The organism is Streptomyces sp. NPDC057638 (assembly GCF_042800315.1).
In the GTDB taxonomy this organism is placed as follows: Bacteria; Actinomycetota; Actinomycetes; order Streptomycetales; family Streptomycetaceae; genus Streptomyces.
This window is the reverse complement of sequence record NZ_JBHVHF010000034.1, coordinates 1-41,533: the sequence shown is the minus strand read 5'-3', so window position 1 is coordinate 41,533 and position 41,533 is coordinate 1. Positions and strand designations below refer to the sequence as shown.

Genomic DNA, 41,533 nt, shown 5'->3' with positions numbered 1-41,533 from the left:
GTCCTCGACTGCGACCGCGACCACCGCGCACTCCACACCACGCGTCGTCGGCTGCGACCGCTGTGTCTCAGCGACAGGGTCCCTCACACGGCCAGCTCCCGCCGCCCCGACGCGGGCAGCCCCAGCAGCGCGGCCGAGTTGAACCCGCCCGTGCCACGTGCCACCACCAGCGCGGTGCGCAGCCCCAGCCCGGTTCGTGCGCCGTCCACGAGATCGAGCGCGTCATCGGCCCCGACCGCCCCCGCGACGGACGGAGGCACGGTGTCGGTGGCCAGCGCCAGCGCCGCCCAGGCGACGTCGAGCGCCGCCCCGCCCGAGTTCAGGCGCCCGGTCGCGGTCTTGGGCACGGCGACCGGGACGCCGCGTCGCCCGAAGACCTCGACCAGTGCCTCCCGTTCGTGATAGTCCCACTCCGGATCCCCGGCTCCGTCGGCGAAAACCACATCGACCTCCTGAGGTGTCAGCCCCGCCCGTTCCAGGCAGGTGGTGATGGCCCGGGCCAGCTGCCGGTGGTCCGGCGGCGGCTCGGTGGGATGGTGGCCGTCATGGGTGGCGGCCGTGGCGAGGAGTTCGGCGTAGGGCGCGGGCGCCCCGCGCCGCCGCGCCCAGTCGGCGTCCTCGACCACCAGCAGGGCCCCGCCCTCGCCCGGTATATGACCGGGGCTGTCCGCCGCGAAGGGGCGGTAGGCCCGGCGGGGGTCGGCCTCGGTGCTGAGGCCGGGCTGTCCCGCGTGGCAGGCCACGGCGTACGGGGACAGCGGTGCCTCCGTACCGCCGACGACGACGGCTCCGGTGCCCCGGGCGATCAGCCGCCGTGCCTGGGCGAGGGCGTCGAGCCCTCCGGCCCCGTCGGCGACGAGCACTCCGCAGGCGCCCTTGAGCTGGTCGCGGATGGAGAGCTGGCCGCTGCTGGCGGCGTAGAACCAGCCGATGGACTGGTAGGCCGTGACCGCGTGCGGGCCCTCCTTCCAGAGGTGGTGGATCTCGCGCTGTCCGAACGCGTTGCCGCCGGAGGAGCTGGCGGTGACCACCGACAGGTCGAAGGGGTCATGGGCGCCGGGGTCCAGCGCCGCGTCCGTGAGCGCGAGGCGTCCCGCCGCCAGCGCCATCCAGGTCCAGCGGTCGGTCTGCACCCGCAGTTTGCGGTCGACATGGGCGGCCGGGTCGAACCCCCGTACCTGCCCGGCGACCCGCGCCGAGCGCGCGGAGACGGGGAAGTCGGTGATCGGCGCGGTGCGCCCGGTACGGTCCAGTGTGGTCCGCCAGTGTTCGGCCACCCCGATCCCGGTGGGGGCCACCACACCGATGCCGGTGATCACCTGGCGTACGCCGGCGCGCGGTGCCGCGGCGGTGGTGGTCGGCGCGCTCATGCCGCACCCGCCAGCGGGTTACGGGCGAAGACCATCGCCGACTGGAAGCCCCCGAAGCCGCTGCCCACGGAGAGCGCGTTGCGTACCGGGGTCTCGCGGGCGGTCAGCGGGGTGTAGTCCAGGTCGCACTCGGGGTCCCGCCGGTGGAGATTGGCCGTCGGTGGCACCACTCCCCGGTCGATGGCGAGGGCGCAGGCGGCCATCTCGATGGAGCCGATGGCGCCGAGCGAGTGTCCGATGACCGACTTGATGGAGCTGATGGGCACCTTCCGTACCGCCTCCCCGAGCGCGTTCTTGTACGCGGCGGTCTCGTGCCGGTCGTTCTGGAGCGTTCCCGAGCCGTGCGCGCTGATGTAGCCGAGGTCGGCGGCGGTGAGCCGGGACTGGGCCATGGCGTCCTTGATGGCCTCGCCGAGTTCGTATCCGTCGGGGCGGAGCCCGGTCATATGGAAGCCGTTGGCGCGGGCCGCGTACCCCGCGATCTCGCAGTAGATCCGGGCGCCCCGGGCGCGGGCGTGCTCCAGCTCCTCCACCACGAGGATCGCGCAGCCCTCGCCGAGGACGAAGCCCTTGCGGTCGGCGTCGAAGGGGCGGGACGCCTCCTCGGGGCTCTCGTTGAGGGGGCTGGTCGCCCGGATGGCGTCGAAGCAGGCCACCGTGATCGGGGTGATCGGGGCGTCCGAGGCCCCGGCGATCATGACGTCGGCCTCGCCGTCCTCGATCAGCCGCAGCGCGTGGCCGATGGCGTCGATGCCGGAGGTGCAGCCGGTGGAGACGACGGCCGCCGGGCCGTGTGCCCCGAACCGTACGGCGAGTTCGGTGGCGGCGCTGGAGGGCACCAGGGCCTGGTACAGGAACGGCATCGCGTGCTCGGGCCCGACCTCCCAGTGCCGTCCCCGGTCGCTGACGACGACATACTCGTCCTCCAGGGTGATGGAGGCGCCGACCGCCGAGCCGAGGACCACCCCGACCTGGTCGGTATCGGTGTCCGCGCCAGGAGCGGCGCCCGTGCCGAGGGCGAGCCCGGAGTCCCGTACCGCCTCGTCGGCCGCGACCATCGCGAACTGTGCGAACCGGTCGGTCCGCCGGATCTCCCGGGGCGTCAGACCGTGCTCGGCGGCGGTGAAGTCGCACTCGGCGGCGATCCGGGAGCGGAACGGTCCGGGGTCGAAGGTGGAGATGGTGCGGACGGCGGACTTCCCGCTGGTGATCCGCTCCCAGAACGCCTCGCGCCCACTGCCGCCGGGGGCGACGACGCCGATGCCGGTGACCACGGCGCGGCGGCGCCCGCCACCGCGCGCGGGCGGGGCCGCTCTCATCGCACCGCCGTCGGGTCGAGCGGGACCAGGGAGATCGCGGCGTGCAGCGGCACGGCGGGCACCCCGCCCGCCCGGGCCGAGGAGCGCCCGGCGGAGGCGTCCCCGCCCGGCGCGGCCTCCTCACCCGGGTACGGCTCGGTGTCGACATGCCCCAGGTGCGGCTCCGGCGCCAGCGGACCGATCTGGAAGACCACCAGGGCCTGCTCGTTCCCGGTGTTGGTCAGCCGGTGGCGTACGTTGCGCGGGATGTGCAGCGCCTGCTCGGCACCGAGGACGACCGGCTCCCCGTCCAGATCGACCCGCAGCTCACCCCGGGCGACGAAGAGGTACTCCTCGGAGTACGGGTGGTAGTGCTCGGAGACGCCCTCGCCCGGCTTCAGCCGGACCGCGCCGCAGAAGCCCGCGGTCGTCCCGGCGTTGGCGGGGGAGAGCAGGGTCCGCAGATCGCCGCCGCGCCGGGTGTTCGACGGGACCTCGTCCATGCCGACCACCAGACAGCGGGCCCGCTCGATCCGCTGCTTGATCAGCTTCATCTGGACGGCGGTGTTCCCGTTGATCCGGTGGGTCATCGCGGCGGTGTCCAGCGGCGCGTCCGGCCGCATCTGGAAGTCCTGGACCCAGCGCATCCGGGTGGCGTCGGGACCCAGCTCCTCGAAGGTCCAGGTGATGTTCATGAACTCGAAGGGGCCGGTGACCACCCGGCGCGCCTTCACCACCCGCGCGGCGGTGTCCCAGCGCCGCTCGGAGACCCAGGACCAGGAGTGGCCCTGCTCGTCCGGGTGCATGGTGAGCCGGAAGACGGCGGAGCTCTCGTCCTCCTCCAGGATCTCCACGCTCGCGTACTCGGAGAACAGCTCCGGCCAGGCCCGCAGATCGTTGGTGCGGTTCCAGACGTACCCCAGGGGTGCGTCGATATCGATGTGGTTGTCGGTGTGCCCGATCATGGTGTGCGCCTCGTTCCTCAGTGCCTCGTGGCGAAGGGCGGTGCCGGGATGGAGTCAGGCCGCCGTCGCCAGCCGCGCGCCGATGAGCTCCTCGACCTCGGCGGGCGTGCGCTGCGGGGTGATCTCGTCCTCGATGTCGATGCCGTAGCGGCCCTTGATCCGGCTGGCCAGCTCGACCCGGGCCAGCGAGTCCAGGTCCAGCTCCTCGAAGGAGCGGTCCAGCGCCGCCTTCCCGGTCGAGGGCTCAAGACCGACCGCCGCGAGCATGGTGAGCAGATCAGCCCGTACGGGATTCGACGATGTCATCGGAGTTCCTCTCGGTAGACATACGGATGTGAAAGCGGAGCGACCGGGCCTCGGTGAAACAGACCCGCATCGGCCGCACCAGCGCCCGGTGGTCCTCGGAGCGCTCCCAGGTCTCGAAGTCGGCGAGGTCACGCCACTCGCTGGTGATGAGCCACTGCTCCGGGTCGGTCGCGGACTGGCAGACCTGGTCCCCGAGATGCCCCGGGACCCCGCGCGCCACCTCGTGGCGGATGCTCTGGTAGGCGTCGAGGAACTCCTCCCGCCGCCCGGCGGGAACCCTGATCAGAAAGACGACCCGGCCGCCCGGCCCGACGGCGGCCCCCCTGTCCGGCTCCCCGGCACCGCGCGGCGCGGACGCCGTCACGCGCTCTCCTCGAAGACCGCGCTCCGGGTGGTGACGTGCTCCATCATCGCCTTCTGGAAGAAGGCGCGGGCCCCGGCCGGGGAGGTCATGTCCCTCGGCTCGACCAGGTAGTCGTTGAGCTTGCGCTCCAGCTCCTGGATCCCGGGCTGGCGCGCGAGGTGGGCCATCACCCGGGGCAGGGCACCGTCGATCTCCATGAACCGGACGACCAGACCGTCCTTCATGAAGATCGAGGTGCTCAGCAGCCGCGCGCCGTCGGGCGTCACCCACTCCGGCGGGGTGTAGGTCGCGAGCAGATCGCGGACCACCTCCTCCGTCCCCGGCTTGACGTGGAAGCTGATCGCGTAACGCTCCATGGGAGTTCTCCTCTCGGCCGAACCGGCTTTCCCGGCGGCTGCGCACAGAGTGCCGCCGCGCCGCCCCCCGGGTCTTCCGGCGCCGGACCGAGATCCATCTCCCCACCGGGGAGGAGCCCTCCTCCCCGCGCACGGTCCGCCTCCCCCCGGCGACGGGGACCTCCTCCCGGCGGGCGACCCCGTCTCCCCCCGGCGCGGGAAGACGCGCCACCCACCGCCGCCCTACCGTGCTCGTCGGCGCGGTGCGGCGCCGTCGGACTCCCCGCCTACGGGAGTACGTACGGTTTCCGCCGCGCGAGGTCGTGTTGTCGAAATGGCGCCGTCCGCCCGGAGGGCATCGCGGGCCAGGCGGGGCTGTGACGACACGGCCTACGCCCCGGTGGCGGGGACGGGGGGATCCGCCACCGGGAGCGAAGACGGTACGGGCACGCGGCGACAGGGCACCGGGAGCGACGGCGGTACGGGCGCGGGACCTCACCGTCGCGGGGTCCGTACCGCCCCGTCGCGTCGCGTACCCGGGTCCGTACGGCCCCGTCGCGTACCCGGGTCCGTACCGCCCCCCTCAGCCACGCGCCGGACGCCCCACCACGTCACCGCCCCCAGCGCGACCAGCAGTTACCGACCCATCCAGCACAGGAGGCAGCCGCCCATGACCACCGACACCCTCCCCACCCATGGCGTCAGCCGGACCGCGCTGATCGTGGCGCAGGCCCGCGCCACCGAGAGCGCCCGGACCGACCGGCTCTTCGACGACCCCTACGCCCGCTCCTTCGTCGACGCCGCCGGGTGGATCCGGGTCGCCGAGGCGGGCCGCCTCAACCAGGGCCACTTCGTGCTGCGGACCCGCTTCTTCGACGACTTCCTCGGCCGCGCCGCCACCTCGGGCTGCGAGCAGGCCGTCATCCTGGCGGCGGGCCTCGACAGCCGCGCCTACCGGCTCCCGTGGCCGGACGGCTTCACCCTCTACGAGGCGGACCTGCCCGCACTGATGGAGTTCAAGGACGGGGTGCTCGGGGGCCTGGGCGCCCGGCCCTCCTGCGACCGCCGCCCGGTCCGCGCCGACCTCCGCGACGACTGGCCGTGCCTGCTGCTGGCCGCCGGGCTCGACCCGAGCCGCCCGACGGCCTGGCTGATCGAGGGGCTGATGATGTACCTGGACCCGGACGACAACGACCTTTTGCTGCACCGCGTCGGCACCCTCGCCGCCCCGGGCAGCCGGCTCGCCCTCGAACATGTCAACGGCGCCTACACCCGGCTGCCCCAGCTCGCCGCCGTCCACGAGAGGCTCAAGCACACCAACGCCGCCTGGCGCTCCACCCTGGAGGACCCGGTCGCCTGGCTCGCCGACCGAGGCTGGTCCGCCTCGACCACCCCTCAGACCACCCTCGCCGCCACCCACGGCCGCCCGGTCCCCGAACTCACCGACCCCGCCCTGGTCGGCGACGCCCGCATGTGGCTGGTCGAGGCGGCCCGCACGGCCTGAGCCGCAGGCCGCCCCGCCTCGGGGAGGCGCCCGCACCGCACTCCGTCAGGGAGGCCCGGAAGCCCGGGCCTCCCTGACCCGCGTTCGGACGACGCGTCAGGTGATGTGCGCCTCTCTCATGCACCATCCAGCTTGCCCCGTACCGGGGTGCGCCGAATGTCACTGGACAGCCGGTAATGGTTCGCTTACTGTCCCGTGAACTCTTCAAATGATCATGTCAAGTGCATGTTCTGTGTATTCGGTGGGGGATGTGTTGTTCTGGTGAATGTCGGAGGGGGTGCTCGGGCATGGGGCATCGCCGTGTCCGGAGCGATGGTCGTGGGTCTGCTGACCCCGTTCACGGCCTACGGTGCCGCACGGGGCGTCACATCGGGCGCGGCTGCCGGGCCGACGGCGCCCGGCGCGCCCACCACCGGGTCCGCCCCGGCCGCCGAGAGCGAGGCCGAGGCCCAGCGGCTGGCCAAGAGCACCGGGCGGCCCGTCGAGGTGCTCTCCCGCCGGGGCGAGAGCAGCGAGGTCTTCGCCACCGCCGACGGCCGCTTCGAGGCCCGGGAACACCTGCGACCCGTACGGGTGCGGATCGATGGCCGCTGGCATCCGGTCGACACCACGCTGGCCCGGACCGCGGCGGGAGCGGTCACCCCCAAGGCGGTCACCGTGGGCCTGGAGTTCTCGGGTGGCGGTGACGCTCCTCTGGTACGGATGAGCAAGGCGGGCCGTGATCTCACCCTCTCCTGGCCGGACCCTCTTCCCGCGCCCCAGCTGCGCGGGGACACCGTCACCTACCCGGAAGTCCTGCCCGGCGTCGATCTCCGGCTCGCCGCCCGGGAGGACGGCTTCACTCAGCTCCTGGTGGTGAAGTCCGCCAACGCGGCGGCCAACCCCCGCCTCGGAGAGCTGCGGCTGCGGCTGGACGCCGCCGACCTGCGGGTGCGGGAGACCGCGGACGGCGGGCTGCGGGCCGTGGACCAGGGCTCGGGAGGCGCCGTGTTCGAGGCGCCGCGCCCGCTGATGTGGGACTCCAGCGCCCGGCCGGGTCCCGCCCAGCGGGCCGCACGGTCGGCCCCGACCAGTCCGACCGGCCCGACCAGTCCGACCGGCCCGGGCGGCCCCGCGCCCGACGCGTCGGCGGAACCCGGTCCGGGGGAGTCGGGCAGGCTCGCCCCGGTCGGCGTCGACATCCCCGCAGACCAGAGCGCGCTCGTCCTGCGGCCCGACCCCGGGGTGCTGAAGGGGTCCGGTACGGTCTATCCGGTCTTCATCGACCCTCAGTGGTTCAGCCCCAAGGCGGCCGACTGGACCATGGTGTCCGAGTACTGGGCGGGCAGTCCCCAGCACCGGTTCAACGGCGCGGCCGACGCGGGCCTGGGCTACTGCGGCTGGCAGTACTGTCAGCCGCAGGACACCAAGCGGCTCTTCTACCAGTTCCCCCTCGGCCGGTTCCAGGGCAAGTCCGTGCTGTCGGCCGAGTTCGTCACGCACAACACGTGGTCGGCGTCGTGCTCCCCCCGGGGCGTGGAACTGTGGCGCACCGAGGGAATCGGCGCCTCGACCACCTGGAACTCCCAGCTGGCGAAGGGTTTCTGGATCGAGCACCTGCGCACCGCGTCCTTCGCCTACGGCTTCGACGGGTGCGCCAAGCGTGACGCGGAGTTCGATGTGACCGCCGCCGTACGCAAGGCCGTCACGGGTCCGCGGACCAGCCTGACCTTCGGGCTGCGGGCGGCGAGCGAGACCGACGCCTACGGGTGGAAGCGCTTCTCCGACGACGCCTATCTGCGGGTGCTGTACAACCGTCCGCCCACCCAGGTCCGGATGACACAGCTGACCATGGAGTACGGCGGCGTCTGCAAGCGGCCCGAAGACGCTCCCCGGATCCGGAGCCTGGGCGCGATCTACGCCAATGACATCACCGACCCGGACGGCGACGAGGTCGCGCTCCAGTTCCGGGCCACCTGGGACGGCGGCGACGGCAGCTGGCAGGGCGGACTGTCCCGCTACAAGAGGTCGGGCTCCGACTTCGCCATTCTGCTGCCCGACACCATCCCCCAGAACCGGCAGATCGCCTGGCAGGTCCGCAGCTTCGACAAGGCCGAGTTCTCCCCCTGGTCCTCCGTGGGCACCGCCACGGCCTGCTACTTCGTGTACGACGCCACGGCGCCCCGGTCACCGGGCGTCGCGTCGGGGGAGTACCCGGCCTCCGACCCGGAGAACGCCGACGACCCCTGGTACGACGGCACGGGCAAGTACGGCACGTTCGAGATCCGCGGCAACAGCGCCCAGGTGACCCGGTACTGGTACGGGCTCAACACCGATCCGACCCCGGCCAACACCGTCACCACCACCGAGGGCGCCAGCCGGACGATCAAGCTGCTGCCGACCAAGGCCGGGCTCAACACCCTCTATGTCACCTCCGTGGACGCGGCGGGCAACGCCTCGGCCCCCGCCAGCTACCGCTTCCGGGTCAAGGCGGGCCAGCCCGAGCGCGCCGCCTGGTCCCTGGACGAGGGCGCGGGTGCCCGTGAGACCCCGGCCACCGCGCCCGAGCGGGGCGCCGACCTGATCGGCGGGGCGACCACCGGCGCGCCCGGTGCCCTGGGCACGGGTGTCCTCTTCGACGGGGTCAACGACTACGCCCGCACCGACATCCCCACCGTCGCCACCGACACCGGCTTCTCGGTCTCGGCCTGGGTGAAGCTCACCAAGAAGCCGAACGGCACGGCGGTCGTCGCCGCCCAGCCGGGCAACCACTCACCCGGATTCCAGATCTCGTACTCCACCACGTACGACCGCTGGACGTTCGCGCAGTACCGCTCCGACACCCCGGGCGCCGTCGCGGTGCGCGCCATGCCGTCCCAGCCAGGCGGAGTGAGGGTGGGCGAGTGGGTCCATCTCGTGGGCACACACAGCTCCACCGAGAACGAGCTGAAGCTCTTTGTCGACGGCACGCTCGTGGGAACCACCGTCCATGACTCGCCCTGGGACGCGCGGCGCGGCCTCCAGATCGGCGCGGGCTCCTTCGACGGCCGCCCCGAGTACTTCTTCCCCGGAACCATCGACGAGGTGCACATCTATGACAAGCCGCTGGCACAGGGGGAGGTGACCCGGCTGCATGGGAAGGAGCGACTGCGGTCCGGACGCCCGGCGCGGGCCGTCTTCGCCTTGGACGAGCCCGCGGGAACGATGCGGGTCAGTGGTGTACCGGAGACCCTTCCCGCCCTCCACCACGGCGGTGTCACCCCTGGTGTCTCCGGAGTGGCCGGCCGGGCCGCGGAGTTCAACGGCACCGATGGCTACGCCACGACCGAACGCCCCCTCCTGAACAACCAGCGCGGCTTCACCGTGGCCGCCTGGGCCCGGCTGGCATCGGCCAAACCGGATCACGCGGCGGTCGTGGTCTCCCAGGCCGGGGAGCACAAGCCCGGCTTCGAGCTCTATTACTCCCGTACCCATGACCGGTGGGGCATCCGGGCGTACACGGCCGACAGCCCCGACGCCGGACAGGTCCGGGCCCTCCAGGCCGAGGGCACGACCGCGCGCGCCGGTCAGTGGGCGCACCTCGTGGGCGTCTACGACGCCGCGATCGACGAACTGGCCTTCTACCTCAACGGCAGGAAGGCGGGGACGGCCACGCTGCCCGGTGACTGGTACGCGGGCGGGCCGGTCCAGATCGGCGCCAGTCAGTACGGGGGCCGACCCGGCTCCTTCTTCCCCGGCCGCATCGACGATGTGCGGCTCTTCGACCGGCCGGTCTCCTCCGGTGAGGTGCAGCAGATGTTCCGGCAGCGCCCTCTGGTGAAGGCCCGGTGGATGTTCGCGGAGTCCTCCGGCACCCCCGTCAGGACACCGGATTCGTCCTCCTCGGGACATGACCTGACCCTCCACGGCGGTGCCCGGGTGGGGCGCGACAAGGGACTCGTGGACGGTGGCATGGTGCTCGACGGCGTCGACGACCACGCCACGGCCGATATGCCGGTGGACACCGCCGCGAGTTTCACGGTGGCGGGCTGGGCGCAGGCCGCGTCCGTCCCCACCCGGTCGATGACGCTGCTCAGCGCACCCGGCTCCACGGCCAATGCCTTCACGGTGCGCTTCGAACCGGGCTCGGGCTCGCAGCCGGGCCGCTGGCGGATCAGGACCGCCGACCGGGACGGCGCAGGAGCGGCCGTGACCGATGTCGAGAGCGGACACGCCCCCTACGCCGAGGAGTGGACCCATCTGGCCCTGGTCTACGACGGGTTCGAGAAGCAGATGTCGCTGTACGTCAACGGCGAGCTCGAAGAGTCCGCGTGCGTCGACGCCGACGGCGACGGCCGTCCCGACTCCGCCGACTGCACCGAGCGGGTCTCCTGGGCGGAGAACGTGGTGACGTTCGCCGCGGACCGGCCCCTGCGGGTGGGCTGCGCGGCCACGGCAACGGGCTGCACCGGCCACTGGCCGGGAGCGGTCTCGGACCTCTGGGCCTTCCAGGGGACGCTGACGGAGGCCCAGATCGCCGGACTCGCGCTCGGTCTGCCCGGGTTGCCGACCTCGGTCCCAGGGCTCTGACGCTCCCTCTCCCTGTGACCCCCGGCGCGGAACAGCGCCGGGGGTCACGACCACATATGCCCAGTCACCCCCCGCGCCGTGTGACCCACGGTGCGGGGAGACATGCGTGGAGGACGCAGCACATGACAGATCGCAGAGACAGACAGAGTAGGCCGTATCCATCACTCCGCAGACGGATCGCCCTGGGGGCGGCCGTCGTCATGGTCGGCACCCTCCTCCAAGGGGTGGCCGGACCGGCCGCCGCCGTGGACGACGGGACGGGCCGCCCCGGCCTGCCCGTGGCCGAGACACCCGTGGCGGGAACCCGGGTCACCGGCGGGCGCGCCGAGCCCCTACGGCTCCAGCGGCCCGGCCGGGCACCGCACGCCATCTGGCCGACGGCACAGACCGTACGCATCCCGCTGACCGGCACCGCGACGACGGCCCGCACGGCGGACACCAGCCTGCCGGTGCGGGTCGACACCGCCGTCGCCGGACGGACCGGTACCGCCGCCGGGACGATCGAGGCCCGGATGGCGAGCCGCCCGGTCGCCCGCGCGGCCGGAGTGGAGGGTCCCCTCTTCACCCTGCGCCCCGACGGGGCGGCCGCCGTCGGCCTGGTGCGGGCGCATCTGGACTACGCCCCCTTCGCCGAGGTCTTCGGCGGTGGCTACGCCTCCCGGCTCACCCTTGTCGAGCTGCCCGCGTGCGCGCTGACCACCCCGGACCGTACGGCCTGCCGTACGGCGAAGCCGCTGCCCACCACGCATGACCGGGAACGGAAGACACTCACCGCCCCCCGGGTCACCCTCCGGGCCCGCACGGCGACGGTCCTGGCGGCGACCACGACGGCCGCCGGTGACAAGGGCGACTACCAGGCCACCAGCCTCTCCCCGTCGGCGACCTGGAACGTCAGTCTCAACACCGGCGACTTCAGCTGGAACTACGGGCTGCCGGTGCCCCAGGTCCCCGGCGGCCTGCTGCCCGCCGTGGGGCTGTCCTACGCGTCGGGCTCGGTCGACGGCCGCACGGCCACCACCAACAACCAGTCCTCGTGGGCGGGCGACGGCTTCTCCCTGTGGCCCGGCTCCATCGAGCGCCGCTACAAGCCCTGTGCCGACGACGGGGTCAAGAACGCCGACGGCTTCAAGCCGGGCGACCTCTGCTGGAGCCATGACAACGCCTACATCAGCTTCAACGGCAAGGCCGGTGAACTCGTCCCCACGGGGGCGGACACCTTCAAGCTCCGCGAGGACGACGGCACCAAGATCGACCGCCTGACCTCCGTCAACCGGGGCAACGGCGACAACGACGGCGAGTACTGGCGGGTCACCACCCCCGACGGCAGCCGCTACTACTTCGGCTACCACCGGCTGCCCGGCTGGACCGAGGGCAAGGAGACCACCGACTCCGCCTGGACCGTCCCCGTCTACGGCGACGACGCCGGCGAGGAGTGCAAGGGCACCACCTTCGCCACCTCTTGGTGCCAGCAGGCGTGGCGGTGGAACCTCGACTACGCCGTCGACCCCCACGGCAACGCGCTGGCGTACTACTACACCAAGGAGACCAACCACTACGGCCGCAACCTGGAGCCGAAGGACAACACCCCCTACGTCCGCGGCGGCACCCTCGACCGGATCGAGTACGGGCTCCGGTCCAGCTCCATGTACGGGACGCAGGCCCTGGCCAGGGTCCGCTTCACCAGCGCCGAACGCTGTCTGCCGCTCGGCTCGGCCAACTGCCGCACCATCGACACCCAGTCCTCGTACTGGTACGACACCCCCTGGGACCTCAACTGCGCCGCCGGAGCCACCTGTGACCAGGGACGGGTCGCCCCGGCCTTCTTCACCCGCAAGCTGCTGACCGACGTCACCACCGAGGTTCTCGACGGCACGGCGTACGAGAAGGCCGACTCCTGGAAGCTGACCCACGACTGGGGCATGGCGGACACCGACTACCAGCTCCGGCTGCGCTCCATCCAGCGGACCGGGCACAGCGCCACCCCCGCCATCACCCTGCCGCCGACCACCCTGGGCTACACCCAGCTCGCCAACCGGCTCGACAAGACCGGTGACGGCTACGCCCCCTTCATCAAGGACCGGCTCTCCTCCGTCGCCGACGAGTCCGGCGGCCAGATCGACGCCACCTACTCCGCCCCGGCCTGCTCCTGGACCGCGCTGCCGACGCCCGAGACCAATACCACCCGCTGCTTCCCCCAGTACACCGGTGGCAGTGAGACCGACGACCCCACCCTCCAGTGGTTCAACAAGTACGTGACCACCGCGGTGACCGAGACCGACCGGACCGGCGGAGCCCCGGACAAGGTCACCGCGTACGACTACCTCGGCGGCGGTGCCTGGCACTACGACGACGATGACGGCCTGACCAAGGAGAAGCACAAGACCTGGTCCCAGTGGCGCGGCTACGGCCAGGTCCGTACCCAGAGCGGTGGCCAGGGCGGCGCTGCCGCGCTGCGGACCCAGCAGGACAGTTATTTCCTGCGGGGCATGGACGGCGACCGGCTCAACCGGACCGGTGGCACCAAGAGCGCCACCGCCACCCTCGACGAGGGGGAGGGGGCCCCGATCACCGACCACGAGTCGGCGGCGGGGTTCGGCTACAAGACCGTCCAGTTCTCCGGCCCCGGCGGCAAGGTCCTCGCCAAGACCATCAACCGGCCCTGGCGCCATGAGACGGCGCGCAAGGTCCGTGACTGGGGCACGGTCACCGCCAACTTCACCGGCACGGCGGAGTCACGCACCCTCACCTCGCTCGACAACGGCGCGGGCGCCTCCTGGCGCACCGTGTCGACCGCGACCACCTACGACACCGTCGCGGGCCGGATCACCGAGGTCGACGACAAGGGCAACCACAGCACCGCCTCCGACAACGTCTGCACCCGCACCACCTACGCGGCGACCGCCGCCACCGACACGGTGCTCACCTCCCCGGCCCGGGTCGAGACCGTCGCCAGACCCTGTGGCACCGCGCCCGCCCGGCCCGCTGACGTCATCTCCGACATCCGTACCGCCTACGACGGCCAGCCCTACGGCACTCCGCCCACGAAGGGCCTGGCCACCGCGTCGGCGGCGCTCCGGGAGTACGAGGGAACCACGGCGGTCTATCTGGAGTCCGGCGGTACCTTCGACTCCTATGGGCGTCCCGTCACCACCACGGACCTCACCAACACCGTCCGGTTCACCGCGGCGGGAGACATCACCCGCGTCGTCCGCTCCGGCCGTACCACGGTCACCGAGCGGTCACCCGCCATCGGCTTCACCACGACCCTGACCCTGACCAACCCGCCGACCACGGCGGGCGACCCGGCGACCGCGCACACCAGCACCACCACCTTCGACCGGCTGCGCGGACTGCCGCTGACGCAGACCGACACCAACGGCAAGGTCACCACCTTCGCCTACGACGCCCTCGGCCGCTCGTCCAAGGTCTGGCTCGCCGACCGCCACACCGGTCAGCTCCCCAACCACGCCTTCAGCTACACCCACGCCGCCGACAAGCGGCCCATCGCCGTCGGCACCACCACCCTCGGCAACCGGGGCGTCCCCCGCACCTCGTACACCCTGTACGACGGGTTTCTGCGCCCCCGCCAGACCCAGACCCCGGGTCCGGGCGGCGGCTCCCTGATCTCCGACACCTTCTACGGCGAGCGGGGCCTGACCACCAAGGAGTTCGCCTCCTACTACGCCACCGGCGCGCCCGGCACCACCCTCTTCCAGCCCGCGAACGCGCTGAGCGTCGAAACCCAGACCCACTACACCTACGACGGGCTGAACCGGCAGACCGAGGTGAGCCAGATCGCGGGCAACAGCGACGGCGGCCAGGTCCTCAACACCACCAAGACCCTCTACGGCGGCGACCGCACCACCGTCATCCCGCCCACCGGCGGGACCGCCACCACCACCCTCACCGACGCCCGGGGCCGCACCACGGAGCTGCGCCAGCACCACCAGCCCACGGCCGACGCCCCGTACGACACCACCCGCTACGCCTACACCGCGCGCGGCGAGATCGAGAAGATCACCGGCCCGACGGGGAACGCGTGGTCCTACGGTTATGACCTGCTCGGCCGCCAGATCCTCGCCAAGGACCCCGACAAGGGCACCACGACGAGCACCTACGACGACCGGGGCCAGCTTCTCACCACCACCAACGACGCCACCGGCAAGACCCTCGCGTACGCCTACGACGGAATCGGCCGCAAGACCCAGCTCCGTGAGGGCTCCGCCACGGGAACCCTGCGCGCCGAGTGGGAGTACGACACCGTCACCGGAGCCAAGGGCCACCCGGCGAGGTCCACCCGCTACGAGAACGGACACGCCTACAGCTCCCGGGTCGACATCTACGACCGCCTCTACCGACCGCTGAGGACGTCGGTCACCATCCCGGCCACCGAGGGCAAGCTGGCGGGCACCTACACCTCGGCCACCTCCTACCTGCTCTCCGGCGCGGTCCAGGCCATCGGCTACCCGACCGCGGGCGCACTCCCCGCCTCGGCTGTCAGTTTCACCTACGAGGACGACACCCTCCGCCCGATCGCCCTCGGCGACAGCCAGGGCGTCCAGGCGAACACCAGCTACAGCCTCACCGGCAAGCCGCTCCAGCACGAGCTGTTCGCCGGTACGGGCAAGAAGACCTGGGTCACCAACGGCTATGAGTGGGGCACCCAGCGGCTCTCCACCACCCGGGTGGACCGCGAGGATGTCGCCGGGGTGGACCAGTCCAACACCTACCGCTACGACGACGCGGGCAATGTCCGCTCCGTCACCGACGTCTCCCGCTCCGGCACCGACAGCCAGTGCTTCACCTACGACTGGGCCCGTCGGCTGACCCAGGCGTGGACCCAGTCCACCGCCACCTGCGCCACCGCCCCCACCGGCACCAACGTCGGCGGTCCCGCCCCCTACTGGCACTCCTACACCTACAACCCCGACGGCGGGCGCTCCACCGAGATCCTCCACGACACCAAGGGCAACACCGCCAGGAACATCACCCGCAGCTACGAGTACCCCCTCAAGGGCGAGCCCCAGCCGCACGCCCTGACCTCGGTCAGCAGCGCCGGACCCGTCGGCACGCCGAACGACTCCTTCGTCTACCGGGGTGGCTACACCGTCAGCCGTACGGTCGACGGGACCCCCCAGAACCTGGAGTGGGATCCCGAGGGCCATCTCGCGAAGGTCACCGAGCCGGTCGCATCGGGTCCTGACAAGATCACCCGCTATCTCTACGACACCGAGGGCAACCGCCTCATCGCGCGGACGCCGACGGAGACGACGCTCTACCTCGGCACCACCGAGATCACCCTGCCCAAGGGCACCACGGCCACTCCGGAGGCGACCCGCTATCTCGCCCTCGGCGGCGGCCACCAGGCCGTCCAGGAGAACGACGGCTCCGTCTCCTTCACCCTGGCCGACCACCACGGCACGGCGGGCCTCGCCGTGAACGCCGCCACCCAGGCCCTCACCCAGCGCCGTACCCTGCCCTTCGGCGGCCCGCGCGGCACCGAACCCAGGGCCTGGCCCGGCACCAAGGGCTTCGTCGGCGGCACCGACGACACCAAGTCCACCGGCCTGACCCATCTCGGCGCCCGCGAGTACGACCCGTCCACCGGCCGTTTCATCAGCGTCGACCCCCTCCTGGAGGCCGACAAGCCGCAGACCCTCAACGGCTACACCTACGCCGCCCAGAACCCCCTCACCTTCACCGACCCGACGGGCCTCGGCCTCGGCTGCGGCCCGCACATGATGGCCGACTGCCCGAAGAACGACCCCAACGGCGACGGCGTCGTCAACCCGGGCTACCCCAACACCAACCGCCCCATCGGAGGCGGCGGAAAGACCGCGGCCCGACCGCCGTCGAGCAACAGACCGCCGGTCATCCAGCGTGACCGTGACTCCGTCGTCATCCATGGCCAGCGAATCCCCACTCAGACCGAGCTGATGGGGATCATGAAGCACAGCTATCACGAGCGTCTGGGGTATCAGCGGAACCTGGAGAACTGGGCGCGCAGTGCGTGCATGGGGCAGACCTCTGACTTCTGTGTGGCCGCCGACGGGCTCGGCTGGTTCGGAAACTCCCCCGATATGGACGTGCTAGAAGTTCTGGGAGTCCGGGATTATGTGGACTGCGCCCAGGGCGACGGCGGTGGAAGCTGCAAGAGAGCTGCGGGGGACGCGGTCATCACCGCGGTCACTTCCGCTGCGGGAAAGGTCGCCAAAGCCGCCTTCAAGCTCGTCAAAGCGAATCTGAAGCGTAAGAAGGCGGTCCCTGCCAGTTGCCTGTTCGCCATGGCGGGCAACAGCTTCAAGGCGGGAACCCTGGTGCTGATGGCCGATGGCACCACCAAGCCGATCGAGGAAGTCCGGGTCGGCGATGAGGTACTGGCCACGGACCCGGAGACCGGCCTGACGTCCGCGCAGAAGGTGACGGCGGAACTGGTCCATCGGGACGATGACCTGCTCGATGTCCATGTGCGTACAGAGGACGGCGACCGGGCGGTCATCAATACGACGGCGCACCACGCCTTCTGGGACCTTGCCACCCGTTCCTGGAAGCCTGCGGGCGCCCTGACCGGAGAGAGCCGCCTCACGGCACCTTCGGGTGGCATCGCAGATGTGACGGGCAGCGTCCGGCGTCCCGGTACCTCCCTCATGTACGACCTGAGTATCTCCGCTGTCCGTACCTACTACGTGCTCGCTGGTACCACACCCGTGCTCGTTCACAACTGCGGGACTGCCGACCCGCACAGCTTCAAGCGGACTGAGGCGCTGTCTGGCAATGCGTCGAAACGAAACGTCGACAATCTGACAAGCTCAATGAAGCAGGGCGGCTGGCAGGGCGATCCGATCAAGGTCGCTCAGCATGGTGGTGAGTTGTACGTTCTCGATGGCCATCACCGCGTTGCGGCGGCCAAGCGCGCAGGGGTCGAAGTTCCCTATCGGATTGTCTCCGAAGACGAACTTCTGGGGCAGTACTCCGGCGGCATCGATGATGTGGTCACGGCATGGGCCGAGGTGGGTCCTGATAGGTTGGTCAACCGTCACAAGAAGCCAGGATACCGATGATGAGTGACACCTCTGCTGAGGTTCAGGCGTATGTTGCTGCCCTGAGTCGAGTTCAGTTGAGAGCTCTGCAAGGACTCCCTCAATTGAACTCCAGGCTGGCTCAGATCGTGCAATATGTGCGCGCGGGACGGATGTCGCGCTCCGGATTCATCGAGGACAGCAGTATCGAGTACGCCGTGCACGGAAATGGCTGTCTATTCGTTACGGAAGATGGCTGGGAGGTTGATGTCGACTTTCTGCCTGATGGAAGGTCGGCCTTCGACGCATGGCGGATCCAGAGGTTCTCTGCGAGCCGAGGGGTCGTCTTGAGGGCCCCCCAGGATCAGCTGACTCAGGAGTGCCGCCGCCTCGCTCATTCCGGGCAGCTCGAAGAGAGAGGAGTGGGATGGTTCGCGGTGAAGGCTGAGCAGCCGAGCGACGGCCGTTAGCCGACGTCCATGGCGATGGCATGTCGTGCTGGAGTGGGTGATGCCCGCCGATGCCGGCGGGCCAGCGGCGATGTGTGACCGACTCCTCCATGCGCCGCTTGCCAGAACCGTGAGGCTCTGGCAAGCGGCGCACGTGCGTCAGCCCACCCCCGACAGCTCCCGCCGCCCGAACAGCGCGCCGTACCCCGGCGGCAGCTGGGCCAGGACGCGGTCCATCAGGTCGGGGCCCGCGATGGTGGCCACCGTCGTCAGGACGGCGCAGGTGTCCCAGCTGGCCGTGGCGGGGGTGCCGCCGGTGCGGGTGGCGAGGTCGCGGACGAACTCGCGGCCGGTGAGCGGGGTGGTCGGGGAGGGCTGGGTGGAGAGGAGGGTGGCGGCCTCGTCGGGGAGGCAGGCCGCGAGGTCGGTCCGCTCGTCGCCGGTGAGCTGTTGGCCGAGGGCGGCGAGGACCGGGCGGGTGGACCGCTCGGCGCGTTCCCGGGTGGGGTAGGCGCCGTCGTAGCGGATCCTTTCCAGCATCTGGCCGAACGTCATGCCCGACCCCCGGGTGAGAGGTTCGTGGTGCTGGCGCATTGGCGGTGGGTCACCTTTCGTCTGATGGTTCTGACAGCTTCTGACGGGGTGTGGCATGCGCCGTCCGACGCAGTAGATCTCGTACGGGGAACCCTCCGGTCATCGGGCGGGCGGTCCCGGCCCGGCCGCGTGGCGCGGCGGCGGGGCTGGCTGGTGACGTGAGGCGCGGGGTACGCGATCTCCGCGCGGGCGGACTCGAAGTGGTGCCGTGTGGTGCCGTGCCGCGGCGCGGCACCGGTCGTACGGACGGACTTCGCTGTCGGTCGTACGGAGAGGCTCGCCTCTCGGGGGCGGGCCGCCACCGCTGGGAGGGGAAGCCCCGGTGGGCGGGGCGACATGGCGGACCCGTGGAGCTCGATGAGGACGCGCGGCGGGGGAAACGGCTGAGAGCGGGGAAGCCTCCTGTGGTTCCCGAGCCGTGACCGTCGAGTGCCGGGCCGGAGGAGTGCGGGGTGTGCGCTCCGCCTACCCTCCCTTGTAGCATGTCGTCAGAACGATGACAACTTGATCTGTCGTCGGAAGGACGACAATCGGACGCGACAACTCAGTTGGCGGGACGACGGTCTGACAGTTCGTAAGGGAGGGATCCGTGACGACATCCGAACGCCCCATGGAGCACCACGACGATCGCCCGGTGCCCCTCCTCGCGGCTGTCGCCGCGCTGGAGGCCATCCAGGACGCCCTGCGCGCCGCCGCCCGCGTCCCGGAGCCCATGGAGGCCGAGGAAGCCGAGGGGGCGGAAGGGCCGGAGCGGGCGCTGGACTCGCTGCATCTGCTGCGCCAGGTCCGGGAACGGCTCGCCTCCTGGGAGCCGGGGCTGATCGAGGCCGCCCGGGACGGGGGAGCCAGCTGGGCCGAGCTCGCCGCGCCCCTCGGGGTCGCCAGCCGTCAGGCCGCCGAACGCCGCTATCTGCGGCTCCGTCCCGGGCCCGCCGGGACCACCGGCGAGGAGCGGGTGCGGGCCACCCGGGACCGCCGTGCGGCCGAGCGCACGGTCACCGCCTGGGCCCGTGACAACGCCGCGGACCTGCGCCGCCTCGCCGCCCAGGTCAGTGCGCTCGGCGACTTCCCTCCGGCGGCCCGGCCGTCCCTGCGCGTCCTCGATCAGGCGCTGGCCTGTAGCGATCCGGCCGATCTGATCCACCCGCTGTGCGCGGTCCATCCGTATCTGGAGGCGTCTCATCCGGCGCTGGCCGCCCATCTCTCCGCGCTCATGACCCATATGGACCGGCTGCGCTGCGCGCCGGAGCGGGAGGCCCCGCGCGGGGCGCGGCGCGATGCCGGGGACGGGTCCGGCCGGGATCTCGTAGCGGAACCGGACCGTGGCCCCGGGCCGGGTGCCGGCCGGGGCCACGACCGTTCCCCCGTGCGTCAGGCGTAGGGCCTGTCAGACGGTGTCAGGCGGCGTCAGTCAGTGTCGGACGCTGTCAGGCGGCGTCAGAGATAGGTGTAGTACGGCGTGTGGTCGAGCATCTGCGCCGGTGTCACTCCGCCCGGACCGTCCCACGGTGCCATGGCCTCGTTCAGGTCGACCGCGTCCGGCGTCGTCCCGTTGGGCAGATAGGGGCTGGCCGGGTGGAGCTGCTGCCAGTCGGCCCAGAGCTTGTCGACGAAGGCGTGGTGCAGCCAGAACACCGGGTCGTTGGGGGAGACCGGCTGGGCCATCTGGCCGCCGACCCAGGTGTGGACCTGGTTGTGGAGGAAGGCGCCCCAGTTGCCTTCGAGGATGTTGCGGAAGGTGTTGGGGGAGTTCTCGTTCCACGGTGGCGCGTCGTACACGGTGGCCGCCATCGCCTGGTCGACGTCCGACTGGCGGGGCAGCGGGTAGGTACCGCCCAGGGTGCGTCTGAGGAAGGGGTGGGTGTCGATCTGGACGGTGATCGGCCAGTTCCCCGTCGCGTAGGCGAAGGGCCCGTCCAGCACCTGGAAGTTGGTGCCGAGACCGCCGCCGCCCAGGAGGTCGGGGGTCCACGGGGAGGCCGTCGGCGAGCGGTCGATGACCCAGTTCCAGTAGGGGATCGAGACCGACGCGTCGATCGTCCGCAGCTCCCGCTCGAAGGCGATCAGATACTGGCGGTGCCAGGGCAGGAACGACGGCGTGTTGTGTCCGGTGCGGACGTACGCCGGGTTCATGTCCTGGATGAAACGGGTGCGGTGGAGGGTGACGAACTCGTCGTACACGCCTCGGCGCTTGAGTTCCAGGACGGCGTTGACGAAGGCGCTCTTCTCGGCGGCCGAGAGGTTGGCCTGGTTCTTCCGTACGATCATGGTCGGTGCTCCCGCTCAGGCGATGGTGGGGAGGGGGACGAGGTCCGCGCCGTGGAGGCCGATGACCGCGGTGCGCGCGGCCTCCAGCGGGGTGCGGAACGTCTCGTAGTGGTTGATCGCGCTGGTCCAGGTGTTGTCGGCGCGGTGCATCAGATGCAGTTCGCGGCCGTCGATGAGCACACGGAAGCCGGGGCCGTGGTGGGCGTGGGCGGCATGGGCGCCGTCGGTGGGCAGTCCCTGGATCCGGCGGCCCTTGTAGACCTCGTCGAAAGGCGCGGGTCCCTGGGCGCCGCTGGGCGCCTTCCGGGGCGGCGTGCTCTTCGCCGACGCGGTGGCGGCGCCGGCGACGGCCAGCCCCGCGGCGGCGCCGGCGAGGCCCCCCACGGCTTGGCGGCGGGTGATTTCGGGCATGGCGAAGAACCCCCTGGGAGTTGGGCGGAAGTGACCCCCGGGTCACAGCGGGTCACCACCCCCATGCCTACTGAGGGGGAGGATGGACGCGGAAGGCATGGGGTTCCGGTTGGCTGTCAAACAGCCAACTTTTCGGAGCTGGGTCCGGGAGCCGCAAGATCAAAAAGTGGTTCCGGTACGCCGTTCCCAAGGCTCCGGAAGAAGATATTCCGCCGAGGGTGGGTGATCGCTCCGCAGAACTTGCGGACCCTCGTCGTCGCCCGTCCCTCCCTTCCCCGCCATAACATGTCCGGAACTCGGGCACGCACTTACGGCTCGGCCCTGTTCCGTGCCGCTCGCCGCCGTGGTCGGGGACGTCCTCCCGTACGGATGCGGGGGGCGGGGAGATGAGGGACCGTGCCGCCGGGTCCGGCCGCTGGACACCCTCCCGCGTGGCCGCGGGGCCCGCCAGGCGAGGGCCCTGATCGTGTCAGCGCCCGCCGCCCGCCGCCCGCCTCCCGCGCGGCCGCGACGCCCGCGCCGGAGGAGTCGCGACCGTACGGAACCGGGGTGCCCGGGAGGAGTCGCGACCGTACGGAACCGGGGTGCCCGGGAGGAGCCGCGACCGTACGGAGCGGGGACACGCCCGGGAAGGTGCCCGACCGCGTGGCGGCGGGACGCGGTGGTCAGCGGCCGCCGGACAGGTCCGGAGTGATCGGCGGCGGGGTCCACCGGTCCAGCCGGGGCTTGGCCGAGGTCACCCCGTAGTCGCCCTTCAGCTGTTCCGGGATCGCGTACTGCATCACCCGCCCCCGCGTCAGCGAACTCAGCTCCAGCACGCTCGTGTAGTGCCCCAGCCGGTCCAGCGCCCACGCGGCCACCGGGGAGCGGTCCTCCAGCGTCTCCAGCACCCCGAGCAGGGTGGGCGCGGTACGGATCGCGGTGTCCCAGAAGGCGGAGCGGGGCACGTCGAGCCAGTCGGCGACGGTGTCCCCCATCAGATAGCGGATCATCGCCGGGACCACCGGGTCGAAGACGGTGCCGGGCACCACCTCCTCGTACAGGTCGATCAGCTGCCGGGTGAGGTGGACGCCCTCCGACGAGGGGCCCAGATGGCGCGTCAGATACAGATCGCCGAAGAGCCGTGCCTCGTCCAGGTCCTTGGGCATCAGGGCGGTGTCGATGCCGAGCATGGCGCCGACCACCCGCCAGGCGTAGTAGTAGGCGTCGGCGCCCTCGTTGGAGATATGGATGCCGAGCCGGTGCAGCGCGTCGAGGACCATGATGGAGAAGGCCAGCTGGCCGCCGATCATGTCCTCCTGGCAGATCGGCGTGCCGAGGCGCTCGGTGTCCCAGCGCCCCTCCCGCCGCAGATGGTGCCGGATGGAGGCGTGCAGCAGCCGCACCTTCTGGGCCGCCGGGATGAACCTGCTGCCCGCCTCGAAGGCGTTCGGCTGCATGAGGTAGACCGTGAACTGTCCGGTCTCCGCCATCCGCCGGGAGGGATAGGCCAGGGAGTGGGTCGCGCTGAGCAGCTTCGCCACATGCGGGATGGCGTAACACGCGGGCATCGACACGAAGGAGAGCGCTGTGGAGATATGCACGTTGTTGTCGATGAAGAAGAGCCGGGCCCGCTCCATCTCGCCCCAGTCCACCCAGGACGGCGGCATGGCCGTCGCCTCCAGATAGGCGCGGGCCACGTCCGGCAGCCCGTCCGGAAGCTCCTGCCCCGCGGTGGAGAACCAGCGCATGAGCGTGTTGAACTTCCCCATCTCCCCCCGCTCGAACAGCTCGGCGACGGTGGCGTCCGCCAACTCGTCGCCGACCTGGCGCAGGGCGTCGAGCGACGCGTTCGTGAAGGCCGGGGCGGCGGGGGCCGCTTCCGCGTGTGGTTCGGTTCCGGCGCTGCTCATGGTGGGTGTTTCCTTTCGCGTCAGATGACGGGGGTACGGCGGTGAGGGGGCGGCGTACGGGGATGTGCGGGGCGTACGGGACCGGGGTGACCGAACGGCGGCGGGCCCGGCGACGGGGCGGCCCGCCGCGGGCCAGGGGGACGGGCGCGCGCCCGAGGCGCGGCCACGGGCCCCGGACGGCCACGGGTGTGCCCCAGCCCGGTCGCGTCCGGGTGCGGCCTGGGTCGCGTCCGGGCCCCGGCCGGCCCCGGCGCGGATCAGAACGCCCGGGCCAGACAGTGCCGGGCCAGTGCCCGCAGGGCCTCGGCGGCGGGCGGTTCCAGCAGACGCGCCCGTACCGCCGCGTCGACCGCCCCGGTGGCCGTCTCCGCCCGCGCGGTGATCAGCCGCTCGACCCGGTCCCGGGCGCCGGTGCGCTCGGCGATCTCCCGGAACCGCTCCAGCCGCCCGGCCCCGGCCGTGGGGTGGCGCTCCAGCAGGGAGCCCAGTTCCCGGCGTTCGGCGTCCGTGGCCCCCTGGCGCATCAGGGCCAGCAGCACCGTCGGCTTCGCCCCGGTGATGTCGTCGAGGCCGGACTTGCCCGTGGTGTCCGGGGAGCCGAAGACCCCCAGCAGGTCATCGCGCAACTGGAACGCCTCGCCCAGCGGTACGCCGTACGCGCTGAACGTCTCCAGCAGCGCGGGACGCGCCCCGCCGAGGAGCGCGCCGATGTGCAGCGGGTGTTCCACGGTGTACTTCGCCGTCTTGTACCGGACGATCTTCAGCGAGCCGTCGGCGCTCTCCGGGCCGCCGGAGCCGGGCCCGGTGCGCAGGACCTCCAGGCACTCCCCGGCGACCAGTTCCCGGGCGAGCGTGGCCCACAGCGGCCGGGCCCGGTTGAGATAGGCGCCCGGCAGTCCGCACTCCGTGAACAGCTGGCCCGACCAGGAGATCAGCAGATCCCCGGTGAGCAGCGCCAGCGCCCGGCCCGTCGAGGCCCGTGCGGAGCCGTCCGCCCGGTGGTCCCCGGAGCGGGCCAGGGCGCGGTGCGCGGTGGGGCGGCCATGGCGTACCGCGCTCTCGTCGATGATGTCGTCGTGGACGACGGCGGCCGCGTGCACCAGTTCCATCGCCGCCGCCGCGCGCACGATGTCGTCGCTGTCGTCCCGGCCCGCCGCGCGCCAGCCCCAGTAGCAGAACGCCGCCCGCAGCCTTTTGCCGTGGCTGACGGCGGCGCGCAACTGCGCCCCGACGGAGGCCAGGTCGGGGTCTATCGCCTCCAGGAGCGCCGTCTCCCGCCGGGCGAAGACCTCCAGTTCGCCGTCGACGCGTGCCTTGAACGCGCGGAGGGCGTCCGGCGCGGGCGCGTCGCCGGGGCCCGGGTGTCCGGTGCGGTCACCCGGGTCGGCCGCCCCCGCCGTGGCCGTGGTTCTGGTCGTCCCGGCCCGGGCGGCCGCCCCCGCCATCGTGGCCGTCATCGGCCCGTACGCCCGGCGGCGGCGTCCGTACCGGAAGCACCGGAAGCACCGGAAGCACCGGAGGTACCGGAAGCACCGGACGCGCCGAAGGCGCTGTCGGTCCCGCCCGCCGCGGTACGGGCGGTCAGCCGCCGTGCCACCAGCTCCACATGGGACTCCGAGGGCAGCACCCGGGCCGGGTCCAGACCGCTGTGCCGTCCGCGCGCCACCAAGTCCCGCCGTACGTCGGCCGCCAGCTCTCCGAGGTCGGACCGGCCCAGCAGGGACCGCACCCGTCGCAGCGCCTGCTCGGCCTGCTCCAGCGCCATGTCCACGGCCCCGGCCACCAGCAGGATCGCCTCGTCCGAACGCCGCTCGGACCCGGCCCCCGCTGTCTCTGACTCTGTCATCGCCACCCCACCTGTCGGATGCTGTCCGGGTCGGGCTATCCCCTCGGTCAGATCACTACACCGGAAGTCATTCGATCTGGTGTAAGCGGGGCCAATCGCCCGTGGGAGGGCGCTGGTTCTGCTAACTGGGTCCGCTCCCTGGGCACGTCCGCGGCTCCGTGCCGGGTGCTCCGGGTCAGCCGGGAGGGCGAGGCGAGGTCGGCCCCAGGTCGGAGCCCCGGCGCGGCGGAATGGCACCCGGGCGGTAGGGGGTCCGCCCGCGATGATGATGATCGACTTCCGGTGGCCGCCCTACGGTCGCCCCATGACCGCAATCCGACGTGGCCCCGTGGCCGCGCTGCTCGCCCTGACCGTCACCCTCCCGCTGGCACAGACCGCCGTGGCCGCCCCCGTCTCCGCCTCCACCCCCGCCCCCGCCGCGCGGGAGGCGGCGGCCGTACGGGTCGAACTGCCCCGGCCCACCGGTCCGTACGCCGTCGGGCTGTCGACGCACCACCTCGTCGACCGGGACCGCGAGGATCCGTGGGTGCCCTCGTCCGGGGCCCGGCGGACGCTGGTCTCCCTGCACTACCCCGCCCGTGAGCGCACCGGCATCGCGCCGGGCCCGTATATGACGCTCGCCGAGGCGCGGAATCTGGTGCGGACCATGGGCGAGGACCTCCTGCCGCCCGGCAGCGCCAAGCCGCTCTCCCGGGCCCGCACCTGGGCCAGGACCGACGCGCGCCCGCTGAAGGGCCGCTTCCCGCTGGTCGTCCTGTCGCCCGGCTTCGGCGCGCCGCGCGTGTCGCTGACGAGCCTCGCCGAGGATCTCGCCTCCCGTGGCTATGTGGTCGCCTCCGTGGACCACGCCTACGAGTCCGAGGCCACCGCCTTCCCCGGCCGGGGCGTCCTGCCCTGTGTGGCGTGCCGGAAGACGGAGAGCGGTGAGGTCTCGCACGCGGCCGTCGTCCGGGGGCGGGCCAAGGACGTCTCGTACCTCCTCGACCGGCTCACCGGGCCACGGCCGGTCTGGAAGCACGCCGGGATGATCGACTCCAGGAAGATCGCCATGGCCGGGCACTCCATCGGCGGCGCCACGGCCTCCCATCTGATGGCGCGGGACTCCCGGGTGGACGCGGGCGTCAACATGGACGGTCGGATCTTCGTTCCCGTACCGCGCGACGGGCTGGACCGGCGGCCGTTCCTGCTGCTGGGGGCGGAGGAGACCGTCCCCGGGGCGGAGGCGAGCTGGGACCGGGCGGTGCGCGGGCTCGACGGCTGGAAGCGCTGGCTGACCGTGGAGGGCGGGGACCACTACAGCTTCAGCGACGCGCCCGTCCTCGTGGGCCAGTTGCGCACCCGGTCCGCCCCGGCGGGCGAGCTGACGGGCGAACGGTCGGTCCGGCTCACCCGCACCTATCTCGCCGCCTTCCTCGACCGGCATCTCAGGGGCGCCGCCCGGCCGGTCCTCGACGGGCCCACCGCGGCCCACCCGGAGATCGTCTTCCACCGCCGCTGACCGGGTCGCCTGGCCGTCCCGCACGGGCCGTCCGCACGGGCCGTCCGCACGGGCCGTCCGTCAGGGGTGGACGGTCCGCGCGGTGCCCCTCCCGTCGCCGTGGGGGGCCGGTCCGGCGGGCCGGTCGTCCGTGATCAGCAGCAGGACGGTGGCGCGTTCGGGGCCCAGGGAGCGGACCTTGTGCGGGGTCGTGGCCTTGAAGTAGGCGCAGTCGCCCGGTTCGAGGGTGATGGTCCGGGAGGGCAGGATCAGCTCGGCGCGGCCCTGGTGGACGAAGACGAACTCCTCGCCCGGGTGGTCCCGGAAGGGCACGGGCCCGGCGTCGTGCGGCGGATACAGCATGAACGGGGTCATCCGCTTCGTTCCGGCCTGGAGCGCCATGCCCTCGTAGCGGGAGCCGGGCTCGTCGTCCGAGGTGAGCGGCTGGCGCTCCCCGGCGCGGGTGACCGTGACCTCGGTCAGCTCCTCGGCGTCGGCGAAGAGGGTGTCGAGCGGCACGTCCAGTGCCTTGGCCAGAGAGGCGCTGACGGCGATCGAGGGCACGCTCTGGCCGCGCTCGACCTTCGACAGGTAGCTCTTGGTGACACCGGAGCGCGCCGCGAGCGCCTCCAGGGTCATCAGTCGCTCCTTGCGCAGCTGCCGTACTCGGTTGATCACTGTCGCTTCCCTTCGCATGCCCCACGGGCGGGTCATCGGCCGCGCGGGACCCCAGTATGTCCCGTTCCCGCCGGTCGGCCGGCGGTGTCGGCCGGCCCCTTGCTGCATGACACAAGGTGTCCTATGGTGAACCAAGTTTCCTCAATTCGGGGTGCCGCGCGCGGCACCCCCCTACGGGGCCGCCCCTCACCGGACGCGCCCCGGAACCGGAGCGGACATGGCGAACACACTGCACGATCCGAAGGCGGTCCTGGTCGACCGCGCACAGAGCCAGATGAGCGCCCACTTCGGCGGCTCGTCCCTGACCACCCGGCAGAAGCTGGCCCTGACCTGTCGTATCGCCTACGACGGCGGACACGACTCCGGGCTCGCGGGCCAGATCAGCGCCCGGGGACAGCGGCCCGGCACCTACTACACCCAGCGTCTCGGCCTCGGCTTCGACGAGATCACCGAGGGCAACCTCCTCCTGGTCGACGAGGACCTCCAGGTCCTCGAAGGCGAGGGCATGGCCAACCCGGCCAACCGGTTCCACTCCTGGATCTACCGCGCCCGCGAGGACGTCAACTGCATCATCCACACCCACTCACTGCACACCGCCGCGCTCGCGATGCTGGAAGTGCCCCTCGTCATCTCCCAGATGGACACCACCCCGCTCTACGACGACTGCGCCTTCCTCAAGGAGTGGCCCGGCGTGCCGGTGGGCAACGAGGAGGGTGAGATCATCTCCGCGGCCCTCGGTGACAAGCGCGCCATCCTCCTGGCCCACCACGGCCAGCTCGTCACCGGCCGGAGCATCGAGGAGGCGTGCAACCTGGCGATGCTCATCGAGCGCGCCGCCCGGCTGCAGCTGCTGGCGATGGCGGCGGGCACCATCCAGCCGCTGGACCCGGAGCTCGCCCGCGAGGCCCACGACTGGACCTCCACCGACCGCCGCAGCCAGGCGAACTTCGCGTACTACGCGCGCAAGGCACTGCGCTCGCACCCCGACTGCGTCGATGGAACGGTGGAGATCTGATGTCCCAGCCGCCCCTGAACGGAATCATCGCCTACCCCGTCACCCCCTACGACCCCGCCAGCGGAGAGCTCGACCTGGCCGCGCTGCGGCGGCTCACCGGCGAACTGGTCGACGCGGGCAGCCACGCCATCGCCCCGCTGGGCAGCACCGGCGAGAGCGCCTATCTGCGCGAGCGCGAATGGGACGCCGTCTGCGAGACGACGCTGAGCGCTGTCGCGGGCCGGGTCCCCACCCTGGTCGGTGTCTCCCACTTCAGCACCGAGGGCACGGTCCGCCGCGCCCGGGTGGCCGCCCGCCAGGGAGCCACCGCGATCATGGTGCTGGCGCAGGTGTACTGGAAGCTGACCGACGACGAACTCAAGCGCCACTTCGCCACGGTCGCCGCCGCCACCGACCTCCCGGTCATGCTCTACAACAACCCCGGCACCAGCGGGGTCGATCTGCGACCGGAGACGGTGGTCGCGCTCGCCCGGGAGATCCCCAACCTCACCATGGTCAAGGAGAGCTCAGGCGACGTCGCCCGCTTCCGCGCCCTGCGCGAGCTCTCCGAGGGCGCGCTGTCGGTCTACAACGGGAGCAACCCCGTCGTCCTGGACGCCTTCCGCTCCGGCGCGTCCGGCTGGTGCACGGCCGCGCCCTGCCTCGTCCCCCGCTGGTGCCTCGCGCTCCACGCGGCGGTCACCGAGGGCCGCCAGGAGCGGGCCGACGCGCTGCTGGCCGAACTCCTGCCGTTCCTGCGGTTCATCGTCGAGTACGGGCTGCCCCGGGCCATCAAGGCCGGTCTTGAGCTCCAGCACCGCTCGGTGGGTTCGCCCCGGCCGCCGCTGCTTCCGCTGCCGGACCAGGAGACCGAGCGGCTGCGCGAGCTGCTCGACCACCTCGCGGCCCATCCGGTCCTGGAGGGCGCGGCGGAACGTACCGTCTGAGCCGCCGGCGGCGGGGCCACCGCACGGGGAGGCGCGGCCCCGCCGACGGGCGGTCAGCGGCTGGAGTACGGCAGCAGGGCCATCTCCCGCGCGTTCTTGATCGCCGCGGCCAGCGCCCGCTGCTGCTGGACGGTGACCCGGGTGACGCGTCGGCTGCGGATCTTGCCCCGGTCGGAGATGAACTTCCGGAGCAGATCGGTGTCCTTGTAGTCGATGAAGGTGATCCCCGCGGCGTCCAGCGGATTGGGCCGGGGGGTCGCGGGTTTGCGGTGGTGGGGGCGGGGGGCCATAGGACTGCTCCTTGCGTGGATGAATCGGTGTCGGGGGCCCGGCGGCCGGAGGGGGCCGGGGAGGGCGTGCTCAGGCGGCGTCGAGGAGGGTGTCGAAGGCGGCGGGCAGCCGCTTCCACCCGTCCGGCCCCGAGGCGTACTCCGCGTCGGTCAGCAGACAGGAGTCCAGCAGCCGTTCCAGCCCGTCCCGGTCCAGCCCCGGCGAGGTGAAGACCAGGTGCTGACAGCAGTCGCCGTGGTCGGGATGCCAGTCGAGCGCGGCCGCCGCCCTGCGGACGGGAGGAACCATCTCCCAGGCCGCGTCCGGCAGCGACGCCAGCCAGGGACCGGCGTTCTCCACACACAGCGCGCCGCCCGCCGCGTCCCAGGCCAGCAGGGTGTCGGGCCGCTCGGCCAGCCAGAACCTGCCCCGGCTGCGGGCGGCGGCGCAGCACAGGTCCTCCAGCGCCGCGTAGAGACGTCCGGGGTGGAACGGGCGTCTGCGGCGCCACACGAGAGTGGTCACTCCGGCCTCGTCCGCGTCCTGGGGCAGCAGCGCGCAGGCCGGATGCTGTGCCGCCGCGGCCGCCTCGACATCGAAGCCCCCGCGTCCGCTCCCGCCGCCGAGCGCCGCGTGGGCCAGCTCCCCGGAGTCGGCGCGGATCCGGCGCGCGGTGGGGTGCAACTGCGCCAGCAGGGCGTGGTCGCCGTCGTCGGCCTCCGCGCTGTCGACGAGGGCGAGGACCGGCGCGTACTCCAGCTGGCGCGCCCAGGTGTCACCGATGGTGCGCTGGTCGGTGGGGGCCGCCGAGAGACCCGCTTCGGCGAGGTCGTCGCCGTTGGCGAGACAGGGCAGGACGAGCGCGGGGTCCACGGCGGTGATCACATTGGTCAGGGTCAGCCGGGTCCCGCCGTGCGCGGCGACCACCTCCGCCATGGTCTTCGGCTCGACCGAGTCCCAGAGCTCGACCACGGCCAGCCGGGTCAGCCCGCCCGCCGCCAGCCGTTCCAGCTCCGGTACGAGATCCTCCCGCAGCGCACAGCAGGCGCAGTCGTTGACCAGCGGTGTCTCGTCCCGGGAGAGGGTTCCGGAGGCGTCGCGGACGACGCGGAGCACGGTGCCGCCGGGCGCGTCGTCCAGATCGTGGTGGAGCGCGACGCTACCGGGGACGGCCCGCAGCAGCCGGTCGACCACCTCCGTACGGGCCTCCGCGTGGATCCCGGCGACGATCACGACGGAGAGCCGGTGTCCGGGGGCCATCACCGGGTCCCGTAGCGGCGTTCGAACCGTTCCACGCGTCCGGCGGTGTCCATGACGCGGGCGGTGCCGGTGTAGAAGGGGTGGCTCGCGGAGGAGATCTCCACATCGACCACGGGGTAGGTGTTGCCGTCCTCCCACGCGATGGTCGTGTCGCTGGTCATCGTGGAGCGGGTGAGGAAGACGGTGCCGGAGGCCGAGTCGCGGAAGACGACGGGGCCGTAGGGCGGGTGGATTCCTGGCTTCATGGCGGGGGCCTTTCTGCGGCCGGACGGGTGGGGTGGATCAGCGCTTTCAGCAGGTCAGCGCTTTGAGCAGGTCAGCGCTCTCTGTGGATCAGCGCTCTTCGCGGAAGGCGACATGGCGGCGGACGACGGGGTCGTACTTGCGCAGCACCAGCCGCTCGGGGTCGTTCCGCCGGTTCTTCCGCGTGACATAGGTGAACCCGGTGCCTGCCGTGGACCGGAGCTTGATCACCGGGCGGAGTTCGTTGCGTGCCATGGGCGCTAGTATATGGCAATGATTTTCATTAACAGTAAGGGCACTCGACGAGAGGGGTGGCGGCGTCCATGTCGGCTCACTGTCAACTGACCGGCGCTGTGCCGGGGTTCGGCAAGCGCATCTCCCATTCACATCGGCGCACCTCGCGCCGGTTCGACCCGAACATCCAGCGCAAGCGCTACTGGCTGGCCGGTGAAGGGCGGTATGTCCGTCTGACGCTCAGTGCCAGGGCGATCAAGACCGTGGACGTCATCGGTGTCGAGGCCGCCGTCGCGCGGATCCGCGCACGGGGAGGGAAGGTCTGATGGCCAAGCAGAGCAAGATCGCGCAGAACGAGAAGCGGAAGCGGGTCGTCGAGCGGTACGCCGCCCGGCGGGCCGAGCTGAAGGAGATCATCCGCCGCCCGTCGACCGGCCCGGCCGAGCGGGCGGCCGCCTCCGCCGAACTGCGCCGCCAGCCGCGCGACGCCAGCGCGACCCGGGTGCGCAACCGGGACGCCGTGGACGGCCGCCCCCGTGGCCATCTGCGCCGGTTCGGGCTCTCCCGGGTGCGGATGCGCGCCCAGGCGCACGCGGGCTTCCTGCCCGGGGTGACCAAGTCGTCCTGGTGACCGGCGCCCACCGGGCGCCCGGCGAGAGCACGGGCGGTGGCCGCGTCAGCGCGGCGGACCGCCCCCCGTACCCACACCACACGGAGGAGTTCCCATGGCCGTCCCCAAGCGGAAGATGTCCCGCAGTAACACCCGCCACCGCCGCGCCCAGTGGCGGGCGACCACGCCCCCACTGGTCCCCGTCGTCATCGGCGGTGTCGTGCACCGCGTTCCCCAGCGTCTGGTGAAGGCGTACGAACGCGGTCTGATCAGCCCCGACGGCTGAGGCCCCGGCGGCGCGGCCGCACCCTCCGCCGCGTACGGACGTGTCCGTGCGCGGCGGAGGGAGGTCAGGGGGTGCGGGCGCGGATCAGGGTGTCCACGCCGTCGAGGATCCGGGCCATGCCGAAGGTGAACTCATGGTCGGGGTCATCCGCCTCGAACAGCACCCCTGACTCCAGCAGCCGGGTCACCAGCGGATGGCGCACCGGGTCCACCAGCCGTTCGACGGTACGGGCGTACCGGCGCATCGCCTCCTCGGGGTCGAGTCCCGAGGCCGCGACGGCGTCGCCGAGGTCCGCCGCGATGGACGCCTCCTGCCGGATGAAGCCGCTGATCAGCATGATGACGGAGATCCGCTGGCCCTCGTCGAGCGCGGTGCCGTCGAGCGCGGCCAGTCCGCGTTCCCACCAGGCGACCGTGTTCGGGGTCAGCGGCGGGCCCGCGATGGGCAGCCGGAGCATCCAGGGATTGCGGCGTACGGTGTCCCGCTGCGCCCCCGCCCAGGCGAGCAGGGCCTCGCGCCAGCCCGTGCCCGGTGGTGGCGGTGGCGGCGGGGTGCCGACCGCCGCCTCCTGCATCAGCAGATACAGCTCGTCCTTGGCGGCGACATAGCGGTACAGGGACATCGTGGAGGCGCCCAGTTCCTTGGCCACCCGCCCCATCGACACCGCGCCCAGGCCCTCGCGGGCGGCGAGCTCGACGGCCGCGGTGACGATCCGGTCGATGCTCAGTGCGGGCCTCGGCCCCTTCGCGGGGCGTTCGCGCAGGCCCCATGCCGCCTCGACGCTGGCGGGGAGCCAGCTCTCGCCGTCGTCGTTCCCGGTCATATCCGCAGCCCTCCGCCGTTCCACCTTGACGGACATCCTAGTAATGCGTAAGCCTTACGCAATCTGGCGTATGGCATACGCAGAAGGGGGATGGATATGGACAACCGATTCGCCGTCACCGCGGCGGGGCACGCGTCCGGCTGGGAGGCGCTCCACCGCTCACGGGAGTACGTGGGCCGGCCCGTGGACACACGGTCCGCCGCCATGGACGCCGGGGGATCCGAGCTGCTGCACCGCGTCGAGGCCTCCATCGACCGGTATCTCGCCGACCCCCGGCTCAGCCCCCGCACCCTCGCGGCCCGCCACCACATCTCCATCCGAACGCTCTACGCCCTGTTCGACGGCCGCGACCGGAGCGTCGCCGCCTCCATCCGCCACCGCCGACTGGAGCGCTGCCGGGCCGAACTGCTCCACTCCACCCGGCCCATCGGCGAGATCGCCGCCCGCTGGGGCTTCGCCAGCCCCACGGTCTTCAGCCGGGCCTTCCGGGAGGTGTACGGGACCACGCCGAGCGCGTTCCGGCGGATGGCGCGGAGCGCGGTGGACACACCGGGGGAGCGGCCGGCGTGGGCGCCCACGCCTCGGCGGTCCTCCGGGCCGGACCGCGAGGACGATCATTCCGCACGGCCGGAATCGGTCGTACGGTGCGATCACGGCGGTGCGGCCGGTGCGCACATCGGCGCCGCGGAGCGTACCGGGCCGGTGTCCGTCCCCTCGCGTGCCGCGCGAACGGCCTGCGGCACCGACGGGTGCGGGTGCGCCGCCACCGCGCCCTTGTAGAGGGCGAACAGGGCACGCTCGACGGTCTCCTGGTTCCCGCCGACGGGCGCGGCAGGTCAGCGCCCGCGGCAATCGCGGACCGGAACTGTCCGCGATTTTTCCTAAGGTGGCGTCATGGCCTCCGCTCCCGTGCTCTCCCCGCGCGCGCTCAACCGCGCCACCCTCGACCGCCAGTCGCTCCTGCGCCGCGCGCCGCGCGCGGCGATGGACGCGGAGGCCGCCGTCCGCCATCTCGTCGGGCTCCAGGCGCAGAACGTACGGCCCCCGTACCTCGCGCTCGCCGCGCGGCTCGCGGAGTTCGACCCCGGGGAACTGTCCGCACTGATGGCGGAGCGTCAGGTCGCCCGGCTGGTCACCCTGCGGTCCACCCTCCACACCCACACCGCCGATGACGCCCTCGGGCTGCGGCCGCTGGCGCAACCCGCGCTGGAGCGGGAGCTGAGGGCGTTCCGTTCCGGGCTGGTGGGGGTGGACCTCGACATGCTGCGGGAGCGGGCGCGTGAGCTGGTCGAGGAGGAGCCGAGGACGATGAAGGAGCTGCGGCGGGAGCTGCTGGTCCACTGGCCCGACGCCGACCCGTTCTCCCTCTCCCTCGCCGCACGCTGTGTCCTGCCGCTGGTGCAGACGACCCCGCGGGGACTGTGGGGGCGCGGCGGCCAGGTCACGCTCACCACGGCCGGGCACTGGTTCGGCCGGGAGCCGGGCGAACCCGTCAGCCGCGACGATCTCGTGACGCGCTATCTCGCGGCGTTCGGGCCCGCCTCCGTGAAGGACGCGCAGACCTGGTCGGGGCTGACCCGGCTGCGGGAGGTCTTCACCCGGCTGCGGCCCGGGCTCGTGGTCTTCCGCGATGAGCGGGGCACCGAACTCTTCGACCTGCCCGACGCGCCCCGGCCCGGCCCGGACACCCCCGCCCCGCCGCGCTTCCTGCCGGAGTACGACAACCTGCTGCTCTCACACGCCGACCGGGGCCGGGTCATCGCCCGCACCGAGCACCGCGAACTCACCTGGCGGGGCAACCAGTCGTACCCCACCCTCCTCGTCGACGGCTTCCTGGCCGGGATCTGGCGGCTGACCGAGACCGAGGGGAGCGCGACCCTCGTGGTCCAGCCGTTCGAGGAGCTGAGCCGCGCCCGGCGCGAGCAGGTCGCGGCGGAGGGGGAGCGGACGCTCGCCACCCTCACCGACGCGTCGTCGTACGACATCCGCTTCGGGCGCTTCCTCGACTGAGGGGCCGAGAGCCGCGGGGAGCTGAGGGGGATACGGGAACCGGGTGCGGGGCGACCGGGATCCGGCGGCCCCCCGACGGCCGGATCCCGCTCGCCCCGCATCCGGACGCCGGGTCACAGACCCACGTCACGCCCCCGCTGGTCCGTGAACGTCTCCCGGCGCAGCAACAGCCGGGGTCGGCCCGCCGCCACCGCGACCACCGGGGGGCGGCCGGTCATGCCGTACCCCGACGCCATGGAGACCTGGTACGCGCCGGACACCGGTACCGCCAGCACATCGCCCGGCCGCAGGTCCTCCGGCAGTTCCACCGACTCGGCGAGCACATCGCCCGTCTCGCCGTGGCGTCCCACGACGGTGGTGGCGCGCGCGGGCGCGTCGGAGTGGCGGCCGACCATGCGGACCGCGTAGCGCGCCCCGTACAGCGCGGGCCGGGGGTTGTCGCTCATCCCGCCGTCGACCGTGACCCAGGCGCCCGTCGCGCCCCGGCTCACGGAGAGCACCCGGTAGAGCGCGACCCCGGCCGGAGCCATCAGCGAACGGCCCGGTTCGACGGTCAGCCGGGGCCGGGGGTAGTCGTGCGCGGCGCACGCGCGGATCAGGGTGTCCTCGATGCGGCGCCCGTACGCGGCCGGTGCCGGTGCCGGGTCCCCGGGCAGATACGGCACCGCGAACCCGCCGCCCAGATCGAGTTCGGGCAGGGTGACGCCGTAGCGGTCCCGTACCGCGGCGAGGAAGGAGACCAGCCGCCGTACGGCGAAGGCGTACGGTTCCGGCGAGGCCACCGAGGTCCCCAGACAGGTGTGGATCCCGACGAGCTGGAGGCACGGCTGGCCCAGCACCCGGCCCACGGCCTCCAGCGCGCTGCCGTCCGCGACCGTGAAACCGGACTCCCCGGCGCCCGGCAGCGCGCCCGTGCGTACCCGCACCATGACCTGCTGTGGCTCGGGTCCGGTGGCCGCCGCCGCCAGCCGGGCTATCTCCCCGGGGGCGTCGAGAACGATCCGGCCCACGCCGATCCGCAGCGCGGTCCGCAGATCGCGGGGTGAGGTGGCGTCACCGTGCAGGACGATCCGGTCGGCGGGGAAGCCCCGGGTGGCGGCGAGCTCCAGCTCGCCCGCCGAGCAGACGACGAGCCCGAGGCCCTCCTGTTCGGCCCAGTCCACGACCGCCCGGGAGAGGAAGGCGCGGGCCGTGTAGACCACGTCGGCGTCGGGCAGCGCCCGGCGCCAGGCGCGGGCCCGGCCGCGGAACTCTCCCTCGTCGATGACGTAGACGGGTGTGCCGTATCGTTCCGCCAGCTCGGTGAGGGACACCCCGCCCACCGTCAGATCCCCGTCGGGGGAGGACCGGGTGGAGGCGGGCCAGACCGAACCGGGGGCGGCGCGGGGGGTGAGCACCGGGGTCGCGGGGGCGAGCGCAGCGGTCATGGGGACACCTCTCCGAGCGGACGAGGACGGGCGGGGTGGAGTGGCCGGGGTGGGCGCGGGAAACCGGCGGTGCTCAGTCGTGCCCGGGGGCCGTGGCCACCGGCGGCCGCTCCCAGCCGCCGGCTTCCCGGTCACCCGGGCCGCCGCCGCGCCGTCCGCACCGGGCCGTGGACGCTACGGGGGAACGCCGGGACCGCGGTACGGGGACGCCGGCCGAGCGGCCGGGATCCACCGTCACCGTGGTCACCCCGAGCGGCTCCGCGAGCGTGCGCAGGGCGGGTTCGGCGAGGCGGACCCAGGACTGACGGGAGCCCAGGACGGCGGTCAGCCGCTCCCGGCTGGTGAACGCGACGGCGGTGCGCGCACCCACGGGCGTGCGCATGAAACGGAGCTGGAACCCGGTGGAGCCGGGCCGGACGGGTACGTACCAAGGCCCCACCGGGCGGGGTTCGTCGGGGTCGGCGTCCTCACGGGTGAGCGTGTTCATGATGTCCTCCACGGGACGGTCGGCGCAGAGCCCTCTGCTCGTGCGGCCCGTGGAACGCTATGCCCACCTGGTGGGGCGGGCATCCCTCCCTGACGCACCGCTGATCGCCGGACCCCACTCCTTGACGTCCCTCTAGCGCCGTCTCGTGCCGACTCGTGACGACTCGTACCGGACCCGGATCCGGTACGAGTCTGGTGGGCCGGTGGGTTCCAGGTCAGGGCAGCACGCCCGCCTTCCGGGCGGCCACCACGGCTTCGAGCCGGGTGTGCGCCCCCAGCTTGCGCATCGCCGCCCGCAGATACCCCTTCACCGTCTCCGGGCGCAGCCCCAGCCGTTCCGCCGCCGCCGCGTTGGTCGAGCCCGAGGCCACACACGCCAGCACATCGACTTCGCGCGGTGCCAGCGCGACCGTCACCCCCGCCGGAGTCGAGGCGTCCGGCGCGGTCACCGAGCCCGCCGCCGTCAGCCGCCCGCAGACCGCGAGCAGCGTCTCCCGCAGCGCCGGATCAGCGACGCGGGGCGCCAGCGCCCGCAGTTCGCCATGGACCTCGCGGACCTCCTCCCAGCCCACCCGGTCCGTCGGGGGCCCCTCGGCCAGCGCCAGCAGCCCCCGCACCTCGTCCCGGACCACAAGGGTCTGCTCCACATCGCGGGCCGCCGCCACCGCCGCGTCGAAGGTGCGGTCACCCAGCGGCACCGCCCGCCGCAGCGCGCCGTAGATCACCCCCCGCACCTTGCGGCGCACCACGACCGGGACCGCCAGGACCGACCGCAGGCCCTCCTGGCCCACGGCCGCGTCGTACTCATGGCTGATGTGGCGCGCCTCGCGGTAGTCCGTGACCGCGCAGGGGCGGGAGAGGGCGATCGACTTGCCCCCCAGACCGGTGCCCATGGAGATCGTCAGCCCGTGCAGGGCGTTCGTCCGCACCCCCGTGAGCTGCGCGATCCGCAGTCGCTGGGAATCGTGGAGGAGCCCTCCGAACGCGATCGGCAACCCACTGTCCCGGCGGAGCCTTGACAGCGCCGCGCGCATCTCCACCGCCTCGGCCGCATCGGACACGGCGCTCTCTCCCTCTGCTCGCCCCGCCCACCGGGCCACCCCCGAACGGGGGTGGTGAGACGTAGGTCACTGACTTCACGATGGTAGTGACGGGCCTTGGCAATGAGGAGGGCACATGGCGGCAAGCAGCACGAACGAGGGGTTCCGGGCCGCCCGGGACTTCCTGCTGCGACACCGGGAGGACTATCAGAGCGCGTACGAGGGGTTCGAGTGGCCCCGGCCCGAGCGGTTCAACTGGGCGCTCGACTGGTTCGACCGGATCGCGGACGGCAACGGCCGCACCGCCTTGCATATCGTCGAGGAGGACGGCACCGAACTGCGGCTCAGCTTCGCCGAACTGGCCCAGCGCTCCGCCCGGGTCGCCAACTGGCTCCGGGACCAGGGCGTCGGCGCCGGGGACCGGATGATCGTGATGCTGGGAAACCAGTACGAGCTGTGGGAGACCGCCCTCGCGGCGATGAAGCTGCGGGCCGTCGTCATCCCGGCCACCCCGCTGCTCGGCGCCGCCGAACTGCGCGACCGGGTGGAGCGCGGCCGGGCCGCCCATGTGCTGGCGCGCTCCGAGGACGCCGCCAGATTCGACTCCGTACCGGGCTCGTACACCCGGATCGCCGTCGGGGACCGGGTGGAGGGCTGGCTGCCGTACCACCGCTCCGCCGCCGCCGAGCCGGTCTTCACCCCCGACGGGATCACCCACGGTGATGACCCGCTGATGCTCTACTTCACCTCCGGCACCACCGACCGGCCCAAACTGGTCGAACACAGCCACACCTCGTATCCGATCGGTCATCTCGCGACCATGTACTGGATCGGACTGCGGCCCGGCGATGTCCATCTGAACATCTCGTCACCCGGCTGGGCCAAGCACGCGTGGTCGAACCTCTTCGCGCCCTGGAACGCGGAGGCGACCGTCTATGTGCACAACTACACCCGCTTCGACGCCGCCCGGCTGCTGACGGAGATGGACCGGGTGGGGGTGACCAGCTTCTGCGCCCCGCCGACGGTATGGCGGATGCTGATCCAGGCCGACCTCGGCCAGCTCCGTCAGCCGCCGAGGGAGGCGGTGGCGGCCGGGGAGCCGCTCAACCCCGAGGTCATCGAGACCGTGCGCCGGGAGTGGGGGGTGACCGTGCGGGACGGCTTCGGGCAGACCGAGACCTCCGTCCAGGTCGCCAACACCCCCGGACAACTGCTGAAGGCGGGCTCGATGGGCCGTCCCAGCCCCGGGTTCCGGGTGGAACTGCTCGACCCGGTCACCGGCGAACCCGGCGCACCGGAGGGCGAGATCGCGCTCGACCTCTCCGCCCGCCCGGTCGGGCTGATGACCGGCTACCACGGGGAGCCGGAGCGCACCGCCGAGGCCATGGCGGACGGCTACTACCGCACCGGGGACATCGGCTCCCGCGACGCCGACGGCTACATCACCTACATCGGCCGCGCCGACGACGTCTTCAAGTCCTCCGACTACAAGATCTCCCCGTTCGAGCTGGAGAGCGCGCTGCTGGAGCACGAGGCCGTGGCCGAGGCGGCGGTGGTGCCCGCGCCCGACCCGCTGCGGCTGGCCGTGCCGAAGGCGTACATCGTCCTCGCCGACGGCTGGAAACCCGGACCCGACACCGCGCGGATCCTCTTCGAGCACTCACGCTCGCTGCTCTCGCCCTACAAGCGGGTGCGCAAGCTGGAGTTCGCCGAGCTGCCGAAGACCGTGTCCGGCAAGATCCGCCGCATCGAACTGCGGCAGCGCACGGCCGAGGGGTCGGGCGAGGAGTACGACGAGGGAGCGCTGCGATGACCCACGGCCCCGTCACGCCCCCGTCGCCCCCGCTGGTTCCCGGTGATTCCGCCGGGCCCGTTCGTCCGCCGTCGTACGCGCACGGCACCGGTACGACGGCGTTGCTCGGCGACACCATCGGCGCCAACCTCGCCCGGATCATCGCCGCCCACCCCGCCCGGGAGGCCCTGGTCGATCTGGCCACCGGCGTCCGCTACACCTACGCCGGGTTCGGCGCCGAGGTCGACCGGCTCGCCCGGGGGCTGATGGGGACCGGGGTCGCCCAGGGCGACCGGGTGGGCATCTGGGCGGTCAACCGGGCCGAGTGGATGCTCCTCCAGTACGCCACGGCCCGGATCGGCGCGATCCTCGTCACCATCAACCCCGCCTACCGCGCCCATGAACTGCGCTATGTCCTCAACCAGTCCGGGGTCTCGCTGCTCGTCGCCTCCCGGCGCCACAAGACCAGCGACTACCGCGCCCTGGTCGCCGAGGTGCGCGCCGACTGCCCCGCGCTGCGCTCGGTCCACTACCTGGCCGACGGAAGCGACGGCGACGGCGGCAGCCCCGAAGGGAAATCCGCCGACCTGAGCTGGGACGATCTGCTGGCCGCCGCCGAGGGGGTCGGGGCCGCGGCGCTGGCCGAGCGCGAGGCCGGGCTCTCCTGCGACGACCCCGTCAACATCCAGTACACCTCCGGCACCACCGGCTTCCCCAAGGGCGCCACCCTCTCCCACCACAACATCCTCAACAACGGCTTCTTCGTGGGGGAGACGCTCGGCTACACCGAGCGGGACCGGATATGCATACCGGTCCCCTTCTACCACTGCTTCGGCATGGTCATGGGCAATCTCGCGGCCACCTCGCACGGCGCGTGCGTGGTGATCCCCGCGCCCTCCTTCGACCCCGCCGCCACCCTGCGCGCCGTCGCCGCCGAGCGCTGCACCGCGCTCTACGGGGTGCCCACGATGTTCATCGCCGAGCTGAACCTGCCCGGCTTCGCCTCCTACGACCTCTCCTCGCTGCGCACCGGGATCATGGCGGGCTCGCCCTGCCCGGTCGAGGTGATGAAACGCGTCGTCAGCCAGATGCATATGGCCGAGGTCTCCATCTGCTACGGGATGACGGAGACCTCCCCCGTCTCCACCCAGACCCGCCGTGAGGACGACCTCGAAGCCCGTACGGGAACGGTCGGCCGGGTCCTGCCCCATGTCGAGGTCAAGATCGTGGACCCGGTCACCGGGGTGCCCCTGCCGCGTGGGGAGTCCGGGGAACTGTGCACCCGCGGGTACGGGGTGATGCTCGGCTACTGGGGCGAGCCCGAGCGGACCGCCGAAGTGATCGACACCGGCCGCTGGATGCACACCGGGGACCTCGCGCGGATGCGGGAGGACGGATACGTCCAGATCGTGGGCCGGATCAAGGACATGGTGATCCGGGGTGGCGAGAACGTGTATCCGAGGGAGGTGGAGGAGTTCCTGTACGGACATCCGAAGGTCGCGGACGTCCAGGTGGTGGGGGTGCCGGATCCGGCGTACGGCGAGGAGGTCCTGGCCTGTGTGATCCCCCGCGACCCCGGGGACCCGCCGACGCTGGCCGAGATCACGGAGTTCTGCCGGGAACGGCTCGCGCACTACAAGGTGCCGCGTCGGCTGGAGATCCTGTCGGAGTTCCCGATGACGGTGAGCGGCAAGGTCCGCAAGGTCGAACTGCGGGCCCGCTTCTCTCCACCGGAGAACGCCTGAGCCGCCGTTGACCCGGCCCGGCCTTCCCGGCGAGGGGAAGGC

Annotated in this window: 36 protein-coding genes; 15 read left to right on the top strand and 21 right to left on the bottom strand. The window is 72.2% G+C overall.

What is annotated here, in order from left to right; genetic code table 11:
• Nucleotides 1-83: 83 nt before the first annotated feature.
• Genes ACFVIM_RS07785 through ACFVIM_RS07760 form a run of 6 tightly spaced genes read right to left on the bottom strand, consistent with a single transcriptional unit; the run spans nucleotide 84 to nucleotide 4,659 of the window.
• Entirely contained in the window at nucleotides 84-1,370 is a 1,287-nt protein-coding gene (locus ACFVIM_RS07785; protein WP_384299760.1) for a beta-ketoacyl synthase N-terminal-like domain-containing protein, read from the bottom strand.
• The gene (locus ACFVIM_RS07780) at nucleotides 1,367-2,689 is read right to left on the bottom strand and encodes a beta-ketoacyl-[acyl-carrier-protein] synthase family protein (RefSeq protein ID WP_384299759.1); all 1,323 of its coding nucleotides are present in this window, start codon (nucleotides 2,687-2,689) and stop codon (nucleotides 1,367-1,369) included. Before ACFVIM_RS07780 ends, ACFVIM_RS07785 begins: the two co-directional genes overlap by 4 nt.
• Complete coding sequence (locus ACFVIM_RS07775) at nucleotides 2,686-3,633, bottom strand: cupin domain-containing protein (protein WP_384299758.1); 948 nt, start codon at nucleotides 3,631-3,633, stop codon at nucleotides 2,686-2,688. The genes ACFVIM_RS07780 and ACFVIM_RS07775 overlap by 4 nt, the downstream gene beginning before the upstream one ends.
• A 54-nt stretch (nucleotides 3,634-3,687) precedes the next feature.
• A complete protein-coding gene (locus tag ACFVIM_RS07770) occupies nucleotides 3,688-3,939 on the bottom strand; it encodes an acyl carrier protein (protein WP_384299757.1) in 252 nt (83 codons plus the stop codon).
• Nucleotides 3,911-4,303: an antibiotic biosynthesis monooxygenase family protein gene (locus ACFVIM_RS07765; RefSeq protein ID WP_384299756.1), complete on the bottom strand. Its 393-nt coding sequence runs from the start codon at nucleotides 4,301-4,303 to the stop codon at nucleotides 3,911-3,913. Before ACFVIM_RS07765 ends, ACFVIM_RS07770 begins: the two co-directional genes overlap by 29 nt.
• Nucleotides 4,300-4,659: a SchA/CurD-like domain-containing protein gene (locus ACFVIM_RS07760; RefSeq protein WP_384299755.1), complete on the bottom strand. Its 360-nt coding sequence runs from the start codon at nucleotides 4,657-4,659 to the stop codon at nucleotides 4,300-4,302. The genes ACFVIM_RS07765 and ACFVIM_RS07760 overlap by 4 nt, the downstream gene beginning before the upstream one ends.
• A 649-nt stretch (nucleotides 4,660-5,308) precedes the next feature.
• On the opposite strand from ACFVIM_RS07760, the gene ACFVIM_RS07755 reads away from it, so the two are divergent.
• From ACFVIM_RS07755 to ACFVIM_RS07740, 4 genes are all read left to right on the top strand, one after another.
• Entirely contained in the window at nucleotides 5,309-6,142 is an 834-nt protein-coding gene (locus ACFVIM_RS07755) for an SAM-dependent methyltransferase (RefSeq protein WP_384299754.1), read from the top strand.
• 300 nt (nucleotides 6,143-6,442) lie between these two features.
• On the top strand, nucleotides 6,443-10,690 hold the full coding sequence (locus ACFVIM_RS07750) for a LamG-like jellyroll fold domain-containing protein (RefSeq protein ID WP_384299753.1): 4,248 nt from the start codon (nucleotides 6,443-6,445) through the stop codon (nucleotides 10,688-10,690).
• A gap of 122 nt (nucleotides 10,691-10,812) precedes the next feature.
• Nucleotides 10,813-17,751 carry an RHS repeat-associated core domain-containing protein gene (locus ACFVIM_RS07745; protein ID WP_384299752.1) on the top strand — a complete coding sequence of 2,313 codons (6,939 nt, stop codon included), beginning with the start codon at nucleotides 10,813-10,815 and terminating at the stop codon, nucleotides 17,749-17,751.
• The gene (locus ACFVIM_RS07740; protein WP_384299751.1) at nucleotides 17,748-18,179 is read left to right on the top strand and encodes a DUF6896 domain-containing protein; all 432 of its coding nucleotides are present in this window, start codon (nucleotides 17,748-17,750) and stop codon (nucleotides 18,177-18,179) included. The genes ACFVIM_RS07745 and ACFVIM_RS07740 overlap by 4 nt, the downstream gene beginning before the upstream one ends.
• Nucleotides 18,180-18,317: 138 nt before the next feature.
• Here ACFVIM_RS07740 and ACFVIM_RS07735 read toward each other — a convergent pair whose 3' ends face one another.
• Nucleotides 18,318-18,752 carry a DUF2267 domain-containing protein gene (locus tag ACFVIM_RS07735; RefSeq protein ID WP_384299750.1) on the bottom strand — a complete coding sequence of 145 codons (435 nt, stop codon included), beginning with the start codon at nucleotides 18,750-18,752 and terminating at the stop codon, nucleotides 18,318-18,320.
• Between the two features lie 589 nt (nucleotides 18,753-19,341).
• Here ACFVIM_RS07735 and ACFVIM_RS07730 point away from each other — a divergent pair.
• The gene (locus tag ACFVIM_RS07730; protein ID WP_384299749.1) at nucleotides 19,342-20,133 is read left to right on the top strand and encodes a hypothetical protein; all 792 of its coding nucleotides are present in this window, start codon (nucleotides 19,342-19,344) and stop codon (nucleotides 20,131-20,133) included.
• A gap of 56 nt (nucleotides 20,134-20,189) precedes the next feature.
• Here the strand turns inward: ACFVIM_RS07730 and ACFVIM_RS07725 are convergent, their stop codons facing one another.
• The 5 genes from ACFVIM_RS07725 to ACFVIM_RS07705 form a co-directional block, all read right to left on the bottom strand.
• Complete coding sequence (locus ACFVIM_RS07725) at nucleotides 20,190-21,020, bottom strand: tyrosinase family protein (RefSeq protein WP_384299748.1); 831 nt, start codon at nucleotides 21,018-21,020, stop codon at nucleotides 20,190-20,192.
• A gap of 15 nt (nucleotides 21,021-21,035) precedes the next feature.
• Nucleotides 21,036-21,431, bottom strand: a complete 396-nt coding sequence (locus ACFVIM_RS07720; protein ID WP_384299747.1) for a tyrosinase cofactor — start codon at nucleotides 21,429-21,431, stop codon at nucleotides 21,036-21,038.
• A gap of 665 nt (nucleotides 21,432-22,096) precedes the next feature.
• Nucleotides 22,097-23,323: an oxygenase MpaB family protein gene (locus tag ACFVIM_RS07715; protein ID WP_384299746.1), complete on the bottom strand. Its 1,227-nt coding sequence runs from the start codon at nucleotides 23,321-23,323 to the stop codon at nucleotides 22,097-22,099.
• A gap of 257 nt (nucleotides 23,324-23,580) precedes the next feature.
• Entirely contained in the window at nucleotides 23,581-24,780 is a 1,200-nt protein-coding gene (locus ACFVIM_RS07710; RefSeq protein WP_384299745.1) for a polyprenyl synthetase family protein, read from the bottom strand.
• Nucleotides 24,777-25,169 (bottom strand): hypothetical protein, encoded by a 393-nt coding sequence (locus ACFVIM_RS07705; RefSeq protein WP_384299744.1) that lies wholly within the window; start codon nucleotides 25,167-25,169, stop codon nucleotides 24,777-24,779. Before ACFVIM_RS07705 ends, ACFVIM_RS07710 begins: the two co-directional genes overlap by 4 nt.
• A gap of 304 nt (nucleotides 25,170-25,473) precedes the next feature.
• On the opposite strand from ACFVIM_RS07705, the gene ACFVIM_RS07700 reads away from it, so the two are divergent.
• On the top strand, nucleotides 25,474-26,667 hold the full coding sequence (locus tag ACFVIM_RS07700) for an alpha/beta hydrolase family protein (RefSeq protein WP_384299743.1): 1,194 nt from the start codon (nucleotides 25,474-25,476) through the stop codon (nucleotides 26,665-26,667).
• A gap of 60 nt (nucleotides 26,668-26,727) precedes the next feature.
• On the opposite strand, the gene ACFVIM_RS07695 is transcribed toward ACFVIM_RS07700, so the two are convergent.
• On the bottom strand, nucleotides 26,728-27,324 hold the full coding sequence (locus tag ACFVIM_RS07695; protein ID WP_384299742.1) for a helix-turn-helix domain-containing protein: 597 nt from the start codon (nucleotides 27,322-27,324) through the stop codon (nucleotides 26,728-26,730).
• A 217-nt stretch (nucleotides 27,325-27,541) separates the two neighbouring features.
• On the opposite strand from ACFVIM_RS07695, the gene ACFVIM_RS07690 reads away from it, so the two are divergent.
• Nucleotides 27,542-28,339, top strand: a complete 798-nt coding sequence (locus ACFVIM_RS07690; RefSeq protein WP_384299741.1) for an aldolase — start codon at nucleotides 27,542-27,544, stop codon at nucleotides 28,337-28,339.
• Nucleotides 28,339-29,265: a dihydrodipicolinate synthase family protein gene (locus ACFVIM_RS07685; protein WP_384299740.1), complete on the top strand. Its 927-nt coding sequence runs from the start codon at nucleotides 28,339-28,341 to the stop codon at nucleotides 29,263-29,265. The genes ACFVIM_RS07690 and ACFVIM_RS07685 overlap by 1 nt, the downstream gene beginning before the upstream one ends.
• Before the next feature lie 53 nt (nucleotides 29,266-29,318).
• Here the strand turns inward: ACFVIM_RS07685 and rpsR are convergent, their stop codons facing one another.
• From rpsR to rpmG, 4 genes are all read right to left on the bottom strand, one after another.
• Complete coding sequence (gene rpsR, locus ACFVIM_RS07680; protein WP_384299739.1) at nucleotides 29,319-29,555, bottom strand: 30S ribosomal protein S18; 237 nt, start codon at nucleotides 29,553-29,555, stop codon at nucleotides 29,319-29,321.
• A 70-nt stretch (nucleotides 29,556-29,625) separates the two neighbouring features.
• Nucleotides 29,626-30,795, bottom strand: a complete 1,170-nt coding sequence (locus tag ACFVIM_RS07675; protein ID WP_384299738.1) for a CobW family GTP-binding protein — start codon at nucleotides 30,793-30,795, stop codon at nucleotides 29,626-29,628.
• On the bottom strand, nucleotides 30,795-31,040 hold the full coding sequence (locus ACFVIM_RS07670) for a type B 50S ribosomal protein L31 (protein ID WP_384299737.1): 246 nt from the start codon (nucleotides 31,038-31,040) through the stop codon (nucleotides 30,795-30,797). Before ACFVIM_RS07670 ends, ACFVIM_RS07675 begins: the two co-directional genes overlap by 1 nt.
• Before the next feature lie 88 nt (nucleotides 31,041-31,128).
• Nucleotides 31,129-31,293, bottom strand: coding sequence for a 50S ribosomal protein L33 (gene rpmG / locus ACFVIM_RS07665; RefSeq protein ID WP_384299736.1), 165 nt, complete (start codon nucleotides 31,291-31,293; stop codon nucleotides 31,129-31,131).
• 68 nt (nucleotides 31,294-31,361) lie between these two features.
• Here rpmG and rpmB point away from each other — a divergent pair, with 68 nt between their 5' ends.
• The 3 genes from rpmB to rpmF all read left to right on the top strand — a co-directional run bounded on the left by rpmB (nucleotide 31,362) and on the right by rpmF (nucleotide 32,168).
• Nucleotides 31,362-31,598 carry a 50S ribosomal protein L28 gene (gene rpmB / locus ACFVIM_RS07660; RefSeq protein WP_384299735.1) on the top strand — a complete coding sequence of 79 codons (237 nt, stop codon included), beginning with the start codon at nucleotides 31,362-31,364 and terminating at the stop codon, nucleotides 31,596-31,598.
• Complete coding sequence (rpsN, locus tag ACFVIM_RS07655) at nucleotides 31,598-31,903, top strand: 30S ribosomal protein S14 (RefSeq protein WP_384299734.1); 306 nt, start codon at nucleotides 31,598-31,600, stop codon at nucleotides 31,901-31,903. The genes rpmB and rpsN overlap by 1 nt, the downstream gene beginning before the upstream one ends.
• A gap of 94 nt (nucleotides 31,904-31,997) precedes the next feature.
• On the top strand, nucleotides 31,998-32,168 hold the full coding sequence (rpmF, locus tag ACFVIM_RS07650) for a 50S ribosomal protein L32 (RefSeq protein WP_384299733.1): 171 nt from the start codon (nucleotides 31,998-32,000) through the stop codon (nucleotides 32,166-32,168).
• A 64-nt stretch (nucleotides 32,169-32,232) separates the two neighbouring features.
• Here the strand turns inward: rpmF and ACFVIM_RS07645 are convergent, their stop codons facing one another.
• Nucleotides 32,233-32,991 carry a TetR/AcrR family transcriptional regulator gene (locus ACFVIM_RS07645; protein WP_384299732.1) on the bottom strand — a complete coding sequence of 253 codons (759 nt, stop codon included), beginning with the start codon at nucleotides 32,989-32,991 and terminating at the stop codon, nucleotides 32,233-32,235.
• 96 nt (nucleotides 32,992-33,087) lie between these two features.
• Here ACFVIM_RS07645 and ACFVIM_RS07640 point away from each other — a divergent pair, with 96 nt between their 5' ends.
• Both ACFVIM_RS07640 and ACFVIM_RS07635 read left to right on the top strand, forming a co-directional pair.
• Complete coding sequence (locus ACFVIM_RS07640) at nucleotides 33,088-33,771, top strand: helix-turn-helix domain-containing protein (protein WP_384299731.1); 684 nt, start codon at nucleotides 33,088-33,090, stop codon at nucleotides 33,769-33,771.
• Between the two features lie 114 nt (nucleotides 33,772-33,885).
• A complete protein-coding gene (locus ACFVIM_RS07635) occupies nucleotides 33,886-35,001 on the top strand; it encodes a winged helix DNA-binding domain-containing protein (protein WP_384299730.1) in 1,116 nt (371 codons plus the stop codon).
• 113 nt (nucleotides 35,002-35,114) lie between these two features.
• On the opposite strand, the gene lysA is transcribed toward ACFVIM_RS07635, so the two are convergent.
• From lysA to ACFVIM_RS07620, 3 genes are all read right to left on the bottom strand, one after another.
• Nucleotides 35,115-36,428 (bottom strand): diaminopimelate decarboxylase, encoded by a 1,314-nt coding sequence (lysA, locus tag ACFVIM_RS07630; RefSeq protein ID WP_384299729.1) that lies wholly within the window; start codon nucleotides 36,426-36,428, stop codon nucleotides 35,115-35,117.
• 73 nt (nucleotides 36,429-36,501) lie between these two features.
• On the bottom strand, nucleotides 36,502-36,915 hold the full coding sequence (locus tag ACFVIM_RS07625) for an SAV_915 family protein (RefSeq protein ID WP_384299728.1): 414 nt from the start codon (nucleotides 36,913-36,915) through the stop codon (nucleotides 36,502-36,504).
• Between the two features lie 214 nt (nucleotides 36,916-37,129).
• Nucleotides 37,130-37,975, bottom strand: a complete 846-nt coding sequence (locus ACFVIM_RS07620) for a response regulator transcription factor (RefSeq protein WP_384299727.1) — start codon at nucleotides 37,973-37,975, stop codon at nucleotides 37,130-37,132.
• 115 nt (nucleotides 37,976-38,090) lie between these two features.
• Between ACFVIM_RS07620 and ACFVIM_RS07615 the strand changes: the two genes are divergently transcribed.
• Both ACFVIM_RS07615 and ACFVIM_RS07610 read left to right on the top strand, forming a co-directional pair.
• Nucleotides 38,091-39,767, top strand: a complete 1,677-nt coding sequence (locus ACFVIM_RS07615) for an AMP-binding protein (protein WP_384299726.1) — start codon at nucleotides 38,091-38,093, stop codon at nucleotides 39,765-39,767.
• Nucleotides 39,764-41,491, top strand: coding sequence for an AMP-binding protein (locus tag ACFVIM_RS07610; protein ID WP_384299725.1), 1,728 nt, complete (start codon nucleotides 39,764-39,766; stop codon nucleotides 41,489-41,491). Before ACFVIM_RS07615 ends, ACFVIM_RS07610 begins: the two co-directional genes overlap by 4 nt.
• The last annotated feature ends 42 nt before the right edge of the window (nucleotides 41,492-41,533 follow it).

Bases quoted from the DNA above. Each gene is read 5' to 3' on its own strand.
- ACFVIM_RS07785 (WP_384299760.1), bottom strand. From the start codon at position 1,370: ATGAGCGCGCCGACCACCACCGCCGCGGCACCGCGCGCCGGCGTACGC.
- ACFVIM_RS07780 (WP_384299759.1), bottom strand. From the start codon at position 2,689: ATGAGAGCGGCCCCGCCCGCGCGCGGTGGCGGGCGCCGCCGCGCCGTG.
- ACFVIM_RS07775 (WP_384299758.1), bottom strand. From the start codon at position 3,633: ATGATCGGGCACACCGACAACCACATCGATATCGACGCACCCCTGGGG.
- ACFVIM_RS07770 (WP_384299757.1), bottom strand. From the start codon at position 3,939: ATGACATCGTCGAATCCCGTACGGGCTGATCTGCTCACCATGCTCGCG.
- ACFVIM_RS07760 (WP_384299755.1), bottom strand. From the start codon at position 4,659: ATGGAGCGTTACGCGATCAGCTTCCACGTCAAGCCGGGGACGGAGGAG.
- ACFVIM_RS07755 (WP_384299754.1), top strand. From the start codon at position 5,309: ATGACCACCGACACCCTCCCCACCCATGGCGTCAGCCGGACCGCGCTG.
- ACFVIM_RS07745 (WP_384299752.1), top strand. From the start codon at position 10,813: ATGACAGATCGCAGAGACAGACAGAGTAGGCCGTATCCATCACTCCGC.
- ACFVIM_RS07740 (WP_384299751.1), top strand. From the start codon at position 17,748: ATGATGAGTGACACCTCTGCTGAGGTTCAGGCGTATGTTGCTGCCCTG.
- ACFVIM_RS07735 (WP_384299750.1), bottom strand. From the start codon at position 18,752: ATGCGCCAGCACCACGAACCTCTCACCCGGGGGTCGGGCATGACGTTC.
- ACFVIM_RS07725 (WP_384299748.1), bottom strand. From the start codon at position 21,020: ATGATCGTACGGAAGAACCAGGCCAACCTCTCGGCCGCCGAGAAGAGC.
- ACFVIM_RS07720 (WP_384299747.1), bottom strand. From the start codon at position 21,431: ATGCCCGAAATCACCCGCCGCCAAGCCGTGGGGGGCCTCGCCGGCGCC.
- ACFVIM_RS07715 (WP_384299746.1), bottom strand. From the start codon at position 23,323: ATGAGCAGCGCCGGAACCGAACCACACGCGGAAGCGGCCCCCGCCGCC.
- ACFVIM_RS07710 (WP_384299745.1), bottom strand. From the start codon at position 24,780: ATGACGGCCACGATGGCGGGGGCGGCCGCCCGGGCCGGGACGACCAGA.
- ACFVIM_RS07705 (WP_384299744.1), bottom strand. From the start codon at position 25,169: ATGACAGAGTCAGAGACAGCGGGGGCCGGGTCCGAGCGGCGTTCGGAC.
- ACFVIM_RS07700 (WP_384299743.1), top strand. From the start codon at position 25,474: ATGACCGCAATCCGACGTGGCCCCGTGGCCGCGCTGCTCGCCCTGACC.
- ACFVIM_RS07690 (WP_384299741.1), top strand. From the start codon at position 27,542: ATGGCGAACACACTGCACGATCCGAAGGCGGTCCTGGTCGACCGCGCA.
- ACFVIM_RS07685 (WP_384299740.1), top strand. From the start codon at position 28,339: ATGTCCCAGCCGCCCCTGAACGGAATCATCGCCTACCCCGTCACCCCC.
- rpsR (WP_384299739.1), bottom strand. From the start codon at position 29,555: ATGGCCCCCCGCCCCCACCACCGCAAACCCGCGACCCCCCGGCCCAAT.
- ACFVIM_RS07675 (WP_384299738.1), bottom strand. From the start codon at position 30,795: ATGGCCCCCGGACACCGGCTCTCCGTCGTGATCGTCGCCGGGATCCAC.
- ACFVIM_RS07670 (WP_384299737.1), bottom strand. From the start codon at position 31,040: ATGAAGCCAGGAATCCACCCGCCCTACGGCCCCGTCGTCTTCCGCGAC.
- rpmG (WP_384299736.1), bottom strand. From the start codon at position 31,293: ATGGCACGCAACGAACTCCGCCCGGTGATCAAGCTCCGGTCCACGGCA.
- rpmB (WP_384299735.1), top strand. From the start codon at position 31,362: ATGTCGGCTCACTGTCAACTGACCGGCGCTGTGCCGGGGTTCGGCAAG.
- rpsN (WP_384299734.1), top strand. From the start codon at position 31,598: ATGGCCAAGCAGAGCAAGATCGCGCAGAACGAGAAGCGGAAGCGGGTC.
- rpmF (WP_384299733.1), top strand. From the start codon at position 31,998: ATGGCCGTCCCCAAGCGGAAGATGTCCCGCAGTAACACCCGCCACCGC.
- ACFVIM_RS07645 (WP_384299732.1), bottom strand. From the start codon at position 32,991: ATGACCGGGAACGACGACGGCGAGAGCTGGCTCCCCGCCAGCGTCGAG.
- ACFVIM_RS07640 (WP_384299731.1), top strand. From the start codon at position 33,088: ATGGACAACCGATTCGCCGTCACCGCGGCGGGGCACGCGTCCGGCTGG.
- ACFVIM_RS07635 (WP_384299730.1), top strand. From the start codon at position 33,886: ATGGCCTCCGCTCCCGTGCTCTCCCCGCGCGCGCTCAACCGCGCCACC.
- lysA (WP_384299729.1), bottom strand. From the start codon at position 36,428: ATGACCGCTGCGCTCGCCCCCGCGACCCCGGTGCTCACCCCCCGCGCC.
- ACFVIM_RS07625 (WP_384299728.1), bottom strand. From the start codon at position 36,915: ATGAACACGCTCACCCGTGAGGACGCCGACCCCGACGAACCCCGCCCG.
- ACFVIM_RS07615 (WP_384299726.1), top strand. From the start codon at position 38,091: ATGGCGGCAAGCAGCACGAACGAGGGGTTCCGGGCCGCCCGGGACTTC.
- ACFVIM_RS07610 (WP_384299725.1), top strand. From the start codon at position 39,764: ATGACCCACGGCCCCGTCACGCCCCCGTCGCCCCCGCTGGTTCCCGGT.